The sequence below is a fragment of the Streptomyces sp. NPDC003943 genome (genome assembly GCF_053605265.1).
The window spans coordinates 1-57,671 of the sequence record NZ_JBSGIW010000037.1 but is presented as its reverse complement, the minus strand read 5'-3'; the positions used below and the strand labels follow the sequence as shown (position 1 = coordinate 57,671).

The 57,671-nt window shown below is 74.0% G+C and carries 44 protein-coding genes and 1 pseudogene (1 of these 45 running past the window's edge); 19 read left to right on the top strand and 26 right to left on the bottom strand.

What is annotated here, in order from left to right; all coding sequences use genetic code 11:
* The 8 genes and pseudogenes from ACWEV0_RS17550 to ACWEV0_RS17515 form a co-directional block, all read right to left on the bottom strand.
* Window positions 1–1,001, bottom strand: the 5' portion of a protein-coding gene (locus ACWEV0_RS17550; RefSeq protein ID WP_453150178.1) for an ATP-grasp domain-containing protein. 373 nt of this gene lie to the left of the window's left edge; only the first 1,001 of its 1,374 coding nucleotides appear in the window; the start codon lies at window positions 999–1,001; its stop codon lies beyond the left edge, outside the window.
* A gap of 4 nt (window positions 1,002–1,005) precedes the next feature.
* On the bottom strand, window positions 1,006–2,037 hold the full coding sequence (locus ACWEV0_RS17545) for an aspartyl/asparaginyl beta-hydroxylase domain-containing protein (protein ID WP_453150177.1): 1,032 nt from the start codon (window positions 2,035–2,037) through the stop codon (window positions 1,006–1,008).
* Window positions 2,038–2,102: 65 nt separating this feature from the next.
* The gene (asnB, locus tag ACWEV0_RS17540; protein ID WP_453150176.1) at window positions 2,103–3,971 is read right to left on the bottom strand and encodes an asparagine synthase (glutamine-hydrolyzing); all 1,869 of its coding nucleotides are present in this window, start codon (window positions 3,969–3,971) and stop codon (window positions 2,103–2,105) included.
* A 3-nt stretch (window positions 3,972–3,974) separates the two neighbouring features.
* Window positions 3,975–5,264, bottom strand: coding sequence for a hypothetical protein (locus tag ACWEV0_RS17535; protein WP_453150175.1), 1,290 nt, complete (start codon window positions 5,262–5,264; stop codon window positions 3,975–3,977).
* A 55-nt stretch (window positions 5,265–5,319) separates the two neighbouring features.
* Window positions 5,320–6,348: a 2,3-diaminopropionate biosynthesis protein SbnB gene (gene sbnB / locus ACWEV0_RS17530; RefSeq protein ID WP_453150174.1), complete on the bottom strand. Its 1,029-nt coding sequence runs from the start codon at window positions 6,346–6,348 to the stop codon at window positions 5,320–5,322.
* Between the two features lie 26 nt (window positions 6,349–6,374).
* The gene (sbnA, locus tag ACWEV0_RS17525; protein WP_453150173.1) at window positions 6,375–7,391 is read right to left on the bottom strand and encodes a 2,3-diaminopropionate biosynthesis protein SbnA; all 1,017 of its coding nucleotides are present in this window, start codon (window positions 7,389–7,391) and stop codon (window positions 6,375–6,377) included.
* Window positions 7,392–7,438: 47 nt separating this feature from the next.
* Window positions 7,439–8,899, bottom strand: a complete 1,461-nt coding sequence (locus ACWEV0_RS17520) for a M20/M25/M40 family metallo-hydrolase (RefSeq protein ID WP_453150186.1) — start codon at window positions 8,897–8,899, stop codon at window positions 7,439–7,441.
* A 33-nt stretch (window positions 8,900–8,932) separates the two neighbouring features.
* Window positions 8,933–9,826 (bottom strand): annotated as a pseudogene (locus ACWEV0_RS17515) (hydroxyacid dehydrogenase); the annotation flags it as partial.
* A gap of 332 nt (window positions 9,827–10,158) precedes the next feature.
* Here ACWEV0_RS17515 and ACWEV0_RS17510 point away from each other — a divergent pair.
* Window positions 10,159–14,223, top strand: a complete 4,065-nt coding sequence (locus tag ACWEV0_RS17510) for a type I polyketide synthase (protein WP_453150172.1) — start codon at window positions 10,159–10,161, stop codon at window positions 14,221–14,223.
* Between the two features lie 107 nt (window positions 14,224–14,330).
* The gene (locus ACWEV0_RS17505; RefSeq protein WP_453150171.1) at window positions 14,331–14,966 is read left to right on the top strand and encodes a TetR/AcrR family transcriptional regulator; all 636 of its coding nucleotides are present in this window, start codon (window positions 14,331–14,333) and stop codon (window positions 14,964–14,966) included.
* Window positions 14,967–14,968: 2 nt separating this feature from the next.
* On the opposite strand, the gene ACWEV0_RS17500 is transcribed toward ACWEV0_RS17505, so the two are convergent.
* Complete coding sequence (locus ACWEV0_RS17500) at window positions 14,969–16,297, bottom strand: D-arabinono-1,4-lactone oxidase (protein WP_453150170.1); 1,329 nt, start codon at window positions 16,295–16,297, stop codon at window positions 14,969–14,971.
* A 167-nt stretch (window positions 16,298–16,464) separates the two neighbouring features.
* Here ACWEV0_RS17500 and ACWEV0_RS17495 point away from each other — a divergent pair, with 167 nt between their 5' ends.
* From ACWEV0_RS17495 to ACWEV0_RS17475, 5 genes are all read left to right on the top strand, one after another.
* The gene (locus ACWEV0_RS17495) at window positions 16,465–17,751 is read left to right on the top strand and encodes an amino acid deaminase/aldolase (RefSeq protein WP_453150169.1); all 1,287 of its coding nucleotides are present in this window, start codon (window positions 16,465–16,467) and stop codon (window positions 17,749–17,751) included.
* A gap of 183 nt (window positions 17,752–17,934) precedes the next feature.
* Window positions 17,935–20,919 (top strand): tetratricopeptide repeat protein, encoded by a 2,985-nt coding sequence (locus ACWEV0_RS17490; protein ID WP_453150168.1) that lies wholly within the window; start codon window positions 17,935–17,937, stop codon window positions 20,917–20,919.
* A 119-nt stretch (window positions 20,920–21,038) separates the two neighbouring features.
* The gene (locus ACWEV0_RS17485; protein WP_451605540.1) at window positions 21,039–21,230 is read left to right on the top strand and encodes a hypothetical protein; all 192 of its coding nucleotides are present in this window, start codon (window positions 21,039–21,041) and stop codon (window positions 21,228–21,230) included.
* Window positions 21,231–21,301: 71 nt separating this feature from the next.
* Complete coding sequence (locus ACWEV0_RS17480; RefSeq protein WP_453150167.1) at window positions 21,302–22,165, top strand: 2OG-Fe(II)-dependent halogenase WelO5 family protein; 864 nt, start codon at window positions 21,302–21,304, stop codon at window positions 22,163–22,165.
* A 100-nt stretch (window positions 22,166–22,265) separates the two neighbouring features.
* Window positions 22,266–23,105 (top strand): PhzF family phenazine biosynthesis protein, encoded by an 840-nt coding sequence (locus tag ACWEV0_RS17475; protein WP_453150166.1) that lies wholly within the window; start codon window positions 22,266–22,268, stop codon window positions 23,103–23,105.
* Window positions 23,106–23,319: 214 nt separating this feature from the next.
* On the opposite strand, the gene ACWEV0_RS17470 is transcribed toward ACWEV0_RS17475, so the two are convergent.
* The gene (locus ACWEV0_RS17470) at window positions 23,320–23,796 is read right to left on the bottom strand and encodes a RidA family protein (protein WP_453150165.1); all 477 of its coding nucleotides are present in this window, start codon (window positions 23,794–23,796) and stop codon (window positions 23,320–23,322) included.
* A 157-nt stretch (window positions 23,797–23,953) separates the two neighbouring features.
* Here ACWEV0_RS17470 and ACWEV0_RS17465 point away from each other — a divergent pair, with 157 nt between their 5' ends.
* The 3 genes from ACWEV0_RS17465 to ACWEV0_RS17455 all read left to right on the top strand — a co-directional run bounded on the left by ACWEV0_RS17465 (window position 23,954) and on the right by ACWEV0_RS17455 (window position 25,664).
* The gene (locus ACWEV0_RS17465; RefSeq protein WP_453150164.1) at window positions 23,954–24,757 is read left to right on the top strand and encodes a crotonase/enoyl-CoA hydratase family protein; all 804 of its coding nucleotides are present in this window, start codon (window positions 23,954–23,956) and stop codon (window positions 24,755–24,757) included.
* A gap of 83 nt (window positions 24,758–24,840) precedes the next feature.
* Complete coding sequence (locus tag ACWEV0_RS17460; RefSeq protein ID WP_453150163.1) at window positions 24,841–25,164, top strand: plasmid stabilization protein; 324 nt, start codon at window positions 24,841–24,843, stop codon at window positions 25,162–25,164.
* A 47-nt stretch (window positions 25,165–25,211) separates the two neighbouring features.
* Complete coding sequence (locus tag ACWEV0_RS17455) at window positions 25,212–25,664, top strand: CBS domain-containing protein (RefSeq protein ID WP_453150162.1); 453 nt, start codon at window positions 25,212–25,214, stop codon at window positions 25,662–25,664.
* Window positions 25,665–25,992: 328 nt separating this feature from the next.
* Here ACWEV0_RS17455 and pucL read toward each other — a convergent pair whose 3' ends face one another.
* From pucL to ACWEV0_RS17405, 10 genes are all read right to left on the bottom strand, one after another.
* Window positions 25,993–26,913, bottom strand: coding sequence for a factor-independent urate hydroxylase (gene pucL, locus ACWEV0_RS17450; protein ID WP_453150161.1), 921 nt, complete (start codon window positions 26,911–26,913; stop codon window positions 25,993–25,995).
* A gap of 193 nt (window positions 26,914–27,106) precedes the next feature.
* Window positions 27,107–28,522 (bottom strand): amidase, encoded by a 1,416-nt coding sequence (locus tag ACWEV0_RS17445; protein ID WP_453150160.1) that lies wholly within the window; start codon window positions 28,520–28,522, stop codon window positions 27,107–27,109.
* Between the two features lie 167 nt (window positions 28,523–28,689).
* A complete protein-coding gene (locus ACWEV0_RS17440; RefSeq protein ID WP_453150159.1) occupies window positions 28,690–30,144 on the bottom strand; it encodes a M48 family metallopeptidase in 1,455 nt (484 codons plus the stop codon).
* Between the two features lie 29 nt (window positions 30,145–30,173).
* Entirely contained in the window at window positions 30,174–33,155 is a 2,982-nt protein-coding gene (locus ACWEV0_RS17435) for a hypothetical protein (protein WP_453150158.1), read from the bottom strand.
* Window positions 33,156–35,039 carry an HSP90 family protein gene (locus ACWEV0_RS17430; protein ID WP_453150157.1) on the bottom strand — a complete coding sequence of 628 codons (1,884 nt, stop codon included), beginning with the start codon at window positions 35,037–35,039 and terminating at the stop codon, window positions 33,156–33,158. It abuts the gene before it with no gap.
* A 462-nt stretch (window positions 35,040–35,501) separates the two neighbouring features.
* Window positions 35,502–36,479: a hypothetical protein gene (locus ACWEV0_RS17425; RefSeq protein WP_453150156.1), complete on the bottom strand. Its 978-nt coding sequence runs from the start codon at window positions 36,477–36,479 to the stop codon at window positions 35,502–35,504.
* A gap of 171 nt (window positions 36,480–36,650) precedes the next feature.
* Window positions 36,651–37,283 (bottom strand): LuxR C-terminal-related transcriptional regulator, encoded by a 633-nt coding sequence (locus tag ACWEV0_RS17420; RefSeq protein WP_453150185.1) that lies wholly within the window; start codon window positions 37,281–37,283, stop codon window positions 36,651–36,653.
* Window positions 37,280–38,452 carry a sensor histidine kinase gene (locus ACWEV0_RS17415; RefSeq protein ID WP_453150155.1) on the bottom strand — a complete coding sequence of 391 codons (1,173 nt, stop codon included), beginning with the start codon at window positions 38,450–38,452 and terminating at the stop codon, window positions 37,280–37,282. The genes ACWEV0_RS17420 and ACWEV0_RS17415 overlap by 4 nt, the downstream gene beginning before the upstream one ends.
* Before the next feature lie 4 nt (window positions 38,453–38,456).
* Window positions 38,457–38,918: a hypothetical protein gene (locus ACWEV0_RS17410; RefSeq protein WP_453150154.1), complete on the bottom strand. Its 462-nt coding sequence runs from the start codon at window positions 38,916–38,918 to the stop codon at window positions 38,457–38,459.
* A gap of 160 nt (window positions 38,919–39,078) precedes the next feature.
* Window positions 39,079–39,414: a hypothetical protein gene (locus tag ACWEV0_RS17405; protein WP_453150153.1), complete on the bottom strand. Its 336-nt coding sequence runs from the start codon at window positions 39,412–39,414 to the stop codon at window positions 39,079–39,081.
* Between the two features lie 162 nt (window positions 39,415–39,576).
* On the opposite strand from ACWEV0_RS17405, the gene ACWEV0_RS17400 reads away from it, so the two are divergent.
* The 5 genes from ACWEV0_RS17400 to ACWEV0_RS17380 all read left to right on the top strand — a co-directional run bounded on the left by ACWEV0_RS17400 (window position 39,577) and on the right by ACWEV0_RS17380 (window position 48,231).
* Entirely contained in the window at window positions 39,577–42,531 is a 2,955-nt protein-coding gene (locus tag ACWEV0_RS17400) for an ATP-binding protein (RefSeq protein ID WP_453150152.1), read from the top strand.
* 206 nt (window positions 42,532–42,737) lie between these two features.
* Window positions 42,738–43,940, top strand: a complete 1,203-nt coding sequence (locus ACWEV0_RS17395; protein ID WP_453150151.1) for an FAD-dependent monooxygenase — start codon at window positions 42,738–42,740, stop codon at window positions 43,938–43,940.
* Window positions 43,941–44,141: 201 nt separating this feature from the next.
* The gene (locus tag ACWEV0_RS17390) at window positions 44,142–46,133 is read left to right on the top strand and encodes an ABC transporter ATP-binding protein (RefSeq protein ID WP_453150150.1); all 1,992 of its coding nucleotides are present in this window, start codon (window positions 44,142–44,144) and stop codon (window positions 46,131–46,133) included.
* Window positions 46,134–46,153: 20 nt separating this feature from the next.
* Window positions 46,154–47,227, top strand: a complete 1,074-nt coding sequence (locus ACWEV0_RS17385) for a phosphotransferase (protein WP_453150149.1) — start codon at window positions 46,154–46,156, stop codon at window positions 47,225–47,227.
* Between the two features lie 89 nt (window positions 47,228–47,316).
* Window positions 47,317–48,231, top strand: coding sequence for an NUDIX hydrolase (locus ACWEV0_RS17380; protein WP_453150148.1), 915 nt, complete (start codon window positions 47,317–47,319; stop codon window positions 48,229–48,231).
* On the opposite strand, the gene ACWEV0_RS17375 is transcribed toward ACWEV0_RS17380, so the two are convergent.
* The 5 genes from ACWEV0_RS17375 to ACWEV0_RS17355 all read right to left on the bottom strand — a co-directional run bounded on the left by ACWEV0_RS17375 (window position 48,228) and on the right by ACWEV0_RS17355 (window position 53,690).
* A complete protein-coding gene (locus ACWEV0_RS17375; protein WP_453150147.1) occupies window positions 48,228–49,505 on the bottom strand; it encodes an MFS transporter in 1,278 nt (425 codons plus the stop codon). The two genes, ACWEV0_RS17380 and ACWEV0_RS17375, sit on opposite strands and share 4 nt — an antisense overlap.
* A complete protein-coding gene (locus ACWEV0_RS17370; RefSeq protein ID WP_453150146.1) occupies window positions 49,502–51,937 on the bottom strand; it encodes a B12-binding domain-containing radical SAM protein in 2,436 nt (811 codons plus the stop codon). The genes ACWEV0_RS17375 and ACWEV0_RS17370 overlap by 4 nt, the downstream gene beginning before the upstream one ends.
* Window positions 51,938–52,076: 139 nt before the next feature.
* Window positions 52,077–52,223, bottom strand: coding sequence for a hypothetical protein (locus tag ACWEV0_RS17365; protein ID WP_389213290.1), 147 nt, complete (start codon window positions 52,221–52,223; stop codon window positions 52,077–52,079).
* A 46-nt stretch (window positions 52,224–52,269) separates the two neighbouring features.
* Window positions 52,270–52,572 carry a hypothetical protein gene (locus tag ACWEV0_RS17360; protein ID WP_453150145.1) on the bottom strand — a complete coding sequence of 101 codons (303 nt, stop codon included), beginning with the start codon at window positions 52,570–52,572 and terminating at the stop codon, window positions 52,270–52,272.
* Window positions 52,569–53,690, bottom strand: coding sequence for an aKG-HExxH-type peptide beta-hydroxylase (locus ACWEV0_RS17355; protein WP_453150144.1), 1,122 nt, complete (start codon window positions 53,688–53,690; stop codon window positions 52,569–52,571). Before ACWEV0_RS17355 ends, ACWEV0_RS17360 begins: the two co-directional genes overlap by 4 nt.
* A 306-nt stretch (window positions 53,691–53,996) precedes the next feature.
* On the opposite strand from ACWEV0_RS17355, the gene ACWEV0_RS17350 reads away from it, so the two are divergent.
* From ACWEV0_RS17350 to ACWEV0_RS17335, 4 genes are all read left to right on the top strand, one after another.
* Window positions 53,997–54,500: an NUDIX domain-containing protein gene (locus tag ACWEV0_RS17350; protein ID WP_453150143.1), complete on the top strand. Its 504-nt coding sequence runs from the start codon at window positions 53,997–53,999 to the stop codon at window positions 54,498–54,500.
* Between the two features lie 76 nt (window positions 54,501–54,576).
* A complete protein-coding gene (locus ACWEV0_RS17345; RefSeq protein WP_453150142.1) occupies window positions 54,577–55,542 on the top strand; it encodes an NUDIX domain-containing protein in 966 nt (321 codons plus the stop codon).
* Window positions 55,539–56,321: an NUDIX hydrolase gene (locus ACWEV0_RS17340; RefSeq protein WP_453150141.1), complete on the top strand. Its 783-nt coding sequence runs from the start codon at window positions 55,539–55,541 to the stop codon at window positions 56,319–56,321. The genes ACWEV0_RS17345 and ACWEV0_RS17340 overlap by 4 nt, the downstream gene beginning before the upstream one ends.
* A 4-nt stretch (window positions 56,322–56,325) precedes the next feature.
* Window positions 56,326–57,129, top strand: a complete 804-nt coding sequence (locus tag ACWEV0_RS17335; protein ID WP_453150140.1) for an NAD-dependent epimerase/dehydratase family protein — start codon at window positions 56,326–56,328, stop codon at window positions 57,127–57,129.
* A 63-nt stretch (window positions 57,130–57,192) separates the two neighbouring features.
* Here the strand turns inward: ACWEV0_RS17335 and ACWEV0_RS17330 are convergent, their stop codons facing one another.
* Window positions 57,193–57,444 (bottom strand): EF-hand domain-containing protein, encoded by a 252-nt coding sequence (locus tag ACWEV0_RS17330; RefSeq protein WP_453150139.1) that lies wholly within the window; start codon window positions 57,442–57,444, stop codon window positions 57,193–57,195.
* Between the last annotated feature and the right edge of the window lie 227 nt (window positions 57,445–57,671).

Below are 57,671 nucleotides of genomic sequence, written 5' to 3'. Positions count from 1 at the left end.
GGCTCCAGGGGGCGCCCGGAGGCGAGGTGCCACAGCTTGGTGATGGCGTCGCCGGGCGGGCGGACGGCGACCTCCATCAGGACGACGCCGTCGGGGCCGAGCCGGAACTCGGCGTGACTCATCCCGGTCCCGAAGCCGATGGCGTCCAGGAGCCGCGCGTTGGCCGCCAGGAGCCGGGCCTCGTCGGCGGCGCCGAGCGCCGGTGCGGGCGAGGTGTGGCCGGTCTCGGTGAACCAGCGGGTGGCGCACTCGTTGGTGTCCTTGGCGGTGACGCCCGCCCAGACGGTCTCGCCGGCGTAGACGAGGGCCTCGACGGAGTACTCGGCGCCGCGGGCCCGCTCCTCCAGGAGCAGCGTCTCGTCCTCGGGGTAGTGGGCGAGTTCGGCGCCGAGTTCGGCGAGCGTGTCGACGGCCCGTACGCCGGAGCTGGACATCCGGCCGGCGGGCTTGAGCACGGCGGGCAGCGGTACGTCACCGAGCAGGCGCCCGAGGGCTTCCTCGGCCGCGCCGCCGTCGTCCCCGTCGGTCTCGCGGGCGGCGGCCCGGGCCTCGGCGCCCACCAGGGTCCAGCGGGGGGCGAGGTCGGGCGCGGCGAGCCGCTGGAGCACCTTGTTCCGGGAGACGCGGGCCGCGTGGGCGCCGGGGCCGGGCAGTCCGAGCGCCTCGGCGAGCGTGCCGGCGGGTTCGGCGAACACCTCGCCGCAGTTGAGCAGGGCCTTCACGTCGTAGGCGCGCAGCAGTCCGTGGACGGCGCCGACGAGGGTGTCGAGCGAGCAGTCGGGGACGTGGACGACCTCGGTGGCCCGGGACAGCGGGTGGGCCGGGTCGGCGCGGTGCGCGGCGAGCCGGTCGGCCGGGGTCTCCGGGCCGACGACGGCGAGGACGGCGAGGCCGCGGCTCTCGGCGTCGGTGAGCAGCTGGAGGTGGCGGCAGATCACCACGAGATCGGTGATCAGGAGCAGGGCGGGGGGCCGGCAGGGCGGCTGGGCGTTCTTGTTCACCGGTTCACCGCCCGTTGCCGTTCCGCGGGCCGGGCACCGCCGGCACCGACCGCTCGGTGACGGTTCGGCCCTCGCGGATCCGCAGCACGGCGTGCGGCTGCATGCCGTCGAGGAAGAGCTGGAGGGTGCGCTCCTCGCTCCAGCCGGCGAGCCGGTACTCGTTCGCGTCGATGTGGACCAGTGCGTACGGCTGGCCGGTGGCCTGATCGCCCTGGTGGAGGACGAGCTGGGTGCCGTCGTCGCGCACGGTGACCCGGGTCCAGGGCTGGTCGTCGTCGAGGGTGCCGGCCTCCTCCCACAGCGGGAAGCTCGTGGGGATCTCGAACGAGCACTCCAGGCGGGTGCGTTCCTCGGCGCGCTGGCCGCAGCTGGGGCGGTTGCAGAGGACCTCGCCGGAGTCGAAGTACTCCTGCCACTCGGTGGGGAAGACCCGGGCCAGGCCGGGCGTGACGAGCGCGTCGATCACGAGGTGGACGCGCGGCTCGGGGCCGGTGTTCTCGACGTGGTGGACCCGGCTGAAGTCGCCGAACCAGAACTCGCCGGGCTGCCAGCGGTGCGTGACGCCGTCGAGGACGAGCAGCGCCTTCGGGTTGGTGGTGACGGGGACGTGCAGCCGGGCCACGCCCCAGCGCGGGCCGTACTTGGGGTCGGTGTGGTCGATGCCGACGGTGTCGGTGCCGAGCGCCATGAAGCGGACGGCGTGCAGCGGCGCCGGGATGGAGTCGAGCACCTCGCGGACGTACGGCATGCCGTCGAGCCACTCGGTGGGCGCGAAGTCGCGCGGGCCGGGGCCGCCGGGGTCGGTGCGGGTGCCGTCGCCGCCGGGGCTGCGCAGCGCGAGGCAGCGCCAGTCGACGTCGGTGGCGGCGCCGACTCCGGACTCGGAGTAGACGCGCTGCTTCTCCCAGGTGCGGGTGCGGGCGGCGTCGAGTTCGGCGAGGAGGCGCTCGGGGTCGTAGCTCGCGGCGAGCCGGGCGGCCTCGGCGGGCATGGCCGTGCCGCGGGCCGGGACGGCGAGGTCGGGGGCGCTGGTCATGGTGGGTCCTTTCCGGTAGGGGGCCGGCGGGCGGGGCAGGGGCCCGCGGGTCGGCGGCCGGCGGGTCAGCGGCCGGCGGTGCGCAGGGAGGCCGCGGGGGCCGGGGCCGCCTGGGCGTCGGTGTGCAGCTGGTGCCAGCGCTCGAGCATGTAGAGCGTCCACAGGGCGTAGGTGTGCTCGGGGCGGAAGGCGGTGACGAAGGCGCGCAGCGCGTCCGGGGCGAAGTAGCCGCGTTCCAGGGACGATTCGGACAGCAGCGTGGCCTGGATGTCGGGGCGCAGCGCGGTGCCGAGCCAGCTCTCCAGCGGGACGGCCAGCTCCTGCTTGGGCCGGTGGATCACGGAGTCCGGCACGTAGCGGGCGGCGACCTGCTTGAGCAGGAGCTTCTCGTTGCCGTCGACGAGCTTGGCGGACGCGGGTATGCGGGTGACGTAGTCGATGAGCCGGTGGTCGAGGAGCGGGCTGCGCGGCTCGACGGAGTGGGCCATCGCCATCCGGTCGATCTTGACGAGCTGCGCGTCGGGCAGCCAGAAGCCGCAGTCGACCTCCATGACGCGGTCGAGGTCGGGCCGGTGCGCGGCGGTGCGGGCGAAGCGGTCGCGCAGGTGGTTGACGGGGTACTCGGGAAGCCGCGCGGTGAAGGCGGGGTCGTACAGGCGGTGCTTGAGTCCCCCGCGCACTCCGTCGACGAGGACGGCCTGGTAGCGGTCGGCGATGGAGCCGTCGCCCGCGGCCAGCGCCTCGGTGTCGATCCTCGATGCCAACGCCGGTTCTATGTCGGGAAGTTGCTGGAAGGTGCGGTAGCGCCGGTAGCCGGCGAAGATCTCGTCGGAGCCGTCGCCGGTGAGGACGACGGTGACGTGCTCGCGGGCCAGCCGGTACATGCAGTCGGCGGCGATCGCGGACGGGAAGGCGTACGGCTCGCCCATGTGCGTGAGGATCCGGTCGACGGACCGCCGGGCGTCGGCGACGCCGATGCGGTACGTGTGGTGCTCGGTGCCGCAGTGGTCGGCGACCAGCCGGGCGTACGCGGACTCGTCGAAGGCGTCGTGCTCGAAGCCGACGGAGAAGGTGTGCAGACGGCGGCCCAGCCGGCGGGCGGCGACGGCGACGACGAGGCTGGAGTCGAGTCCGCCGCTGAGCATGGCGCCCAGCGGCACCTCCGACTCCAGGCGGTCGGCGACGGCCCGCTGGATCAGCGCGTCGACGGTGTCCACGGCGCGGCGCGGGTCCGCGGCCTCGGCCGGGTCGGCGGTGAACTCGAAGCGCCAGTAGCGGCGCTGCTTCTCGGGCCGGCCGGCCTCGAAGTCGAGGACGGTGCCGGGCTCGACCTTGCGCACGTCCCGGTAGATGGTGTGCGGGGCGGGCACGACCCGGTAGGAGAGGTACTGGTCGACGGCGAGCGGGTCGATCGCCCGGTCGATGCCCGGGTGGCGCATCAGCGCGTTCAGCTCGGACGCGAACACCACGGTGCCGTCCGCGAGCCGGGTGTAGAACAGCGGCTTCTTGCCGACCCGGTCGGTGACGAGCAGCAGCCGGCCGGTACGGGTGTCGTGCACGGCGATCGAGTACATGCCGTGCAGCCGGTCGACGAAACCCTCGCCGAGCACCTCGTACAGCGCGGGCAGGATGTGCGCGTCGCTGCCGCCGCGCACCGGGCGGCCCCGGTCGGCGAGGAAGCGGCGCAGCGCCCGGTGGTTGTAGATCTCGCCGTTGAGGACGACGACGATGCCGCGGTCCTCGCTGTACGCGGGCTGGGAGCCGTCGGCGAGGCCGATGACCCTGAGCCGGCACATGCCGAGCGCGGCGTGCGCGTCGTGGTGGTAGCCCTCCTCGTCGGGGCCGCGGTGCGCCATGGCGGCGCAGGCGGCGGCGGGGAAGCCGGTGAGGGGTTCGGCCGTGCCGAAGGAGACGGTTCCGGCGATGCCGCACATGGCTCAGCCCTCCTTCACGTCGAAGCGCCGCTTCGCGTGGTCGGTCCCGATGCCGTCGGCGGGCACGGCGACGACCTCGATCTCACCGACCAGGCCGGAGTCGATCATCTGGGCGACGTCCGGTGCCGCCTCCCGCAACAGGCGCCGGAGGGCACTGAGTTCGCGGTCGGTGACGCGGTCGGTCACGACCCGGATGCGCAGCCCGTCGTCGTTGGCGACCTCGAAGGGCCGGCGCGGGAACACCTCGGCCATGGCGGCGCAGACGTCGTGGTTGCTGATCCGCTCGCCGTGCTTGAAGTCGCCGCCGAGCCGGCCGTCGATGCGCTGGAAGGCGTGGACGGTGCGGCCGTCGAGGGTGATCTCCTGCAGTCCGGTGATCACGTCGCCGGTGACGTAGCGCAGGGCGGGGAAGTAGGCGCGGGTGAAGGAGGTGAGGAGCAGGGCGCCGCTGCCGCCGCCGGCGCCCGGGGTGCCCGCGCCGGCGTCCGCGTACAGCTCGTGGGGCGGGATGACCTCGGGGAGGATGTGGTCGTGGAAGTGGTAGAGGCCGGTGCGCGCGTCGTGGTGGGCGATGGCGCCGATCTCGATGCTGCCGAAGAGGTCGAGCACCTCGCCGAAGCCGATGCGGAAGTGGCGGGCGACCTGGCGGCGCCAGTTCTCGGGGGCGAGGTCGCCGACCACGATGATCCTGCGGGGCGCGATGGCGAGTCCGGGTGAGCGCATGAGCCGGTCGAGGATCATCGGCATGGTGAAGAGCAGCTCGGGCTGCCATGCGTTGAGCTTCTCGACGTGCTGCTCGATGGGCAGCTGGAAGTCGATGTCGTGGGCCCGGAAGCCCATCTCCTCGAAGATGCGGCGGGCGGAGGCGGCGGCGTGTCCGGTGCCGAGGTCGGCGACGGCGGGCGAGCCGGCCGGGAGGTCGCCGGCGAACTCCTGGAAGAGCGCCTTGCGCTGGGCGGCGTAGGCGTCGTCGTCGGCGGGGCTGTAGAGGATCCGCTTGCGCAGTCCGGTGGAGGTGCCGGAGGTGAAGTAGGCGGAGGCGTCGGGGAGATGCCCGTGGTCGGCGGTGTAGTAGTGCTCGGTGAGCAGCGCCGGGTCGACGATCGGCAGGTCCGTCAGGCGTCCGGAGCCGCGGACACCGCGGGCGTCGAGCAGCCGGCCGTACCAGGGGAAGCTCTCGGCGTAGCGCGCGGCGAGGGCGGCGATGTCGGCGGAGCGGGCGGCGCCCCAGGCCGGGGCGGCGGCGCGGCCGGCGGAGGCGGGTGCGGACGGAGCGGCGGGAAGGGTGGTCACGACGGGTTCTCCTGGTCGGGGGTGGTGGGCGCGGGGGCGCGTCTCGGCGGCGTGGCTAGCCCCAGCGCTCGGTCTCGCCGAAGAAGTCCGGTACGGCGACGGCCAGTCCGCGCTCGACGGCGGCGCGGTAGACGCTCAGGCCGACCGCCAGGTCGAGGACGCCGAGGCCGAACGGGGAGAAGACGCGGGGCCGGCCGGTCGCGGGCTTGACCTCGCCGCGCAACACCTGGGCGAGGGTGCCGTCGAGGAAGTCGCGGTGGCCGTACGCCTGTTCCGCGAGGTGCGGGGAGGTGCCGGCGGTCATGCAGTGGTCGATGTCGTCGAGGATGTTCTGGGACTCGGCGACGATCTCCGGGGCGAGGTCGCGCAGCGAGACGTGCAGGACGGTCTGTCCGGCGGTGAAGGTGCCGGGCCGGGTGACCCAGGGCGCGCCGGCCGTGGTGGCGAAGACGACGACGTCGGCGCCGTCGACGGCCCGCTCGAAGTCGTCCTCGCGCTCGGCCCGGTGGCCGAGGCGCGTCACGTGCCGCTGGAGCGCGTCCGCGTAGCCGGCGACGCGGTCGTGGATGACGTACCGGTCGGCGGTCCAGCCCTGCGCGTCGAAGAACTCGACGATGTTGCGGGCGATGACGCCGGCGCCGACGACGGTGATCCGGCGGGCGTCGCGGCTGCCGTGCAGTTCCTCGGCGCCGAGCACGGCGGAGGCGGCGGTGCGGGCGGCGCTGATCTGGGAGGCTTCGAGACAGGCGAAGGGGTAGCCGGTCTCGTAGTCGTTGAGGAGCAGCGCGGCGGAGGCCCGGGGCACGTTGTGGTGGATGTTCTGCGGGAAGCTGGCGATCCACTTGAGGCCGGCGACGTCGTGCTCGCCGCCCAGGTAGGCGGGCAGGGCGATGATCCGGGCGTCCGGCTTGTCGGGGAAGCGCAGGAAGTAGCTGTTCGGGTTGACGGAGTCGCCGTCGTGGTGGGTGAGGTAGGCGGCGCGGACTGTCCGGACGATGTCGGCGCGGGAGTCGGCGATGAGGGAGCGGATGGCGGTGCCGCCGACGACCTGGAAGTCGAAGGGGCGGGTGGTGGGGGACGTCATGTGATCCTCCGGCAGTCGAGGGAAGGTCAGGCGGGTACGGGGCAGGTGTCGCCGCCGTGGATGACGGGGCAGGTGTCGCCGCCGTGGATGCGGGAGAGCGTCTCGGGGCCGTAGGTCCGGGCGACCCACTCGTCGTCGTAGACCGTGTGGATGTAGCGGTCGGCGGTGTCGGGCGAGAGCGCCACCACACGCGAGCCGGGCGGGATCAGCGCGGCGGAGCGCTCCACCGCGGCGACCACGGATCCGGTGGAGCCGCCGACGGGCAGGCCCCGTTCGGCCGCGAGGCGGCGGCACATCCGGATGGCGTCCGCCTCGGGGACGAGCACGACCTCGTCGACGGCCTCCGGGCGGCACAGCTCGGGGCGGCGGCTGGTGCCGAGGCCGGGGATGTGGCGGGGGCCCGGCGGGTGCCCGAAGGTGACGGATCCGGCCGTGTCGACGGCGACGATCTTCGTGGTGGGCGAGAAGGCCCGGAAGTGCCGGATGCAGCCCATCAGGGTGCCGGTGGTTCCGGCGCCGACGAAGAGCTGGTCGACCCGGCCGATGTGGCGCAGGATCGAGGTCGCCGTGGAGCGGGCGTGCGCGTCCGGGTTGGACGGGTTGGCGTACTGGTTGAGCCAGATCAGCTTCGGGTCCGCGGCCAGTTCCTGCTGGATGCGGGCGATCCGGGTGCCGAGGAAGCCGCCGTTGGCGTCGCGCCGGTCGACCTGGATGACGTCGGCGCCCAGGGCCCGGATCAGCGCGAGGCTCTGCGGGGAGATGTTGGGGTCGGTGACGCAGGTGAAGCGGTAGCCCTTGCCGGCGGCGACGATGGCCAGGGCGATGCCGAGGCTGCCGGACGAGGACTCGATGATCCGGCCGCCGGCCCAGAGCAGGCCGCGCCGTTCGGCGTCCTCGATCATGCCCACGGCGGACTTCAGTTTGATGGAGCCCGCCGGGTTCCATCCTTCGATCTTGAGGAAGGACTCACTGCCGGGGACGAGTTCGTCGAGCCTGACGAATATGTCGTCGGTGATGATTTCATGCGCGTGCTGGAAGATCACGGGTTCCCCGTTCCACCGAAGGGCGGCGCCGGCGGGCCGGCGCCTCGTCAGTTGTGCGCGAAGCGGTCAAGGAACAGCGCTTCCGCGAGGGCTGTGGCGGCGATCTCGCCGGGGTTCACGCTCTCGTCGGGCGCGTGGATACGGGCCTCGGGATCCTCCACGCCGAACAGCAGGATCTCCGCGTCCGGGTGGAGCGCCTGCAGCGTGCTGCACAGCGCGATGGACCCGCCCGCCCCGATGACCAGCGGCTCACGCCCGTACGCCGCCGCCATGGCCGCGCTCATGGCCCGGTGCGCGGGGCCGTCGGCGCGGCCGCGGAAGGAGGCCCCGGTGGTGACGCGCCTGATGTCGAGCCGGGCGCCGAAGGGCACGGCCCGCCGCAGGTGGCCGGCGAGCGCCTGATGGGCGTGCGCCGGGTCGGTACCGGGCGGCAGACGCAGGCTGACCAACGCCGTCGCGGTGGCCCGCAGCGCGGGCACGGCGTCCCCGGGCCCGGGCCCGTCGACGGCCAGGACCGTCGCCGCGGGCCGCGTCCAGAGCCGCTGCGCGGCGCTGCCGGTGCCCATCAGGCGTACGCCGTCGAGGACTCCGGCGTCGGTGCGGAGCCGGTCCTCGGGGTAGCCGGCGGGGCTCGGCGGCGGAACGGGCGGCTCCAGGCCGGCGACCGCGCAGTCGCCGTTCTCGTCGTGCAGCGACGCGAGCGCGCGCAGCAGCGCCGTCATCGCGTCCGGGACCGGGCCGCCGAACTGCCCCGAGTGCAGGTCCCCGCGCAGCGTCGACACGGTCACCTCGGCCACCGCCATCCCGCGCAGCGAGGTCGTGAGCGTCGGCACGCCCGCCTCGAAGTTCCCCGAGTCCGCGACGAGCACGGCATCGGGCACGGCGTCGGGCGCGAGCAGCTCCGGCCGCTCGGCGAGCAGCCGCTCCAGGCTCCCCCGGCCCCGCTCCTCGGCGCCCTCCACGAGAACGGTGAGCGACACGGGGAGCGGGCCGTCCCCGGGCAGCGACCGCCGCAGCGCGCGCACCGCCGCCAGATGCATCAGGACGTTGCCCTTGCAGTCCGCCGCGCCCCGCCCGTACCAGCGCCCGTCCCGCTCGGTCAGCGTGAACGGCGGCGTGGTCCAGCGGTCGTGGTCACCCTCGGACACGACGTCGTAGTGCCCGTACAGCACCACTTCCCGCGCCCCGGCCGGCCCGGGCAGCCGCCCGAGGACGGTGGCCGCGCCGTCGTCCGTCCGCAGCAGCTCCACGTCGAAGCCCTCGGCCGCGAACGCGTCGGCGACCCAGCGCGCGGCCCGCTCGCAGTCGGCGGACGGCTCCGGCCCGTCCCCGGCGACGGAGCGCAGCGCCACGAGCTCGGCGAGCTCTTCGCGCACCCGCGGCATGAGGGCGTGTACGGCGTCGGCGCAGCGGGCGGGGTCGAGGCGGGTGGCGGTGGAGGCGGCGACAGCGGGAACGGGGACAGCAGGAGCGGGGACAGGAGCGGGGGCCGGTAACTCCCGCTCCACCCCGGGCGCCTGCGCCGCCACCATCTCCAGGGCGATCCGCACCGCCTCCTCGCCGGCCCGCCGCTGCGCCTGCGCCGTGCCCGCACCCAGGTGCGGGGTCGGCAGGACGTTCGGCAGGCCGACGAGCGGTGATTCGCGAGGCGGTTCGACGGCGAAGACGTCGAGCGCGGCGGCGGCCACGCGGCCGTCCTTGAGGGCGCGGGTGAGGGCGTCCTCGTCGAGGATGCCGCCGCGGGAGGTGTTGACGAGGTGGAGGCCGGGCTTGACCAGGGCGAGTTCGCGCTCGCCGAGAAGGCCCTCGGTCGCGGGGTTGCGGGGCAGGTGCACCGTCAGGAGGTCCGCGCGAGCGAGGAGTTGGCCGAGGCCGACCGGCTCGGCGCCCGCACACCGGCAGTCGTCGTCGGAGACGTACGGGTCGTGGGCGAGCACGGTCATGTCGAAGGCGCCCAGACGGCGCGCGACCTGGCGGCCGATGCGGCCGAGGCCGAGGACGCCCGCGGTGCGGCCGGCGAGTTCCGCGCCCTGGAAGGCGGCGCGGTCCCACTCGCCCTGGCGGACGTGCTGCGCGGCGTCGGGGATGCGGCGGGCGAGGGCGATCGCGAGGCCGACGGTCAGTTCGGCGACGCTGACGGCGTTCGCGCCGGGCGTGTTGGCGACGGCCACTCCGGCGTCGCGCGCGGCCTCGGTGTCGACGTTGTCGAGTCCGGCTCCGGCGCGCACGACGCCCTTCAGCCGCGGCGCGCGGTCGAGGACCTCGCGGTCCACCCGCGTACCGCTGCGCACGATCAGCACGGTCGCGTCGGGGACGGCGGCGAGGAGTTCCTCGCGGTCGCGTCCGTCGGCCCTGCGGACGTCGCACGCGGCGCGCAGGGGGGCCAGCGTGTCGTCCGGCAGCGGGTCGCTCACCACCACCACGGGTCTGGGCATGACGGCATCTCCTCATCAAGGGCGGGACACCACCCCGAGGTGTGGGGGTGCCGCCCCGCCGGGGTGCGCCGGTGCGGGTCACGCCCCGGCGTTCATGAGCTGCGATGCAACCATAGACCGAAGGCCATCGCTGTACGCAAGTCCACTTTTACGGGGTGCATACGCCTCGACAAAGGTTCGGCCACCCTCCGGGGCATAACGGCCGAATAGCGCCCCCTCGAACCCGACAAAGCGGAACCGATCGGCCTTGTGCAAAACCGAAGAATAAGTTTGGCTCGGCATGCATGTTTGAACTCGTGTGTGAGCCCGATTACCGATAGGAGTCCGTGGTGGTGAGCCAGAACGAGACCAGCGGGGTGCCTTCCGTCGCCGTCGTCGGCATGGGATGCAGGTTCCCTGGCGCTCGGGGGGTGGACGCGTACTGGGCACTGCTTGAAGAGAACCGCGATGCGATCACCGCGATCCCTGAGGACCGGTTCGACGTGTCGCCGCACTACGCCGGCGAGTCCGGCACGCCGGGCCGCACCGTGTCCCGGCACGGCGGCTTCATCGACGACGTGTACGCCTTCGACGCGCCGTTCTTCCGCCTGTCGCCCCGCGAGGCCCGCACCATGGACCCGCAGCAGCGGCTGCTGCTCCACGTGGTGTGGGAGGCCCTGGAACAGGCGGGGATCCGGCCCTCGTCGCTCGCGGGCAGCCGCGGCGGCGTCTTCGTCGGCCAGGCCACGGCCGAGTACGCCGAGGCGGCGGGCGACGCGGCCGTCGCCGACGTCCGCGCGATGGCGGGCGGACGGCTCCGGGCGGTCACGGCCGGCCGGCTGAGCTACGCCCTCGACCTGCGCGGACCGAGCGTCGTCCTCGACACGGCCTGTTCCTCTTCCCTGGTCGCGGTGCACTCCGCGCGGCAGAGCCTGCTCACCGGCGAGAGCGACCTCGCCGTCGCCGCCGGTGTCAACGTGCTGCTCTCCCCCACCGATTCGATCGCCTACTCCCAGGGCCACATGCTCGCCCCGGACGGCCGCTGCAAGTTCGGCAGCGCGGACGCCGACGGCTTCGTGCGCAGCGAGGGCGTCGCCGCCGTGATCCTCAAGCGGCTGCCGGACGCGCTGCGGGACGGCGACCCGGTGCTCGCCGTGCTCCACGGCAGCGCCGTGACCAACGACGGGCAGGGCAGCGGCCTGCTGCTCCAGCCGGCCGTCACCGGACAGGTCGCGATGCTGCGGGAAGCCTGCCGCGCCGCCGGCATCGAGCCCGCCCGCCTGGACTACGTGGAGGCGCACGGCACCGGCACGGTCGTCGGCGACGCCGTCGAACTGCGCGCCCTGGCCGAGTTCTACGGCTCCGGGGGACCCGTGGACCGTCCTCTTCTGGTCGGCTCGGTGAAGAGCAACATCGGCCACACGGAGGCGGCCGCCGGTCTCGCGGGCCTCGTCAAGGCCGTTCTGGCGGTCCGTCACCGCCGGGTGCCGGCCTCGTTGCACACCGGCAACCCCAACGCACTGCTGCGGGACGGGGATCTGCCCGTCCGGGTCGTCACCGAGAACACCCCGCTGGAGACGGACGGCCGCCCGGCCGTCGTCGGCGTCAGCTCCTTCGGCATCTCCGGGACCAACGCGCACGTGGTGATCGGCGAGTACGTCCCCGACACCGGACCCGCCTCCGCGTCCGCCCCGGCCACCGAGGACCCGGCCACCGAGGACCCGGCCACGGAGGACCCCGCCGCCGACGGGCCGGCCGGCGCGCCCGCGCCGCACCTCCTCGTCCTGTCCGCCCGCTCGGAGCGCTCCCTGCGCGGGCTCGCCGCCCGCTACGCCGCCCATCTGGAACCGGGCGGACCGGGCCACGCCACCCCGCTGCGGGACATCTGCCGCAGCGCCGCCCTCGACCGGGACCCGCACCCTTACCGCCTGTGGGCCGTCGGCACGACCCACGACGAACTCGCCGGAGTCCTGCGCACTCTGGCCGACGGCGGCGAGTCGCCCCACGGCGGCACCGCCGAGGCGGCCTTCGGCGCCGACCGCGAGCCGGTCTTCGTCTTCCCCGGGCAGGGTTCGCAGTGGGCGGGGATGGCCCGCGACCTGCTGCGCTCGTCGACGGCGTTCCGTTCGGCGATGGACGCCTGCGACGCCGCCGTACGGAAGGAGTCCGGCTGGTCCGTGCTCGAGTTGCTGACCCGGGACGACGACGTCTTCCCCGACACGGTCGACCGGGTGCAGCCCGCGCTGTGGGCCGTGCAGGTCTCCCTGGCGGCGCACTGGCGGGCCATGGGCGTGGAACCCGCCCTCTGCCTCGGCCACAGCATGGGCGAGGCCGCCGCGGCGTACGTGTCGGGCGCGCTGTCCCTGCGGGACTCCGCCGCCGTGATCTGCCGCCGCAGCGCTCTGATGCAGCGGCTCGCCGGGCGCGGGGCGATGCTCTCCGTGGAACTGCCCGCGGCCGAGGCGGCCCGGCTCGCGGCCGCGTACGGCGACGGCGTGTGCGTCGCGGCCGAGAACGGGCCCGCGGCCACGGTCCTCGCGGGCGACACCGGCACCCTGGAGCGGATCGCGCGACGCCTCGACGAACAGGGCACGTTCTGCCGGATCGTGCGCGTCAACGTCGCCTCGCACTCGCCGCTCATGGACGAGATAGCCGACGACCTGCGCGCCGCACTGCGCGAGCTGCGACCCGCGGCCCCGCACACCCCGATGTTCTCCACGACCCGCTGCGTGCCGGTGGAGGGCGGAGACCTCGACGCCGCGTACTGGCAGGAGAACCTGCGCCGGCCGGTCCGCTTCCGGGAGGCGGTGGAGACCGCGGCGAAGACCGGGGACCGCGTCTTCATCGAGGTCAGCCCGCACCCGGTGCTCGTCCACGCCGTGCGGGACATCGAGGCGGCCGGCGGCCTGCCCGGCACGGGACTGCCGACGCTGCTCAAGGAGCAGGACGGCACGTCGGCGGCGGTCCGGGCACTGGGGCGGGCCTTCGCCCTCGGCGTACCCGTCGACTGGCACCGCTTCCACGGCGTCGCGGACAGGCGCGCCACGGACGACGGCACCATGGACAACGGCGTCAGGGACGACGGCGTCACGGCAGGGCGCGTCGCGGACCACGGCGTCACGGACAACGCTGTCATGGCACGCCGGGTGCCCCTGCCGCTCTACGTCTGGGACGAGGAGCGGTACGCCCCCGAGCCGCCCGTCCCGGTCGCGCCGCCCGCGTCGCTCGCGACCGACGGCCCGGGCGCGTCGCCGGGCTCGTACGGCCGGGACATCGCCCTGCGCCGGCTCGGCCTCGCCGACCTCGGCGAGGGTCTCACGGTGCGCGGGCTGCGTCCCGTACCGCCGCCGGCGTACTTCGGCGCGGTCACCGCGCTCGCCCAGGACGTGCTGCCGGACGGCGGGTTCACGCTCGAAGAGATACGGTTCGGCCCCGGACTCCCGCAGTGGCCCGAGGCCGCGGAGACCGTGGCCCGGGTCCGGCTGACCCCAGAGGAGACGCCCGGACTGCACCGCTTCACCGTCGGACCGGCGGCCGAGCCCGGCGCGCCGCCCTGGGTGACGGGCCTGCTCCGGGCCGCCCCGGCGGGTCAGGTCGCCGGGACCGACGGGCAGCGCGCGCTCGATCTGGCGCTCACCCGCTGCACGGAGTACGTGCCGGGAGTCGAGTTCTACCGGCGGGCCGAGGCGCGCGGCTATCTCCTCGACGAGCGGCTGCGCACGGCGGACCGGGTCTGGCGCCGCGACGGCGAGGCCGTGGCACGGCTCGCCGTGCCCGCGGCCGGCGGCCCCGCGGCCCTGGAGGCGGGGCTGCTTCCGGTGGTGGCGGCCTGGCCGCACTCGGGCGCGCCGGACGCGGCGACCTGCGTCTATCTCACCGAGTCCGTGGAGCGGGTGCGGCTGACGGGTCCTCTGGAGGGGGACGCGTACTGGTCGGTGGTGCGGTTCACCACGGTGCCGGGCACGGGTGACGTCCCGTCCGGCGGCCGGGCGGACATCCTGCTCGTCGCCGAAGACGGGCGGGTCGCCGCCGAGTTCACCGGCGTGGGCATGCGCAGACTCGCGGGCACGGAGCCGGCCGCCGGGCCCACCAGCGGCCCCTCCCCCGAGGTCACCCGCGGGCCGACGCCCGAGGGCACCCACGAGCCCGCCGCCGAGGCCGTCCGCGCGCCGGACGTCGCCGGGCCGGCCACCACGGTCCTGGACCACGCCGCCTATGTGCTCGGTACCCCGGCGAACCGGATCGATCTCCGGCTGAGCCTGCGCGAGCTGGGGCTCGACTCCCTGATGGCCATGCAGTTGCGGGGCAGGCTGCGGGACAGCCACGGCAAGGAGGTCGCGGTGCAGCGGCTGCTCGGCAAGGAGAGCATCGGCGACCTGGTCACGGCGCTGAGCACAGACTCGGTAAGCGCAGGGTAAGCATTACCCCAAGGCATCGAACCAAGATGCCGAACCATAGATGTACTCTAGTATAAAGATGGGGTCGAGATACGGACAGTAAGTGAAGCGAGAGCGAGGCCCGCGCCGTGCCCATCCACACCCCTCCCACGGAAGCGGAGCGCCCCCTCGGGCGCCGCGAGCGCAGCAAGCAGCGCGTGAAGCAGGCGATCTACGGATCCGCCCTCGCGCTCTTCGCCGAGCAGGGGTACGACGGGACGACGATCGACCAGATCGCGGAACGGGCGGACGTGGCGCGCGGCACGTTCTTCAACTACTTCCAGCGGAAGGAAGACCTCGTCACGGCCTGGGCCGAGAGACGAGGTGACCGGCTGAACGCCATCATGGAGGAGTCGCTCCACGCGACCGACGACGTCACGGTCCACCTGGAACGATGTATGGCCACCCTGGCGCAGCTCAACGAGGAGGAGCGGGACATCACCCCGGTCATGCTCGCGGCCTGGGTGAAGGCGGGCCGCCCGCTCGACGAGGACCCGTACACGGCCTCGATCTTCACCACCATCATCGAGCTGGGCAAGCGCCAGGGCCGGGTCGCGCCGGACATCGACTCCGAGCAGGTCGGCCACATCCTGCGGGACTGCTACCTCGGCGCGCTCTACCGCTGGTCGCCGCAGGACGAGGGCAAGCCGCCGCTGCACGTGGAACTCCGCGCGATCCTCCGGGTCGTCCTGACCGGCGTCCTCGGCTACCGCGAGCCCCGCTGACCTCAGGTCTCGCGCGACGCCGCCGCGGGCGCCGGGCCGAGGACCCGGTCGAGGTACGGGTTGGCGAACACACCGGTCGGGTCGAGCCCGTCGCGCAGCGCGACGAAGTCGTCGAAGCGGTCGTAGCGGGGGCGCAGCAGGCCGGCGTCGAGATCGTGCATCTTGCCCCAGTGCGGTCGGCCGCCGAAGCCGGTGAGGATGTCCTGGCAGGCGGTGAAGTACCGCTGGTAGGGCATGCGGTGGTACTGGTGGAAGGCGATGTAGCAGCTGTCGCGGCCGTTCGCGGTGGACAGCCAGATGTCGTCGCCGGCGCTGAAGCGGACCTCCAGCGGGAACGACACGCGCTCGTCGTGCTCGTCGACCCAGCGCTTGATCGCGCGCAGCGCGTCGACGGCGTGCTCGCGCGGGATGGCGAACTCGCCCTCGTGGAAGCGCACTTCGCGCGGGCTCGGGAACACCTTGTACGAGTGGTCGGTCCACTCCCGTGAGGACATCAGCCGCGCCGCGAGCCGGGCGCTCGGCCGGACGAGGCCGGGGAAGCGGGTGCCGGCGCGGTTGAGCGCCTCGAAGCCCACGTTGGTGAGGGTCTCGTCGACGCGGCGGGCGAACTCCCCGACGGGCCGGAGCGGGGTGTCGCCGGGCAGCCGCCGGAAGCGCCGGGTGAGCGCGGTGGTGCTGTGCGGGAACCAGAAGAACTCGAAGTGGTCGTTCATGTCGGCGAGTTCCTGCGCCCGCTCCAGGGTCTCGGCGACGGGCATGGCGGTGTCGCGGGCGTGGATCGCGAACAGCGGCACGGTCTGGAGGGTGACCCGGGTGATGACGCCGAGGGCGCCGAGACCGACCCGGGCCGCCGCGAAGAGCTCCGGCCGCTCGGCGGGCGAGCAGGTGACCACCGAGCCGTCGGCGAGGACCAGTTCCAGGGCGCGGAGCTGGGTCGCGATGCCGCCGAGCCGGGCACCGGTGCCGTGGGTGCCGGTGGAGACGGCGCCGGTGACGGTCTGCCGGTCGATGTCGCCCATGTTCTCCAGGGCGAGGCCGTGCGCGGCGAGCAGCGGGTTGAGCTTCCACAGCGGCATGCCCGCCTCGACGGTGACCAGGCCCGTCTCGGCGTCGAGCGAGGTCACCCCGTCGAAGCGGTCGAGCCGCAGCTGGACGTCCGGCGCGACGGCGACGCCGGTGAAGGAGTGCCCGGAGCCGACGGCCTTGACCCGCAGCCCGTCCCGTACGGCGTCCTTCACGGCGGTGGCGACGTCCTCGGTGCTCGCGGGGTGGAGCACCCTGCTCGGCCGGGCCTCCTCGTTGCCCGCCCAGTTGCGCCACACGCGGTTCATGCCAGGGGTCCTCTCGGTCGTCCTCGGGCCGGCGCCGTCCCGGCGGCGGCCTGCCGGAAGACTGAACTTGGTCAAGCGTTCAAGTCAAGGGTCCGAAACCCTTGACTTGAACGCTTGACCTAGAGACCGTGGCCGCCAGCAACCGGCCCACGGAAAGGCCCTACGCCATGGGAAGCGCCCCGCCGGACGACGACACCCGGACCGCCCAGGACCGCCCCGCCACCCGCCCCCTCGCCCCCGCGGGCTTCGCCGAGCTCGAGCGGGCGACGGCCGGTCTGCAGCCGCCGTTCGCGGTGGTCGACCTGGCGGCCCTGCGCGCCAACGCCGCCCACATGGTCCGGCGGGCCGGCGGCAAGCCGATCCGGCTGGCGAGCAAGTCGCTGCGCTGCCGCGCGCTGATCGGGGACGTGCTGCGGATGCCGGGCTTCTCGGGGATCCTGGCGTTCACCCTGCCGGAGGCGCTGTGGCTGGCGGAGGAGGACAAGGCCGCCGACGGCGCCGAGGGCGCGCCGGACGGCGACATCCTGGTCGGCTATCCGACGGCCGACGGGCCGGCCCTGCGCCGGCTCGCCTCGGACGAGCGCGCCGCCGCCCGGATCGTCCTGATGGTGGACTCCGTCGCCCATCTCGACCTGATCACCGAGGCCGTCGGCCCGTCCGGCCCCCGGGTGCGCGTCTGCCTGGACCTCGACGCCTCACTCCGCCTCCTCGGCGGCCGGCTCCACCTCGGCATGCGCCGCTCGCCGCTGCACGCGCCCGAGCAGGCCGCCGAACTGGCCCGCGCCGTGCTGGCGCGACCGCGGCTGAAGCTGGTCGGCGTCATGTCGTACGAGGGGCAGATCGCCGGGATGGGCGACAACCAGCCGGGCGCGGGCCCGGCCAGGGCGGCGGTACGGCTCATGCAGCGCGTCTCGGCCAACGAGCTGCGGGCCCGGCGGGCGGCCGCGATCCGCGCGGTGCGGGCCGTGGCGCCGCTGGACTTCGTCAACGGCGGCGGCACCGGCAGCCTGGAGTCGACCTCCGCCGAGCCCGCGGTCACCGAGCTCGGGGCCGGTTCCGGCGTCTACGCGCCCGTCCTCTTCGACCACTACCGCGGCTTCCGCCCGCTGCCCGCCGCCTACTTCGCCCTCTCCGTCGTCCGCCGCCCGGCGCCCCGCCACGTCACCGTGCTCGGCGGCGGCTGGACCGCCTCCGGCGCCCCCGGCCCGTCCCGGCTGCCCGTCCCGGTCCACCCCGCCGGACTGCGCCTGCTCGGCACCGAGGGAGCCGGCGAGGTCCAGACCCCGCTGACCGGCCCCGCCGCGGACGACCTGCGACTCGGCGACCGCGTCTGGTTCCGGCACGCCAAGGCGGGCGAACTGTGCGAGCGCGTCGACGAGTTGCACCTGGTCGAGGGCGACCGGATCGTCGACGTCGTGCCGACGTACCGGGGAGAGGGCCACGCCTTCCTGTGACCCGGGTCCGTGCCACCGCCCGGTGAGCACCTGACGCAGCCCCGTGGCTCGATCCGTCGAGCACCGGGGCTGTCTGTTTATGGCCCCTCGGGTCGCACCTCGTGCATCATTGACACGTCTGCTGCTTCATCTGCGATCGAAATCACTCTCATTCAACACCTTTTCTGATTGCGGAGGTTCGCGATGGCGTCGACGCGCGTCCACCTCGTGCTGGTCCACGGGCTGTTCTCCTCCGCGAAGGTGTGGCAGGCGTTCACGGCGCTCGTCGAGGCCGACCCCGAACTGGCCGGCTGGGTCAGCGTCCATCCCTTCGAGTACGACTCCCCGTTCGTCCGGCTCCGGCCCGACCGCCGGGTCGCCGAGACCGACGACGTCGCCGACCAGCTCGGCACCTTCCTGGAGACCGAACTCGCCGAGGCCGAGCGGATCGTCCTGGTCACGCACAGCCAGGGCGGGCTCGTCGTGCAGCGGTTCCTGGCCCGCAAGCTGTGGAACGGCGAGGGCCGGGAGCTGGCGCGGATCAGGCACTTCACCATGTTCGCCTGCCCCAACACCGGCTCGGGCTTCTTCCTCACCGTGCGCAAGGCGCTCAAGCTGTGGAACAACCCGCAGGAGCAGCAACTGCGGCCCTTCGACCGGGCGGTGACGGAGGCTCAGCGCACGGTGCTGAGCGCGGTGGTGCACGCGCGGGAGTACGGGGCCCAGGAGTGCCCCATCCCGGTACGGGCCTACGGCGGCTCCGCCGACGACATCGTGCCGCCCGTCGTGGCCCGCGGCGTCTTCCCCAAGGGCGGGGTGGTCACCGCCGACCATTTCAGCATCGTCCAGCCGGCGGACCGCGCCGCCCCCTCGTACCGGGCGGTGCGCCAGGCGCTCCTGGAGGCGGCCGCGGAGCCCGCGCAGGCCGCGCTCCCGGCGGACTCCGCGCCCGCGCCCGTACCCGTACCCCTGCCGCTGACCGAACCGCTGCCGGCCCCGGCGGCCCCGGCCGTCACGGACCCCTCGGCCGACACGACCTCCCAGCCTCCGCCCGCCGCCGAGGACCCGGATCTGGCGCCCTTCCCGCCCCCGCCGTACGCGAAGCTGGCGGACGGCCAGCTCAAGGGCAAGGACCGGCTGAGCCTCGTCGCGTACCTGCTGTCCGACGAGGCCCGCCGGCAGGTGCACGTGATCGCGGGTCTCGGCGGATCGGGGAAGAGCCGGGTGGCCCTGGAGGCCGCGGACCGGGCGGTGCGCGCCGGATACCGGGTGTGGTGGGTGTCGACGCCGGAGCTGAGCCTGCGCATGCGGATGATCGCCCGCGACCTCGGCGCGCCCTCCATCACGGTGGAGCGGTCCTGGCTCGTCGGCACGGCCATGGACCTGGTGTGGACGCTGCTCGACGAGTGCCCCGATCCGTGGCTGCTGATCGTCGACAACGCCGACGATCCCGAGCGGCTCGGCCCGCCCGACGGCCCGGTCGCCAACGGCACCGGCTGGCTGCGCACCCCGAAGAACCCGCAGGGCACCGTGATCGTCACCAGCCGGGTGCGCAGCAAGCAGGAGTGGGGCGAGGCCGTCCGCGTCCACCAGGTGCTGCCCCTCGACGAGAACGACGGCGCGTCCATGCTGCTCGAACGGACCGGAGGCATCGGCGGCACCAACGAGGATGCCCGCCGGCTGGCGCAGCAGCTGGGCGGGCTGCCGCTGGCGCTGCGCGGCGCCGCCGACGTGATCAGGGCGGTGCACGAGAGCCGGATCTCGCTGGACAGCGACATCCGGGACTTCGAGTCCTTCCGGCGGGCGGTCGCGCCCGGAGGCGATGACGTGCCCGACCGGGACGGCCCGCAGCTCACCGAACTGCTCGGCCGGGAGATCGTGGAGAACGTCTGCGGCATCGCCCTGGACCTGCTCACCGAGCACCGGCTGCCGCACGCGCCCACCCTGCTGAAGGTCTTCGCCTGCCTCAGCATCGCCCCCGTCCCGTACCGCAGTCTGCTCGCCGGCCCCGCGCTCGCCCAGTCCCCGCTCTTCCCCGGCGCCGGCTCGCTCCGCACCGCTCTGGAGGGCCTGGAGCGGCTCGGACTCGTGGACGCCTACGAACGCGAGGGCGTCGCCGACCGGGACCTGGCCGGCGTCCTCACCCTGCACCCGGTCGTGCACGGCGTGATGCGCGAGGACGAGGAGGTCCGCGGCCGGCCCGCCGACTACTACGGCCTGGCGCTGCGGATGCTGATGTCCGCCACCCACCTGCGCAACCCCGACCACCCCGCCAACTGGCCGCTGTGGGCCGCGCTCGCCCCGCACACCCTTGAGGTCTCCCGCACCTGTCTGCTCGGTGACCTGAAGCTCTCCGACCGGACCGTGCGCACCGAGGCCCTGGAGCTGGCCCGGCTGACCGCCCGCTACCTCATCGCCACCGGGCTGCTCGGCCCCGCGTACGCCCTGGTCTTCCCGCTGATCGAGCGGTGCGCCTCGTACGGCTTCGACCCGGACGACCGGGAGATCCTGGGCCTGCGGCACGAACAGGGCCGCATCTATCTGGACCGGGAGCAGCTGCACCAGGCCGAGCGGGTGCTCGGCCTGGTCGTGGCGGCGCGCACCCGGATCCTGGGCGAGGACCACGCCGACACCCTGGCCAGCCGCCACAAGCTGGCCCGCGCGATCAACGAGCAGGCCGGGCGGGAGGGCGAGGCGGAGGTCCTGCTGCGTTCGATCGTCGAGGCGGAGAACGAGGTCCGCGGTCCCGAGCACTACGACACCCTCGTCGTGCGCCACACCCTGGCGCGGACCGTGCTCGCGCTCGGCGCGCACCGCGAGGCCGAGACGGAGGCCCGGCAGATCCTGGACATCAGCCGCCGCAACCAGTGGCCGCCCGCCACCCCGGAGATCCTGCGGGTCCGGGAGACCCTCACGCACGCGCTGCTGCGCCAGAACCGGGCTGAGGAGGCGGAGCGGATGATCGCCGGGGCGCTGCGGGACGCCTCGCAGCCGCAGGACTCCCATCTGGTGATGCGGCTGCGCTACACCTACGTCCTGACCCTGCTCGGCATCCGCGGCCGTACGCCCGAAGCGGTGAACGCGCTGCGCGCACTGGTGCGCGATCTCGACCGGGTGGTGGCGTCGGAACATCCGCTGTCCGTGCAGGCCAGGGGGACGCTGACCGCGATGCGGGGCATGCCGACCTGAAACCTCTTCGTTACGGCGGCAGTTGCCAAAGTCAACCGCGGGCGGTGGGCTTGCGCGTAGCCTGACGGTGCCTCACCCTGTGTGACGCGTCCCCTACCGAATCGCTCGGAGGTCCGCCCATGACTTCTCGCCCCACCGACACCTACGACGACGAGTCCCTCACGTGGGGCGCACCGGGGAGCGAGCTGGAGGAGATGCAGGCCGAGTTCGGCCGACAGGTCGCGATGGAGGCGCTGGAGGCCGGACGCCAGGCGCTCGAACTCGACGCGAAGACCGCGTTCCGCGCGACGAGCGGATCGCATCCCGGATAGGCGCCACTGTTTTCCGCTGTCTTTCGACAAGTCGGGGGGCCGACGAGATGACGTCAGGGAACTTGGGGAACTTGGGCAATTTAGGGAACGCGGGAAGCGCGGGGAACGCCGGGCTCTCCACCCGCGACGTGCCGACGACGGCGTCGCACGACCCGTTCTTCCGCACCGCCACCGCGCCCGCCTTCACGCACGACCTGCTCGCCGGCCTCGCCGCCGGGCGGTACGCGGCCGTCCGGGTACCCGGCTTCATGGCGCCGGAGCGCTGCGCCGAGGTGCTGGGCGCGCTGGAGGAGCGTGCCTTCGACTCGTACGGGAAGGCCCGCGTCCAGCCGCCGGTGATGCGCTTCGGGGTCGGGGTCAGCGACCACATGGCCGACGGCGGGCTCGCCGACAGCTACTGGCAGGCGCTGACCGGCCACAACGAGGCATGGCAGGGCCTCGGTCTCTCCTTCGACCCCTTTCTGCTGTGCCGTGAAGGGCTCGGCGCGCACTGGCCGGGCGGGGTGACGGTCGGCCGCCGGGGTGGACGGGAGCTCGGCGCGGGGGTCGCGAGGGAGCCCAACCAGGGCTTCCGGGTGCATTTCGACGACTCGCTGCGCGAGTACGCCGACGATCTCCTCGATGTGCCGCTGATCGGCCAGTTCGCCTTCAACCTCTACCTCAGTGTGCCGCCCGCGGGCGGCGAGACGGTGCTGTGGCGGCACCGCTGGCAGCCCGAGGACGAGTCGTACCGGCTGCCCGCCTCGTACGGCTACGACGAGGCGGTCGTCCGGGGCGCCGAGTCCCTGGAGATCGCCCCACGGGTCGGCGAGGCGCTGCTGATCGATCCGCGCTACTTCCACGCGGTACGGCCGAGCAGCCGTGGCGCCCGCAGAATCGCACTGGGTTTCGCGGTGGGCCTCGCCGCGTCCGGACAGCTCCTCACCTGGGCCTGACCACCCGCGACGACCAGCCGCTTTGTCTCGTACGGGCAGGCAACTCCCGTTTGTCGCCAGGGCTTTGACGTCACTCCGACAGGGCGGCTACGTTCGGGTCATGGACATCCTGCGTTACGTGGCCTTCAGCACCGATCCGCTCGGCGGGAACCCGGCGGGTGTGGTGCTGGACGCCGCGGGCATCGACGAGGCGACCATGGCCGCCACCGCGGCGGAGGTCGGCTACTCGGAGACGGCGTTCGCCGTGCCGCGCCCCGACGGGGCGCACGACATCCGCTACTTCAGCCCTCAGACCGAGGTGCCCTTCTGCGGCCACGCCACCATCGCCACCGCCGTCGCGCACGCCCAGCGGCACGGCGTCGGCGATCTGCTGCTGCACACCCAGGCGGGACCGGTCAACGTGACCACCTCGACCCGGCCGGACGGCACCGTCGTCGCCACCCTGGCCAGCGTCGCACCCCGCACCGCGGAGATCGACGAGGCCGACCTGGCCGAGCTGCTCGCCGCGCTGCGCTGGTCCGCCGCCGACCTCGACCCGGCCCTGCCGCCCCGGGCCGCCTATGCCGGCGCCTGGCATCCGGTGATCGCCGCCGCGAGGCGCGAGCGCCTCGCGGACCTCGACTACGACATGGCCGCGCTCGGCGCGCTGATGGCGCGCCGCGACTGGGTCACGATCGCCCTCGTCCACCGCGAGTCGGACACCGTCTTCCACGCCCGCAACCCCTTCCCGCCGGGTGGCGTGGTCGAGGACCCGGCGACGGGCGCGGCGGCGGCGGCCTTCGGCGGATATCTGCGCGAACTCGGACTCGTGTCCGTGCCGGCAGAGTTGACGATCCATCAGGGCGTCGACATGGGCCGGCCGAGCCTGCTGACGGTGGGCATCCCGGCCGACCCGGCGAGCGGGATCCAGGTGACGGGGACGGCGGTACGGATCGGCTGACCGTCCCCGGCCCCCGGGCGGTCGTGGGGCGGAGACGGCGGTACGCATCGGCTGACCGTCCCCGGCCCCCGGGCGATCGTGGGGCGGAGCCTGGGGCGCCACTCGACGGCGACCGGCAGGGCGGGCACGCACGGCGGCGCCGCGGGTCCGGGCCGGCTCTCCCCCGCGCGCGGACAGCCAAGCAGGTGGGGGGGGGAGCACCGAGCCCCGGGACCTACGGCGCGCCGTCCGGGGCGACCTCCAGCACGATCTCGATCTCCACGGGCGCGTCCAGCGGCAGGATGCTCATGCCGACGGCGCTGCGCGCATGCCGGCCGGCCGCGCCGAACACCTCGACGAGCAGTTCGCTCGCCCCGTCCACGACGGTGGCCTGCCGGGTGAACCCGGGCGCCGAGGACACGTACCCCACCACCTTCACCACCCGCACCACCTCCTCCAGCGGTGCAACCGAGTCCGCGGCCGCCAGGGCGGCCAGCGCGCACTGGCGGCTCAGCTCCCTGGCGCGCTCCACCGAGACCTCCGCGCCGACCTGGCCGGTCGCGGTCAACTCGCCGCCGGTGAGCGGGATCTGGCCGGCGACGAAGACATGACGGCCGCTGCGCACGGCGGGGACGTAGGCCCCCTTGGGCGCGCTCACCTCCGGCAGCCGCAGCCCGAGTCCGGCTAGCCGCTCGCGGACGTCACTGCTCATGTCCCCTCCTGGTGACTGGTCCCTGACCGGTTCCCCCGACTGGTCGCTGACGGGTTCCCCGCCCGACACGGGCATCGTCCCACCGGGGCGGGCCCGGCGGGACGGGCTCCGTGGTTGTCCGGGCGGAGACGGCCGGATTCTGCTAGGAATGCCGCCCATGACCGCCGATGCCCCCACCGACCCCGCCGTCCGTGTCGAGCGCGACGGGCCGGTGACGACCGTGATCCTCTCCCGGCCCGCCGCCCGCAACGCCGTGGACGGGCCGACGGCCGCCCGACTGGCCGATGCCTTCCGGGCCTTCGAGGCGGACGAGGAGGCCTCGGTCGCGGTGCTGTGGGGCGAGGGCGGCACCTTCTGCGCGGGCGCCGACCTCAAGGCCATCGGCACCGATCGCGGCAACCGGGTGGCACCCGACGGCGACGGCCCCATGGGCCCGACCCGGATGCGGCTGACCAAGCCGGTCATCGCGGCCGTGGCCGGCCACGCCGTGGCGGGCGGTCTGGAGCTGGCGCTCTGGTGCGACCTGCGCGTGCTCGAGGAGGACGCCGTCCTCGGCGTCTTCTGCCGCCGCTGGGGCGTCCCGCTGATCGACGGCGGCACCGTCCGCCTGCCCCGCCTCATCGGCGAGAGCCGCGCCATGGACCTCGTCCTCACCGGCCGCCCGGTCCCGGCCTCGGAGGCGTACGCGATCGGTCTCGCCAACCGTCTCGTCCCGCCGGGCCGGTCCCGCGCCGCCGCCGAACGGCTCGCCCACGAGATCGCCGCCTTCCCCCAGCTCTGCCTCCGCCACGACCGCCTCTCCGTCCTCGGCCAGCACGGCCTTCCCGAGGCCGAGGCCCTCGCCGCCGAGCTCCGCCACGGCATGGTCCCCCTCACCGCGGGCGAGACCCTGGAGGGCGCCGGGCGCTTCGCCGCGGGCGCGGGCCGCCACGGCGCCTTCGACGACCAGGACAGGCCGTAGGACCTGTCCGGCATGCATGAAGGCGCGCGGAGGGGGCAGCGGCCGACAGTAGGCCCGGTGGGCCGTGCGAGAGGAGGAACGTCATGCCCAGGGGTTCGAGCCAGAAGCGTGAGCGGCAGTACGAGCACATCAAGGACAGCGCGCTCGACCGGGGCGAGAGCGAGAAGCGCGCCGAGGAGATCGCGGCACGCACGGTGAACAAGGAACGCGCGCGGGCCGGCGAGTCCAAGACCGCGAGCCGGACCTCGCTGCAGGACATGTCGTCGTCACGGCGCGGCGGGCAGCGCTCGCACAGCGGCTCGCAGGGGCCGACGTACGACCAGCTGTACGCCGAGGCGCAGAAGAAGGACGTCCACGGACGCTCATCGATGAACAAGGCGGAGCTCAAGCGCGCGCTGGGGAAGTGAGGACAGCCCCGGCGGCCGCTCGGCCACCGACACGACTGGAGGCCGTGATGAAGCAGGACAGGCAGAAGCTGCAGGGCATGGAGGACATGCACATCAACGACATCATGAGCACGCGACCGGTGACGGTGGGGCCGCACACCTCGCTCGCCGAGGCCGCGCGGATGATGCGGGACGCGGACATCGGCGACGTCCTGGTCGTCGACGACGGCAAGCTGTGCGGCATCGTCACCGACCGTGACATCGTGGTGCGGGCGCTGGCCGAGGGCATGGAGCCGAGCGACACGACGGTGCACGCGATCTGCAGCTCCGACATGGTCACGATTCCGCCGGACGACACCCTGGAGCACGCCACGGCACTGATGCGCGAGCACGCGCTGCGCCGGCTTCCGGTCACCGACGACGGGCAGCTGCTCGGCATGGTGACGCTGGGCGACCTCGCCATGGAGAAGGATCCCCGTTCGGCGCTCGCCGACATCTCCTCCACTGCGGCCAACACCTGAGGGCCACGGACCGGCCATGGGTAACCCCCCGAACGACCCCGTGCCGCCGAGCCCCACTCCGGCGCCCGGCCCGGGACCGGCACCGCAGCCGGGTCCGCTGCCCGGGCCGGTGCCGGGGCCCGGCGGTCCCGATCCGGTGCCGCCGGCGCCACCGCGCCCCGGCCCCGACCCGCAGCCGCCCCCGGCGCCACGCCCCGAGCCGGGCCCACAGCCGGGCCCGGCACCCGGTCCCGTCCCGGCCCCGGAACCGGTGACGCGCCTGACGCGCTGAGCGGGTCGGGCGCGTCAGGCGCGTCATCGATCGGACGCCCCGGACGCCTCATCCGCCTCAGGCGGTGATCCAGTCGCTGGTGGCGATGACGGGCTGGACGCCGTCCCGGTGGATGGTGCCCTCGATGAGGCCGTACATCCGGTCGGCCGCGTAGTACACCTCGTTGTCGTTCTTCAGCCCGAAGGGCTCCAGGTCGACGAGGAAGTGGTGCTTGTTCGGCAGGTTGAGGCGGACCTCGTTGACGTTGGCGCAGTGGTCGAGGACCCGCTCGGCCATGGCGTTGAGGGTCTGCTGCAGCGAGTAGCTGTACGTCTCCGCGAACGCCTCCAGCATGTGCCGCTTGACCTGCTTGTACGAGCGGTCCCAGTCGAAGCCCTCGGCGCCGGTGGCCTGCGCGGAGTGCGCCCAGCGGGAGGTGACCTTGGTGGCGAGGATGCGGTCGTACGCCTCCTGCAGGGTCGTGTACTTGTCCTTGATGTAGCCGTGGAACTCGGAGTTGGTCGAGTTCATGACGGTCAGGTCCTTGAGACCGGAGATCACCTGGAGCCGGCCCGTGTGGCCGTTGTAGGTGACCTGCGCGGTGCGGACCTCCTGGCCCCGGCGCACGAAGGAGTGCTGTTCGGCGCGGGTGGGGACCGGGATGCGGTCCCAGGCGAACTCCTCGACACGGATCTGCGCCTCGTGGATCACCGGCTGCGACTGCACGAAGTGCTTGGCGAGCAGGATCGCGAAGGCCTCGGGCGACTCGACGCCGTGCTCCTTGGCGAAGGCGTAGACCGTGTTCTTGGTGGTGTCGGTCGGCAGGCAGTTCCCGTTGTCGCCGGTGTGGTGGACCTCGCGGAACTCGCCGCGCAGCGCCACGGAGACGTTGAGGTCGCGGATCTCGTGCCAGTTGCCGTCGTTGCCCTGGCGGGTGATCTTGACGATGCGGTTCTCGGCCTTGCCGTACTGGTTCTGGGCCAGGACGTGCTTGCTCATGATGCGGCTCCTGCGGGTACGTGGATACGTCGATCCCGTACGCCCGGCGTCCGGCGCCGCGTCCCCGCGGCACCCCCCGCCGTCCGGCCCTCGCGCCCCGGGGCCGCCCCGGGACTGACGAGCATCCCGGTCCGTAGGTGTTCGAGACGGATTTGAGCACAGGCTGCCCCGCCACGACAAGACTTTCCCGGGTTCACCTGTCCTGGATGCGCCGGAAGGGCCGGTCCGCCTCCAGTTCGAACGCGAGCTCCAGCAGCATCCGTTCGCTGCCGGGACGGCCGGAGAACAGGACGCCGACGGGCAGTCCGTCGTCCGTCGCGCGCGCCGCCGGGAGGGAGAGCGAGGGCGTGCCGACGACGTTGTTGACGGGGGTGAAGGCGACGTACGCGAGGATCCGTTCGATCAGCGTCGGGTACGGCACGGTCGGGGCGAGGTGGCCGATCGGCGGCGTGGTGTGCGCGAGCACCGGGGACAGGATCAGGTCGAGGCCGCGGAAGGCGGCCGCGTACGCCTCCCGGGTGCGCCTGAGGCGGCGCAGCACGCCCGGGGTGTGGCGCCAGTTGTCGAGGTACGCGGCGCGCAGGCCGCGGCTGAGGCCGTCCATGCGGTGGCGGTCGAAGTCGGGGCCGTAGCCGCGGCCGGTGACGCCGATGAGGAAGGACAGCAGGCCCCAGTACACGAGGAAGTCCTCGGTGAAGCGGGGGTCGAGCGCGATCTCGACGGGCTCGACCGTGTGGCCGAGGCGTTCGAGGGTGGTGGCGGTCTCGGTGACGGCGGCGCGGGTGGCGGCGTCGGAGCGGACGCCGTTGGGCGAGTCGAGGAGGAGGCCGATGCGCAGCCGCCGCTCGGCGGGGCCTTCGACGAGGCCGACGGGCGGCAGTTCGAGGTTGCGCCGGTAGCGTTCGGCGGCGGCGAGGAAGGTCGCGGTGTCCCGTACGGAGCGGCTGACGACGCCGTCGGAGACGATGTCGAGCGGGAGCCGGCGGCTCTCGGCGTTGGCGACGACCCGGCCGCGGGTGGGCTTGAGACCGACGAGTCCGCACGCGGCGGCGGGGATGCGGATGGAGCCGCCGCCGTCGTTGGCGTGCGCGATCGGCACGGCGCCGGCCGCGACCAGGGCCGCGCTGCCGCCGGAGGAGCCGCCCGCGGAGTGGCCGGTGTGCCAGGGGTTGCGGACGGGTTCGGCGTGCTCGTACTCGGTGCTGGGGCTGAAGCCGAACTCGGGCAGCCGGGTCTTGCCGAGGACGGTGACGCCACTGCTGAGGAACTGCCGGACGAACGGCGCGTGCCGGGTCGCGGGCCGCGGGGTGAAGGCGGCGCTGCCATGGCCGGTGGGCAGCCCACGGTGGTCGGTGTTGTCCTTGACGAAGGTCGGCACGCCCGCGAGCAGCCCGGTCCCGCCGGCGGCGGCCCGTGGCGCGTCGACGTGCGTCTGGACGGCGTGCAGCCGGGCCTCGACGTCCCGGACCCGCTCGGCCGCGGCCTTCGCGGCCTCGTCGGCGCCGACCTCACCGCGCCGGATCGCGGCGGCGAGGCCGACGGCATCGTGCTCGCCGAGGGCGTCGTCCCGGAAGGCGTGCACCGTGTTCTCGTCGTGGATGGTGGTCACCGCAGCATCGCCCCCGGCCGTGTGGATGGTTCGGTTGGTCGGCCGCCATCATTCCGTACCGGCAGGTAACACGCGAGGGTTTGCGTCCCTCGGGTACGGCGCCGCGGTCCACGGGGCCGGTGGCGCGGCGTCGCTCCCGTCGACGAAGGGCCACCGGCATCGCGCGCCTACGCCACGCCCACCACCTCGCGCGCCACGACCCGTGCCGCCTCGGCCAGTTCGGCGTCGACGGCCGCGGCCCGGGCCTGGTCGAGGACGACGCGTGCGGTGTGCCGGGGACCGTCGGCGAGCAGGCGGCGGCGCAGATGGGTGGGCGGATGGGTGGAGTCGACGCTGTGGGCCCGCAGTTCGGCGACGCGACGCAGGCGTGCGTACTCGTGCTCCGGGACGCTCGCCACCTCCGCCGCGAGCCGGTCCCACAGGCCGGCGGCCGGATCCTCGCGCCGCGCCTGACCTCCGATCCGGGTGCGGGCGGCGACCGCCTCCCGCTGGAGCACGGTCACGGCGGCGCCGCTGACGAGCAGCCGGTCCATCACGCCGACGGCCGCGTCCGCGCCCGCGGCCCGGGCCGCGGTGGCGTCCGCCAGGTACTCGGCCCGCTGGGAGGCGCGCAGGGTCGTCTGGTCGAGCAGCAGGATCAGTCCGTGCACGGTCCAGCGGGGGACGAAGGTCAGCAGGTTGGCGAGGTGCTCGACCAGGGCCGTGGTGGGCTCCGGCGCGAGCATGTACCGCCAGGTCGAGAGCGTCCGCAGCGCGCTGCCGACGAGGAGCAGATGCCGGGTGTCACCGTGGGCGTAGTGGCCGAACTCGTGACCGAGCACCGCGATCCGCTCCTGCCGGTCGAGCACGGTCCACAGGCTCAGGCCCAGCGACAGCACCCGGCGCCGACGCAGGCCGTACGCCGTGACGCCGGCGTTCGGCTCCGCGCCGACGACGACGGCGTCGACGCCCCGGGTCCCGACCGCCGCGGCGACCTCGTCGAGCAGGGCGAAGAGCTGGGGTGCGTCGGACCGTTCGAGCAGCAGCACGTCGGCGGATTTCCGCAGCTTGGCGTAGCTGCCGAGCCGGGGCCGCAGCACGACGGCCAGGCCGAGCAGCAGCGCCCCGAGCACGGGCTGGAAGCCCTCGCCCCAGCGGGCGAGGAGCAGCCACAGGCCGCACCCCACGAGCGCCGCGGTGAGTCCGTGCACGGCCACCGCGAGAAGCGTGGCGAGAGCGCCCGCCGCACCGCCGGGGGCCGATGCGCCCTGCCCGTCCCGCCCCTCGGGCTCGTCCCGCCCGTCCCGCCCGTCCTGCCCGTCCCGCCCGTGCTGCTCGTGCGCGAGTGCGGCGAAGAGCTGCTCGCCGTGGCGCCGGGCCATCTCCCGGCGCATCCGTTCGATCCGGCCCTCGTCCTCCTCGGCCGCCGTGTCGCGCGCGGGATCCACGTTCCAGTCGCAGCCGGCACACCACACCACGAACCGCCGGTCGACCGGCACCCGTGCCCCGCAGTCCGGACAGTCCTGCTCCGGGATCTGTTCCGGGATCTGTTCCGGGATCTGTTCCGAGACCCGTGCCGTGCCCTGAGCCGGGCTCTGCTCCACTCTTCGCTCACCGGCCACCGGCGAGTCCGTCTCCGTCATTCCCCACCCCTGCTGTCTCGATGGCGCCGCTAGCGCGCCAGGTACTCCTGCCGCAGCGCGTCCAAAATGTCCGCGGCCTCCTCCAATTGCGCCGCGCGGCAGCGGGCGATCGCCGCCGTGAGGCGGACGACGGCGTCCGCCGGGCGGTCGAGGCCGTTGCCCTCGATGAGGGCGGCGATGCGAACGGACTCGGCGCGCGGGGCCTCGCCCCGTTCGCCGCCCTGGTCGTGGGCGGCGATGGACGCCTCCGCCTCGGCGAGGGCCTCGGGGAGGCGCTGGGCGTCGGCGAGGACGCGGGCGCGGCGGTAGTGGTTGAGGCCCTTCTCGTACCAGTGCGGGAGCGCGTCGGGGTCCTCGGCGGCGGCCAGGAGCGCGTCGGCGCGGGTGAGGTGCTCCAGGGCCGTGTCGAGGGCGTCGGCGCCCTGGAGCAGCAGGGCGAGGCGGGCGAACTCGCGCATCATGTTCAGGATCTGGGACGGGTTCGGGGCCTCGGCGTGGGAGGCGAGGGCGCGCTCGTACGCCGCGGCGGCCGCGTCGTGACGCTCGGCCATCGCGAGGGCGACGGCGGCCTCGGCGGCGACCAGGGTGTGGACCTCGCGGTCCTCCTCCCAGCCCGCGACGGTGTCCGCGAGGCGCAGGAACTCCTCGGCCGCCGGCAGGAACTCCTCCAGCTCCCGCAGCCCGCGCGCCAGCGTGAGCCGGGCCTGGGCGATGAGGCGCTCGTCCCGCGAGGAGACCGCCTCGTCGGAGAGGACGGACTCCAGGACGGCGACGGCGTCGGCCTGCCGGCCGGAGCGGGCGAGCACGTCGGCGAGCTGGAGCCGGGTCTCGACGGCCTCGTCGGGCTCGCCGGCCTGGTCGAAGCGGGCGGCGGCCTCCGAGAGGTGGCGCACGGCGCCGGCGCTGTCGCCGAGATGCGAGGTGGCGTGGCCGAGCAGTACGTACGTCGGCGCGAACGGGAAGTCCGTGTCGTCGTGGCGGACGGCGTCGGTGATCGCCTGGTGCAGCAGCTCCGCCGCCTCGCCCGGCTCGCCCCGGCCGAGGAGGAGCTGGGCGAGCAGGCAGCGCGGCCGCGAGCCGCGCCAGGGCCGCCCGGCGGCGTCGACGTCCTTCAGGGCGGCGCGCAGCTCCGTCTCGGCGAGCGCGAAGTCGCCGCGCCGGCCGGCCAGGTCGGCCACGTACTGCCGGGCGTTGGCCGCCTGGTGCGGCGCGGAGAGCCGCTCGGCCTCGGCCCGCAGGACGCCGGCGGACTCCTCGAACCGCGCCTGGGCGGCCGGTTCCGGTTCGCGGCCCTGCCGCAGGACCTCCTGGTACGCGAGGTAGGCGAGCGAGTTCAGCACCATCAGGTAGCGCAGGGCGCGCTCCCGGCCCACGTCGACACCGGACGCGGTCTCACCGGAGATCTCCCCGGCCGCCGGCGCCTCGCCCGTCAACGGGACCTCGGTCTTGAGGCGTTCGGCCTCCTGCCGCAGGGCTTCGGCGGCGTCCCGGGCCGCCGTCTCGTCGCCCGGCTCCTCCTGGGTCCCGCTCCCCCAGGCGAGGGCGCGGGCCCGCGCCGAGAGCGCGTGCCAGGGCATGCCGAGACCCGTGAACAGCTCGGACGCCTTCTCCAGTTCGGCGACGAACTCGGCCCTGCTGTCCGCCGCGCCGTGCTGGGTCGCGCGGTGCTCGGCGAGCTCGGCCAGGAGCAACTCCTCGGGGCCGAGACGGTCGTCGTGGGTCGCGGAGCCGTCGGCGAGGCGCTCGTCGATCAGGGCCCACAGCCGCTCGTCCGACGGGCGGCCCTCGGCGGCCAGGCGGCGGGCCTCGCGGACGAGCTCGGCGAAGTCCGCGGGCGGCTCGGTGACGGCGGCCGGGGCGGCCGCGGGCGCCGCGGGGGCGCTGGTGACGGACGGGACGGAGGTGCGCAGGCCGAGCGGCAGCGGCTCGTCGAGGAGCGGGCGCCGGGCGAGCCGGGCGCGGCGCCAGTCGCCGACGGCCGGCGTCCCGTTGCGCGCGTCGAAGGCGGCGGCGAGGCCGTCCGCCTCGGCGCGGACATGGGCGAGCAGTTCGCCGGCCGTCCAGTTGCGGCCGGGCGGACCGGCGACGACGGTGTCGGCGTGGCCGTCCTCGGCGAGCCGGGCGAGCAGCACCTCGACGCCGGTGAGGAACTCCAGGCGGTCCAGCGGGGCGCCCGTCGCCTCGAACAGGGGGCGGTTCTCGGCGAGGATCTCCAGGCCGCGCCCCTCGTTGCGGGAGAGGGCGCAGAACTCCAGGTGCAGGCCGACCTCCTCCTGCATGCCCGTGTTGCCGCGCACCCGCCGGTAGCCGGTGAGGTGGTGCGAGCGGGCCTCGTCGGCGCGGCCGGTGCGCAGCAGCGGCAGCAGGGCGCGCGCCTGGCTCATCTGCGGTTCCTCGCTGCAGCTCTGGGCGCCGTCGAGGACCGGCCGCCAGCTGTCGAGGGCGGCGGTGTCGTCGCCGGAGGTCATCTGGTGCCAGGCGAGGTGCCGGGTCTCGCACGCCTCGCAGTCGCTGAGTTCGGTGCGCGGCCGGGTGGCCCACAGGTCGTACGCGTCGGCGACTCCGGCGCCGGTGTGGGCGGCGACGTGGAAGCGCATCGCGGCCACCGGCTGCATGCCGTGCCCGGCGTCCGCGTACCGCTCGCGCATGCGGTCGATCCAGCCGTCGAGCGTGGCCAGCGGCACCTCGGGCACCTGGAGCAGTGAGGTCGTCACCCACTTGAAGCGCCAGAAGACCTGGTGGGCCTCGTACTGGTTGAAGGACTGGGGCGCGGTGTCCCAGAGCTTGAGCAGCCGGGCGAAGACGACGGGCGACTTGCGGTGCTCGCCGGTGAACTCGTACGCCGTCATCAGTTCCATGAGGGCGGTGACGAGCAGTTCGGGCTTGCCGGGCTCGTCGAGCGGCTCGGCGGCCTCGACGAGCTCCTCGGCGGTGACGGTGCGGTGCAGGCCGTGCGGGCGGTCGTGGTTCTCGCGCAGCGCCTCGAGGACGGCCTCGGGGGTGTCCAGCATCTACTGTTCCTTCTGGGACTCAGGCCCGGGCTCGGCCTGGCCGGGGTTGTGCATGGCATGGGTGAGCAGGCCGATGAAGGCCCGGTTCAGCAGGGCGCTCTCGCTCGCCCGGAGCGGGCGGCGGCTGAGCAGCAGGGCCTGCCCGTACAGCGCTTCGGCGGTGGTGACGGCCAGGCCGCGCTCGGTGATCGTGATCGCCTGCCGGACCAGCGGGTTGAGGTGGTTGAGGACGAGCTGGGCGCGCGGGGTCTCGTGGCGCAGCGAGCCGAGGATGTCGGCCCACAGGCCGTCGCTGTCCGCGGCGAGGCTCGACCGGGTGCGCTCGTGGCGCGCCTCGCGGTTGTCGAGGAGCAGCGCGGGCGCGGTGACGGGCTGGAAGTCGCGCAGCACGACGTCGCAGTCGTGGACGCCGACGGTCTCGCGGGCGACGGCGAGGAAGGCCGCGGCGCGCAGTTCGGCGGTCGGGTCGACGGCGTCGAGGTGGGCGGTGACGGTGGCCGGGTCGAGGTCGGTGACGGTCGTGCCGGGACGGATCTCGGGCAGCCGGTGCACGAGGTCGCGGTCGTAGGTGTAGCCGCCGTTGACGACGCCGAGGCCGGCGGCCGAGGCGATCGGGGCGACCTGCCGGAACTCCTCGACGCTGCGGGTGACGAGCAGCGTCGGGTGGGTGCGGGCGAACTCCTCCAGGGTGACGTTGCCGTCGGTGGTCTCGAACGGCAGCCACGGCAGCACGATCCGCAGCAGCTCGTCGTCGTAGCGGGCCAGCGCCTTGACGGCGAGGTGGTGGGTGTCGATGAAGCGGTGCAGCAGGGCGGGGTCGCTGGCGGCGAGGCCGGTGAGCCAGTCGCGGATCCGGTCGCCGAGCGCGTCGCGTACGGCGGACAGGGCGCCGTCCTCGTACAGCGACTCGCGGGAGGCGGTGGGCCGCAGGCTGGTGGTGTCGACGACGCAGCGGACGAAGAACGCCCAGTCCGGCAGCAGTTCGGGCGCCTGGTCGGTGAGCAGCATGCCCTTGAGGTGGACCCGGTGGCCGGCCCGCTGGGCGGGGCTGACGGCGGTGGGCAGCACGTACGCGACACCGCGCAGCCCGGCGGCCGGCAGGTCGAGCTCGATGGTGTCGAGCGGGGTGAAGTCGAAGTGGGCGCGGCAGTAGTCGGTGAGCGCCTCCTTGCGGGCCAGCGGCGAGCGGTGGGTCCGCTCCCACGGAGGCGTCTCGTTGATCCGGTGGGTCTCGCCGCGCGGGCCGACGACGGTGACCTCGTGGCGGAGCAGTCCGCCGTAGTGCCGGGCGAGCGCGACGACCTGGTCGGGGGTGGTCCACTCGGCGTTGTCGGCGCGCGGGGTGAGCCGCACGGTGGTGCCGGGCTCGGGCACGGCGGAGGCGGGCAGGGTGCGCAGGGTGTAGCGGCCGTCGGAGTGGCCGCGCCATTCGACGGCGGGCGCCGCCGGGTCGGCGGCGGAGCGGCTGAGCACGGTGATCTCGTCGGCGACGACGAAGCAGGCGAGCAGGCCGATGCCGAACTGGCCGATGAACTCACCGCGGGCCGCGTCGAGACCGGCACCGTCGAAGGCGCCGTCGGCGGTCCGCTTGGAGCTGCGGCCGATGGTGGCGAGGAAGCGGTGCACGTCGGCCTCGGTGAGGCCGACGCCGGTGTCCGTGACGGTGAGGGTCTCACCGGTGCGCACGGTGATGGTGCCGGGCGCGCCGGGGGTGAGTGCCTGGCGGGCGGTGATGGCGTCGACGGCGTTCTGCAGCAGCTCGCGGAGGTAGACGCGCGGGCTGGAGTAGAGGTGGTGCGAGAGCAGGTCGACCAGGCCGCGCAGGTCGACCTGGAAGGTGTGGGCGCTGGCGTGGGCGGTCTCTGAGGTCTCTGAGTGGGACACCTGGCGAAGTCTTTCGGTGGGCCCGCCGGCGCGGTGCGCGCGGCGGGCGGGACGGAACGGGTTGGTGGGGCGGACGCGGGACGGACGGTTGGTGGGGCGGGCGGCCCGCGGTGGTACGGGGGTCGGGCGCGCCGGACGGTGGCGTACGGGCTGCCGCGGCGGCCCCGGCACGGACGCGGCACGGGAGGCGAGCCCCGAGCGCGGACTCGCGCCCCGGGCGCGGGCATCGCCCGCCGAAGGCGAGCCCCGGCGCGGACGCGGCCCCCGAGCGAGCCCCCGGGCACGGACGCGGACGCGGCTCCGAAGGCGAGCCCCGACCCGGACGCAAGCCCGCAAGCGACCCCCGGCACGGACGCGGCCGCCGAAGGCGAGCCCCGGCACGCGCCCCGAGACAGGTCCGGGGCGCCGGGCCCGGTCGCGTCGGGGCCGGCCGGCCCGCGGCGCGCTCGGGTTCGTGCCGGGTCAGCGTCCGGCCGACGCGCGCAGTTTCTCGTACGCCGCGGCCGGGTCGGAGCCGTTGAGGTAGTACCAGGGGAACTCGGTGACCTTGCCCTCGGTGGCCTCGAAGCACTCGCGGGCGGCGGCGCCGTCGCCCGCGAGCGAGAAGGCCATGGCGAAGGTGTTGAGGACCTGGAGCCACGGGCCCCGGCGGACGAAGTCCGGGTGCCGGTACGAGTGGTCGGCGGCCCGGTTCAGCGACGCGAGGACCTCGGGCCGGCGTATGTACGCGGTGTCCGCGCCCTCGTCGAGGTCGAGCCAGTGCTCGATGTGGCCGATCGCGACGAGCTGGCCGAGCGGCGTCCCGCCGGGCGCGCCGAAGGCGGACTCGTGGGCGAAGGCGTGCATCTGCTCGTGCGATCCGCCCCACTTCTCGCAGATCTGCTGGAGCTGCTGCTGGTGGGCGCGCAGGTGGTGCGGGGCGCGGCGCACGGTGGCCTCGAAGCGGCGGCGCGCGACGTCCTGGCCGACCTGCAGACCGCGGCCGCTGACCTGGAGGGCGTACCAGGGCGAGACCCAGCCGGGCTCGCGTTCGGCGACCTCGTACAGCCACGCCTCGGCCTGGCGCAGCCGCTCGTGGAACACCTCGAACTGCTCGCGCGAGACGTGCTGCGCCCGCGCGCCGGTGCGGGCCTCCCAGCCCCAGCTGACGTACCGGAACCCGGCGACGAGCCGCGGCAGCGTGGCGTCCGGCTCCGCTTCGAGCACCTCGGCGATCCACCGCTCCACCCCGGAGGTCTCGCCGACGGCCCACAGCATGTCCGTCCGGTCCGCGCCGTCGGGCCGCGCTTCGAGCACCGCCCGCACGGTCTCCCAGTCGGCCGCCTCGGCGGCCACCCGGACCCGCCACACGTCGGGATCGCCCGAGTCCTTCTGCACCTGCGCGACGGGCCGGCCGGCCCGTTTCATCAGCGTGCGCCCCCAGTCACGGAGCAACGCCATGTCCCCACCCCTTGCTCGTTCGATCGGGCGGGGTCAGTGATCACCCCTCCCGGTGGAGTAGTGACTATCACGGGCGACCGACAATCGCACACGGGTATCCACAGCCCCCGGTCGTACACGGTCGTACGGGACCGGCCCCGGGCCGGACGCGGTCGCACGCCTCGGACGCGGTCAGACGCCGAGGAAGCGCAGCACGGCGAGCACCCGGCGGTGGTCCGCGTCGACGTTGGGCAGGTTGAGCTTGGACAGGATGTTGTTGATGTGCTTGGCGACGGTGCTCTCGCTCACCACCATCTGCTGGGCGATGCCCAGGTTGGAGCGGCCGGACGCCATCAGTTCCAGGACCTCGCGCTCGCGTCCCGTGAGCCGCTCCAGGGGGTCCCTGCGGCGCCGCAGCAGCAGCTGGGAGACGACCTGCGGGTCGAGGGCCGTGCCGCCCGCGGTCACGCGGTGCAGGGCCTCGATGAACTCCTCGACGTCGGCGACGCGTTGCTTGAGCAGATAGCCGAGGCCGGCGGTGTCCTCGGCGAGCAGGTCGGCGGCGTACTGCTCCTCGACGTACTGGGAGAGCAGCAACACCGCTGTGCCGGGCCAGCGTTCCCGGATCGTCAGGGCGGCGCGCACCCCTTCCGAGCTGTGCCCGGGCGGCATCCGCACGTCGGTGACGGCGAGGTCGGGGCGGTGCTCCTCGACGGCGGCGAGCAGCCCCGGTTCGTCGCCGGCCTCGGCGACGACCTCGTAGCCGGCCATCTCCAGGACCTTGACGAGGCCGACGCGCAGCAGCACGGAGTCCTCGGCGATCACCGCGCGCACGGCAGCTCCACCTCCACCCGGGTGGGTCCGCCGACCGGACTGTCGATCGCGAAGGTGCCGTCCACGGAGGTGACCCGCTTGGCGAGGCCGGCCAGCCCCGTCCCACCGGACGGGTCGGCGCCGCCGGCCCCGTCGTCGGTGATCGTCAAGGACATCAGGTCTCCCGTTCTCTCGACCCGCACCTCCACCTGGGAGGCGCGGGCGTGCTTGACCACGTTGGTCAGCGACTCGGACACGACGTAGTACGCGACGGCCTCCACGGCCGCCGAAGGGCGCGGCTCGACCGCCACGGACAGCCGCACCGGTACGGGGACACGGGCGGCGAGCCCGGTGAGGGCGGCGTCCAGGCCGCGGTCCTCCAGGACGGCCGGGTGCAGGCCGCGGACCAGGTCCTGGAGTTCGGTGATGGCCTCCTTGGCCTCGCGGTGGGCCTCGGCGATGACCTGGAGGGCGTTGGGCAGATCGGTCACGGTGGCCTTGGCGATGCCGAGGTTGACGGCGAGGGACACCAGGCGCTGCTGTGCCCCGTCGTGAAGATCCCGTTCGATGCGCCGCCGTTCGAGGTCGGCGGCGTCGAGGACGCCGGCCCGGCTCTCGGAGAGGTCCTCGACCCGGCGCCGCAGCTGCTCGGCGCGGCCCGGGCCCAGGAGCTCGGTGGCCGCGAGGGTGTCGAGGCGCACGAGCACCCCGGTCAGCCACATCACGGCCAGAAGCGCCAGGAGGCCGACGCCGGAGATGTATCCGTCGACGCCCATGGCGGCGACACGGCCGATCGTCGACTCGGAGGGCAGGGCGAAGATCCAGGCCGGCGCGAGGAGAGCGGCGAAGCCGACCGCCCACAGCGTGAGGAGTGTGAGCGTTCCGATCGCCACCAGCGGTCCGGCGACCAGGTGGTAGCTGAGCTGACGCTGTGTCACCGGCGAGGCGAGGCGCGCGCGAAGCCCGCCGCGCGGTGCGTCCTCGGGGCTCGTCGCGGGCGGGATCGTCACCCCGAGCATGGTGCGGAACCGGTGCCGCTGCAGGGAGGTCAGCGGGCCGGCCGGCAGCACGCACCACGCGATCCAGAACGCGGTGAAGTGGAGGAGCGCACCGACCGTCAGGAAGGTGGTGCGCCCACCGACCCGGGCCAGCCGGGCCCGTATTCCGGATGTCAGGGCCATGCCGTCACGATATCCGGACGGACACGCAGCGCCGCACGTGCGCCCGCTCCGCCGTGCGGCCGCCCGCTCCCGCGGTCCTCACCGTGGGAAACCCGCGCCAGGCGAGCCGCGCGCACACCGCCGCCAGCGGCAGCTCCGCCACCACGGCCAGGACGATCGCCCACACCAGGTCCTCGCCGGAGCTCGCGGTCATCGTGTCGAACCAGGCGTCGACGACGAGCAGCGCGGCCCCGGCCGTCGCCGTGAGCGAGGCCCGGGCGTCCCGGCGGAGCAGCAGCCACCCGGTGCCGACCAGGGCCAGCGCCTCCAGGGCGTCGAGCCCGGTCCAGGTCCAGGCCCAGCGCGCCTCCTGCGCGGTGGCGGGCATGCCGACGTGCAGATAGACCACCCAGGGGATCAGCGCGAGCCCGAACCCGATCAGGACCTGCCCGATGCGCCGCTCCGCTATCCGTACGACTCGGCCCATGGCGGCCCGCTCCCTCACGCACTCGACGGGGGGAGCGAGCGGATTCGGCCCGCTCCCCGGTACGTGATCGAGCATGGTCGTCGGGGCGTCCCGAAACCTCCACGCCGGTATCCGACTTCATGGTGGTACTAGCTTCACCATCGCGCCGGGGGCGGAGGCGCTAGCGGGAGACGACGGAGGCGAAGAGGGCCGCCGCGCCGCCCAGGAGCGCGAGTTGGAGGAGGGCCACACCCGGCCGGCGGGCGAGGAGCAGGGCGCCGCCGGTGACGGCCGCGGCGCCGGCCAGGAACCAGGCGGCCTGCTCGGCGGCGTGCGGGGCCTCGGCCTGCCCGGGCGGGTCGTAGCCGTCGGCCCAGCCGGTGATCCCGTACCCGTACACCAGCCAGCCGATGACCGCCAGGTCGACCACGAGCAGCGCCACGACCAGCGCGATCGTCTGCCCGACCGTGCGCTCGCCCGTGCGCTCGCCCGTGCCCTCGCCCGTCGCACGTCCCATGCCGCTCCCCCGTACTCCGGTGACCCGTCGGGCCCATGGTGGGCGCCGGGCCGGCGCGGGCGCATGAGCACGCGTACTCAGAAGCGGGTGCTCGGGCACGGGTGCTCGGGCAGGGGCTTCCGGGCGTCCCGGTGGTGATCGGCCGGAGGGATAATCACCCGCATGCGCTTCGGAATCCTGGGCCAGACGCGGGCGTGGCACGACGACGGGACCGAGGCGCCGCTCGGTGGGCCGGCCCGCCGGGCGCTGCTCGCGCTGCTGCTCGTCCGGCCCGGTGCGGTGGTGTCCGCCGACCGGCTCGCCGAGGAGATCGACGCGGGTGGCGCGCTGTCGCCGCACGCGCTGCAGTCGCAGGTCTCCCGGCTCCGTACGGCCCTGGGCGCGGCCGCCGCGATCGAACGGGCCGGTGCCGGGTACCGGATCGTGCTGCCGGACGAGGACGGCGTGGACGCCTGCCGGTTCGAACGGCTCGCTGCGGAGGGCCGGGCCGCCCTGGACGACGGCGACGCGGTGCGGGCGGTCGCGCTGCTGCACGAGGGGCTCGCGCTGTGGCGGGGGTCCGCGCTCGACGAGGTCGCCGGGAGCGAGAGCGTACGGGCGGCTGCCGTACGCCTGGAGGAGCTGCGGCTCGCGGCGCTGGAGGACCGGTACGAGGCGGCGCTGAGGCTCGGCGAACACCGGGCGGCCGTACCGGAGTTGCGCGAGCTGGTGGGACGGCATCCACTGCGGGAACGCCTCGCCGGGCTGCTGATCCGGGCCCTGTCCGCCGGGGGCGGGCAGGCCGAGGCGCTGCTCGTGTACGAGGAGACCAGGCGGCACCTGACCGAGGAGCTGGGCGCCGACCCCTCGGCCGAACTCAGCGCACTGCACCGCGAGTTGTTGGAGTACGCACCGGCTCCGTCGCCCGTCGCACCACCGGCCGCGCTGACCTCGTTCGTGGGACGGGACGGCGAAGTGACCGAGGTGACGGACCTGTTGCGGGTCGCCCGGCTGGTCACGCTCACCGGCCCCGGCGGCGTCGGCAAGACCCGCCTCGCGGCGGAGGTCGCGGGCGGCCTCGCCGACGAGACCTGCTTCATCGCACTGGCCCCGGTGCGCGACGCAGCCGATCTTCCGCAGGCGCTCCTTGCGGCGCTCGGGCTCCGCGGGACCGGGCTCGGGCTCCGGCCGGAGGACGCGCGCACCCCGTTCGACCGGCTCGTGACCGCCCTCGCCGACCGGATCCTGGTGCTCGTCCTGGACAACTGCGAGCACGTCGTCGACGCGACCGCCGCGCTCGCCGCGCGCCTCCTCGCCGCCTGTCCGCGGCTGCGTGTGCTCGCCACCAGCCGCGAGCCGCTCGGGGTGATCGGCGAACACCTTTGGCCGGTCGGCCCGTTGGAGGAGGAGGCGGCGGTGCGGCTCTTCACCGACCGGGCCGCCGCCGTGCGCCGCGGTCCCGCTCCCGGCCCCGGCCTCGTTCGGCGGATCTGCGCGGCGGTCGACGGCCTCCCGCTCGCCATCGAGCTGACCGCGGCCCGGCTGCGCGCCCTGGAGCCCGAGGACCTCGCGGCCCGGCTCGACGCCCGGCTCGACGGCCGCCTCGCGATCACCGCGCGGGGCAGCCGTACCGTCGAGGAACGGCACCGCACGCTGCGTTCCGTCGTCGCCTGGGGCTGGGAGCTGCTGACCGAGGAGGAGCGGCGGGCGGCCCGGCGTTTCGCGGTCTTCGCGGGCGGCGCGACCGCCGAGGCGGCGGCGCGGGTGTGCGGCACCGATGCCGAGACGCTGGAGTCGCTCGACGACAAGTCCTTCCTCCAGAGGTCCCCGCACGGGCCCGGGCACGGGCGTTACCGGATGCTGGAGACGATCCGCGCGTACGCCGCCGAGCAGCTGGCGGCAGAGGGGGAGGCGGAGTCCGCGGGGCGGGCCCATGCCGACTTCGTCCTCGACCTGTTGCGGACCGCTGCCCCGCATCTGCTGCGGGCCGGGCAACTCGCCTGGCTGTCGGTCCTGTCGGCCGAGCACGACAACCTGCTCTCCGCGATACGGCGGTCGGTCGCCGCGCGAGAGGTGCCGACGGCGCTCCGGCTGCTCGCGGCCGCCGCGACGCCGCTGTGGATCGGGGGCCGGGCGGGCGCGGTCGCGCCGCTCGCCGCCGAGCTGCTGGAGGTGCTCGACGCGGGCCGCGGGGCCGACGGCGTGGGTGGCGTGAGTGGCGCCGACGGACTCACCGGTGACCTCGGTGAGGAGTACGCGGTGTGCGTGCTGCTGGCGGCCTCCGGCTCCGCCGCCCGACCGGCCTGGGAGCGCCACCGGGCCGTCGCCGCACGGGCGTTGGCGGCGGCCTGGCCCGGCGACCGCGCCGGCCGTCACCCCGTCGCCCTCCTGCTGTGGATGATGCGGAACGCGGGCGACGCGGCCGCGCCCGCCGACCTGCGGGCCGCGTTCGCGCTCGTCTCGGCCCAGCACGACGGCCCCGATCCGTGGGCGCGCGCGGTCGCCCGTTACGTGGCGGCATACGGGTTCCTCGGCGACGGGGACACGGAGGCGGCCGAGCGCTCCCTGGGCGGGGCCGCCGAGGGTTTCCGCGCACTCGGTGACCGCTGGGGCACCTCGCTCGCGCTGGACACGCTCGCCGAGCTGGCGGGCGGGCGCGGCGACCGGGCGCGGGCGATCGCCCTGACCGACGAGGCCCTCGCGCTCACCGAACAGCTCGGCGCCCTGGAGGACTCCGCCGACCTGCTGGTCAACCGGGGCGACCAGCTCGCGGCCGACGACCGTACGGCGGCCCACGCCGACTACGTACGCGCCGCCGAACTGGCCGGCGCCGCCGGCAGCGCCGACCGCCTGGCCGCCGCCCTGCGCGGCCAGGCCGATCTGGCGCTCGCGGAGGGGGACGTGGCGGGGGCGGAGCGCCTCTACGCGGAGGCGCTGGAGCGGATCGACCGGCACTGGGTCAAGGCGCTCGGCAATCTGGTGCGCACGCTGGCCGGCCTGGGCCGGGTCGCCGAGGCGCGCGGCGACCGCGCCACGGCCGAGTCCCGGTACGCGGAGGCGGCGCGGGCCGCGGCAGGGCTCGGTCCCGCGGCCCCGGACGTCCTGCGGCTGCTCGGCGTCCCCGCGGACCGGCCGTGAACGCTCACCGGTGTTCACCGGGCTGAGCAGGGTGGTGGGCGCGCGGTGGGGCCCGGGGACCGACCACCACGGCATACCGCGCCTCACCGGGGCGGGTGGGCGCGCGGGGAGCCCTCGGCATCTCACCGCCACGGCTCACCGGGCCCCACCAGGCCGGTGAGCGCGCGGTGAGCGCGCGGTGAGCGCCCCTCGGCAGGCTCCCCGCCATGACGAACCACACCACCACCCCGAAGAACCGCGACGTCCTGATCTCCGGCGCCTCCGTCGCCGGTCCCGTCCTCGCCTACTGGCTGCGCCGCCACGGCTTCCGCCCCGTCGTCGTGGAGCGTGCCCCGGCGCTGCGCGACGGCGGCTACGCCGTCGACTTCCGCGGCGAGGCGCACCTGTCGGTGCTGCGCCGGATGGGCGTCCTCGACGCCCTCGAAGCGGTCCGTACGGGCACCGGCTCCATGTCGTACGTCAACGCGGCGGGCAAGCCGCAGGCCACGCTGCCGGCCGACCTGTTCGCCGGTGACCTGGAGATCCTGCGGGGCGACCTCGCCCGGGTGCTGTACGACGCGACGAAGGACGACGCCGAGTACGTCTTCGGTGATTCCATCACCTCGCTCACCGAGGACCCGGACGGCGTGACGGTCACCTTCGAGCGCGGCGCACCCCGCCGGTTCGGCCTCGTGATCGGCGCCGACGGACTGCACTCCAACACCCGGCGGCTGGCGTTCGGGCCGGAGGAGCGGTTCGTGAAGCACCTCGGCGTCTACTGCGCGATCTTCACCACCGCCAACCACCTGGGTCTCGACCACACGGGCCACGCCTACCGCACGGCGGGCCGGCTGGTCGCGATGTACAGCTCCCGCCACAACTCCGAGGCGAAGGCCGTCTTCTACTTCGGCTCGCCGGCCCTCGGCCTTGACCGCAAGGATGTGCGCCGGCAACAGGCCGTCCTCGTCGAGCAGTTCGCCGGCACCGGCTGGCAGAGCGACCGGCTCCTCGACGACATGCGGCACGCACCCGACTTCTACTTCGACTCCGTGGCACAGGTCCGCATGGACTCCTGGACCCGCGGCCGCGTCGCCGTCGTCGGCGACGCCGCCTGCTGCCCGTCCTCCCTCTCCGGCATGGGTTCGGGCCTGGCCCTGGTCGGCGCGTACGTCCTCGCCGGGGAACTGGCCGCGGCCGGCGGCGACCACACCGTGGCCTTCGCCCGCTACGAGGCGGAGATGCGGGCGTACGCGGAGGGCTGCCAGAAGATGGGCGACGGCGTCGCCCGGCTGATGGTCCCGGACAGCCGTCTGATGGCCTCGTTCCTCAACCGCTACTACAAGCTCATGCCGTACCTGCCGGGCAGGAACATGGCCGCGAAGATCGCCCGCAGGACGGCGGAGAACATCAGGCTGCGCGACTACCGATGACACCTGCGGGTGACAGTGTCGGCGTTTCGGCCATCTCCGGGCCTGGGCGCGGCCGGTGCGCCGCAAGGGTCGGTGTACCCGGCACGAACGCGCATTCACTCCGGCTCGGGGTTCCCGGGCCGTCCGAAATACATGTGTTCGAAATCCGTGGCCGTCTCGTTGGGCCTCACACCAGCGGACCACGACCGGCCGGAGGCGCCGATGCGCACCAGCACCACCACCCCGCCGAGCAGCACCTCGGCATCGGAACAACTCCTCTTCGGCGGCGAACTCGCCTACGACTACGGCTGGAGCAAACACGGCGGCGCCTGGCTGAAGCTCGGCCTGCGCGCCATGGCCGCCTCGCTGCCGCGCCAGGTGGCGCTCGCCGTGCGGCTCGCCCGCGAGGCCGACCGGCGGGCGCTGTACGTCGTGGCCGGCAGCGAGGCCGGCCGCGGCGTCGCCCAGGCGGTCTCGCTGGTGGCGGTCAACGCCCTGCTGATCGAACTGCTCGCGGCGGGCGACATCGAGGCCCGGCTGCGCGCCGCGCTGCCCTCGCTCCTCCTGGTCGCCGTGCTCGCGGTCGTCGGAGCGGCCTGCCGGTCGGCCTCGGCGGCGGCCACCGGCGTCCTCGAGCCCAAGGTGCAGCGGGTCGCGACCGAGCGCTATCTGGGCCGGGTGGCACAGGTGGAGCTGGAGGCGATCGAGGACGACGCCTTCCACCGCCTGATGGACTCGGCCCAGTGGGGCGCGGAATCGGCCCGCCGGATGGTCGGCTACTGCACCGCCGTGGTCACCTCCCTCATCTCGCTGGTCGCGGCCGCCGGCGTGCTGACCGCGCTGCACCCGGTCCTGCTGCCGCTGCTGATCGCCATGGCGCTGCCGAGCGCGTGGAGTTCGCTGACGATGGCCCGGCACCGGTACGTGAGCTGGCACCGTTTCGTGCAGCACGCGCGCGCCGGGCAGCTGCTCAGCCGGCTGCTCATCGACGAGCAGGCGGCGGCCGAGGTCCGGGTGCACGACGTCGGCCCGTTCCTGCTCGAACACTTCCGGGGCATGGCGGAGACCAGCGAGCGCGAGCAGACCCGCCTCGCCTGGATCGGCGCCCGCACCGGACTCACCGCCGACGCGGCCCGCGGCCTGGCGACCGTCGCCACGTACGGGGTGCTCGGACTGCTGCTGTGGTACGGGGAGATGGCCCTGGCGGTGGCCGGCACGGCCGTCCTCGCGATCCGCACCGGCTCGGCCGGCATCACGGACCTCGTGCTGCGGCTGACCGACGTCCAGCAGGAGAGCCTGTTCGTCGCCGATCTGGAGACCCTGTGCGAGGAGGCGGTGCGCCGCGCCATCCCCACCGCCGGGCGGGCGCTGTCCGACCGGGTGGACGAGATCCGATTCGAGAAGGTCACCTTCACCTATCCCGGCGCGGACAAGCCGTCCCTGCGCGAGGTCGACCTGGTCATCCCACGCGGCCGGACCGTGGCCCTGGTCGGGCGGAACGGCTCGGGCAAGACCACTCTGATCAAGCTGCTGTGCGGGCTGTACCTGGCGGACGAGGGGCAGGTCAGGTGGGACGGCGTCGACGCCGCCGAGGCCGACCGGGCGGAGCTCTTCGGCCGGATCGCGATGGTGGCGCAGAACTTCCACCGCTGGCCGTTCACCGCCCGCGTCAACATCGGCATCGGCCGGCCGGGCGCGCCGATGGACGACGCGGCGATCGCGCGGGCGGCGGAGTACGCGGGGGCCGACGAGGTGGTCCGGGGTCTGCCGCGCGGCCTGGACACCCTGCTGGCCCGCGGCTACCGGGGCGGGCAGGAGATCTCCGGCGGTCAGTGGCAGAAGATCGGCCTGGCGCGGGCCCGGTTCCGCGACGGGCAGATCCTCATCGTGGACGAGCCGACCAGCGCCCTTGACCCGGTGGCCGAGCAGCGGGTCTTCGACCAGATCCACCGCCTGGCGAGTTCGGGGCAGACCACCATCCTCATCACCCACCGTCTGCACAGTGTCCGCGAGGCCGACCTCATCTACGTGCTGGACGAGGGCCGGGTCGTCGAGCACGGCACCTTCGCCGAGCTGATGGACCCGGCCACCGGCACCGGCGCCTTCCGCGAGGCGTACGATCTGCAGGCCCGTCAGTTCACCCGGCCGCACCCGGCGGTGCCGCCGCAGTCCGGGGACGGTCTGGTCCTGGGCGAGGGGCAGGTGCTGTCATGACCTTCGTGGCCCCTTCCTCTGTGCCTTCCCCTCCGCCGTCCTCGTCCTCGTCCTCGTCCCCCTCCTCGTCCGCCATCGAGCGGGTGGCGCTGCTGCTCGCCGCCGAGTTCGGCCTGGTGCCCGAGTCGGTCGAGGAGGGTCCGTCCGGCACCGCGACCCGTAACTACCTCGCGACCACGCCCGACTCCCGGCGCTGGTTCGTCAAGACCTATCCCGCCGGCACGGATCCCGAGCGGGCGGAGAGCGCCGCCCGGCTGAGCGAGTACGCCCGGCTGTGCCGGGTGCCGGTGGCCCGCGCCCGTACCACGCTCGACGGCGACCGCCTCGTCGCCTCCTGGGGCGGGGCGACGGTCTCCGTGACGGAGTACGTCGCCGGCGCGGTGACCGCCGACGCGGGGCTCACCGGACGGGCCTGGGAGGCCGTCGGCGAGGCGATCGGGCGGCTCCACCGCGGACTCGCCCGCCATCCCTTCGGCCCACCGCGCGCCGCCGCCCGGGACCGGGCCGTCGATCCGGTACGCAGCCGGGCCCGCCTCTCGGAGCTCGTACGGCGGTACGAGGCGGAGCCGCCCCGCACCGGGTTCGAGCGGTGGGCGCTGGAGACGGCCCGCGAGCGGCTGGCCGGGCTGCCCGCGACGGAGCGGCTCCTGGAGCGGGTACCGGACCGCATGCTCGCCCAGTTGGTGCACGGCGATCTGTCCGGTCCGAACGTGCTGCTGCGCGGCGAACGCGTCGCCGCCGTCATCGACTTCGCCCCGCCGGGCCTGCGCGGCCCGATGTGGGAGCTGGGCCGGCTCGCCCTCGACCCGCGCACCGTGCTCGCCCGCCCCGACTGGCCCGCCGGCCTCGGCCGGCTCGTCGCCGTCTACCACGTCCTCCATCCGGCCGTGCCGGTCGCGGAGTTGGTCAGCGTGGTCCGGCTGACGGCGGCGTACCTGGGCTGCACGGTCTACCCGCTGAACACGGTCGTCGAGGGCCTGGGCCCGGTCACCCCGTCCCTCGAGTCGTACGCCCGCGACCGCGTCCGGGCGGCGGTCGTGCTGCGCGACCGCCTGGACGAGGCCGAGGAGGTGCTGCGCGACGCCCTCCGCTAGCGACACCCTCCGCCGGCGACGCCCTGCGCCGGCGACACCCGACACCCGACACCGACTGTCGACCGACTCCCCGAGGAAAGGTGATGCCTGTGTCCCTCACCCCCCGCCCCGCCGATGCCGTCAGCACGGCCGTCATCGTCGTCAACCGCCGCGGCCAGTACCTCCTGCACCTGCGCGACGCGCACCGGCCGATCTGCGACCCGGGCACCTGGTCCCTGGTCGGCGGCGCGCCCGAGCCCGGCGAGAGCCCGGACCGGGCGATCGTCCGCGAGATCCACGAGGAGACCGGACTGGTGCTGCCCGACGTCGTGCCGTTCACCACCGCCCGGGCCGACGGCCCGTACGTCACCGAGGGCCGCATCCTCGTCTACGTCGCCCACTGGGACGGCGACGCGCACCGCCTCCCCGTCACCGAGGGCATCACGTTCCTCTGGGCCGACCTGCCCACCATGGCGCAGATGACGATGTGTCCCTGGGCGTACGAGGCGATCCGGGCCCACGCCGCCGAGCACCCCGCGCCCGCCGTGCCCGAACCGCGGACACCAGCGGGGGCGGTACGGAACGTCGTGGGCGCCCATCTGTTCCTGGAGCGCGACGGCAGGACGCTCCTCGGCCTGCGGCACCGGGACTCCCCCTTCGCCGCCGGCATGTGGCACGCCCTGGCCGGGCACGTGGAGCGGGAGAGCGTACGGGCGTGCCTGGTCCGGGAGGCGTGGGAGGAGGCCGGGCTCGTCGTCGACCCGGCCGATCTCACCCTCGTGCACACCGTGCACGTGCTCGACCGTCCCGACGCCGAGCCCCGCATCCAGCTGTTCTTCGCCGCGTCCCGCTGGTCCGGCACCCCTGAGGTGCGGGAGCCGGAGAAGTGCGCCGCCTGGGACTGGTGGCCGCTGGACGCCCTGCCGGAGCCGACGGTCGCGTACACGCGCGCCGCGATCGACGGCATCCGGGCCGGCAGCGCGTACACCGAACTGGGCTGGGACGCCCCCGCCGAGCGCCCTTAGAGGTTTTCTCGGGCGGCGCGGTCCGCCGCACCGAGCCGGAGCGAGAGCACGCCGGCCAGGAGCAGGATCGCGCCGCCGGTCACCATGGGGACCGAGAGGTCGGTGTGCGCGGCGAGGAAGCCGCCGGCGGCCGAGCCGACGGGCATGATGCCCCAGGCGGCGAGGCGGTAGGCGCCGGCGGCCTTGCCGCGCAGTTCGTCGGGCACCAGCTCCTGGCGCTTCGCCGCGGTGAGCACGTTCCACATCACGACGGTCGCGCCGTTGAGGGCGAGGAGGGCGGCGACGGCGAACGGGTCGCGCAGCGTTCCGGCGAGGACGAAGGAGGCGCCGGCGCCGAAGACCGACACGGTCAGGGCGGCGCCCCAGCCGAAGCGGGCGCTGAGCCGGCTCGCGACGCCGCTGCCGACCAGACTGCCGACGGCCGAGCCGGCGATCAGCCAGCCGTAGCCGGTGTCGGACAGGCCGAGGGTCCTGGTCGCGTAGAGGACGAGGACGGAGATGGCCATCGAACCGGCCAGGCTGAGCAGCGTCACCATCAGGGTGAGGATGCGCAGCACCGGGTGGTGCAGGAGGAAGGCGAGACCGGCACGGATCTGGCCGAGCCAGCCGGTCGGTTCGGTGTCGGGCCGCGGCTCGGCGCGGAAGCCGCCCGGGCCGGGCTTGACGCGCAGCAGCAGGGCCGCGCTGAGCAGGAAGCTGAGGGCGTCGACCAGGAAGGGCGAGTGGCGGTCCCAGGAGAACAGCCAGGCGCCGAGCACCGGTCCGGCGAAGCTCAGGTTGACGACGCTGGTGGCGAAGAGCCTGCTGTTGGCGCGTTCCAGCGAGTCCTTGGCGACGGTCGACGGGATCATCGCCTGGGACGCCGTGTCGTAGAACGTGTCGGTGACGCCGAGCAGGAAGGCGACGGCGTACAGGGTGACGGCCGTCAGGGCGTCGGTGAACGCGAGGGCCAGGAAGCCGCCGACGAGCACGAAGCGCAGCGTGTCGACGCCGATCATCAGCCGGCGCCGGTCCACGCGGTCGGCGACCGCCCCGCCGACGAGGGCGAGGAGCAGCCAGGGCAGGCGCTCGAACGTGGCGACGAGCGCCACCTGTCGCGGGTCGCCGGTGAGGGCCGCGGCCATCAGGGGCAGTGCGGTGATGCGGATGCCGTCGCCGATGCCGGAGACGGCGAACGCGCCCCAGAGCTTGCGGAACTCGGCGCTGAGCGGCCGGTCCGGCGCCGGGGCGGCGTCCGCGTCGTGCGTGTCGTGCGTGTCGTGCGTGGATGTCAACGTGCGGGCTCCAGGTCGGCAGCGTGGGCGCGCCGGTGAACGAAACCGTACATCTCCAGCTTGGCGAGGATCCGTTCGGTCTCGGCGGTCAGGCCCAGGTCCCACACGCCGTGCGGGTCGTGGCCGCCGGCCAGGCCGAGGCCGTCCTCGCAGGCCAGCCAGAGCAGCCGGCCGAGGCGGCCGAGGCGCAGCGCGTGGCCGGTCACGGTGGAGCTGAGCACGATGGTGGTGTCCTCCTCCACCTCGTGCACGCCGGGTTCGCGGACGAAGACGGGGCTTTCGGAGACCGTCGTGCCCGCCGATGCCAGGGCGTCCGGCCAGGACGCCGGGTGGACGGAGTGCGTGGCCTCGCCGGCCAGGAAGCCGAAGCGGACGAGGAGGGCGACGAGTTCGGCGCCGGTGACGGTGACGCCGACGACGCCGTTCCGCTCGAAGAGTTCGGCGAGCGCCTCCGCCGGGGTGGCGGTGCGCAGCAGTTCCAGGTCGACGGTGCCGGGGGCGTGCAGTTCGACGAACCGGTCGCCGATGGCGGCGTACAGGCCCCAGCGGACCAGCTCGCCCGCCGCGCCGGCCTCGCCGGTCCAGGGCAGCCTGCGGATCTCGGTGTGCGGGGCGAGGACCAGCGGCTCACCGGGGGCGAGGGGGTTCTCGTCGCGGCCGCCGTTGGGCAGCAGCTGGGCGGCCTCGGCGCCGTTGCTGGCCCGTACGAAGGTGTACTCCTCGACGCCGGTGAGGGCCGCGGCCCGGCCGGGGCGGAACCACTGCTGCGCGGAGACCTCCAGCGGGCGCTGCACGTCCCGGCCGAAGAGCACGCTCTCCCGGGCGTCCATGCCGCGCTCGACCTCGTAGTCGTAGGTCAGGGCGAGGTCGTCGGACGCCGGCGGCAGGATGACCCGGACGCCGAACTTCTCCGGGTCGGTGGCGACCGGCGAGAAGGCGTCGAGGACGAACGGGGAGCCGCCCCAGGTGCAGTGCTTGACGCCGAACTCGTCGGTGGCGCGGCGGATGGTGTTCTCCGCGAACTCCACGGTGTGCCGGGCCTCCTCCTCGGTCTCCCCGGGGAAGCCGTGGATGACGAAGAGGTGCACGGGCACGCCTGCCTTGAGCATCGCCTCGACGGTCGTGTCGATCGCGCCGACCTCGGTGTCCTTCTTCATCAGGTCGAGGACCCGCTGGACGTGCGACTCCAGGCCGAAGTTCATCCGGCGGCAGCCGGACGCGTAGAGCCGCTCGGCGAGGTCCTCGTCGAGGCCGCGGGCGAAGCGGGTCTCGCCGTACCAGTTGATGTCGGTCTCGCGCTTGATCAGTTCGTCGGCGACGGTGCCGAGGGACCGCAGGGTGAGGATCTCGTCGACGAACATGAAGTACCGGGTGTTGTGGCGCTTGGCGAGCCACTCGATCTGGTCGACGGTGGTGCCGGCGCTGCGGCCGCGGTACTTGCCGGAGGCGAACGGGATCGCGCAGAAGGCGCACTCCCAGGCGCAGCTTCGGGAGGCGAAGACCGGCAGGATGGGGCCGGGGGCGAAGTACTTGTCGAGCGGGTAGTCGTCGTAGTCGGGCGCCGGCAGCTGCTCGATGCGCACCTTGCGGGGCGGGTTCTTGCGCAGCCGGTCGCCGTCCATCCAGACCAGGCCGGGGACCTTGGCGAGCGCCTCGGGGCCGTCGGCCTCGAAGAGCATGGGCAGGGCGTCCTCGCCCTCGCTGTGCACGAAGTAGTCGACCATGTCGAAGAACGGGTGGCGTTCCGTCCAGCGGTCGATCATGCGGGTGGTGTAGTTGCCGCCGAGCACCACCCGGATGCCGGGGCGGCGTTCGCGCAGGATCTTGACGAAGGTGAGGGCGGCGATCAGCTGGGTGTCGGCGGAGACGCTGACGCCGACGAGGTCCAGGTCCGGGTCGTCGAGCAGGTCCGGCGGCATGCAGTGCTCGAACGCCCAGCGGTACACGTTGCGCTCGCGGTCCACGACGGCGTCGAGGACCTGCTGCGACGAACGCGCCGAGTAGTACAGGTCGTTGGCGACCAGGTCGAACTCGTGGCCCGGGAAGGCGGCGGAGACGCACCACATGGCGTTGCGGACCACGAGCCGGGCCTGGGCGTGCCGGGCCTCGTCGTGCAGGGCGTGCTCGTCCCGGAGGACCCGCTTGGCCTCTTCGATGAGCTCGATCGTGGGTTCCAGGACCAGCCGGGCGCGTTCCTGCGTACGGCGCTGCTCCTCGTCGCCCGCCCAGTCGCGCTGGATGCGCGGGGCCATGGCGCGCAGCCCGTCGGCGCCGAGGAGCCAGTTCACGGACTCGATGCCGAGGTCGTAGGCGCTGACCCGGTGCCCGCGTTCCCGCATGCAGGCGGTGAGCAGGGGGACGGCGAGGTGGGGGGCGTACGCGTTCCACAGCGGCGGGTTGACCAGCAGGGCGCGTTTCGTCTTCAACTGCATGACCGGTGCACGCTTTCATTCATCGGGGGCGCTGGGTGAGCGGTGGACGCGTGCGGGCCGAGGGGGTCCGGAGACCCCCTGGTGCCCGAGCAGAAGGGGATGTGCGAGGAAGCCGCGCACACGAGGTGCGCGTGTGTCATCAGACCTCGGGGGTCTGCGGGGCAGGCATCGCGGCGTACTGCGCGACCTGCGGGGTACCGTCGGGCTCGATCGCGTCGACCAGCAGGTCGGCGTCCGTGGCGCCGGCGAGGGCGGCCTTGAGCTCCTCGATGAGGGTACGGCTCATGACTATCACCTCCTTTCCTGGGGTGTACCGGGTGCGTGACCCGGCCTCAGGTGGTGCTGGTGGTGCCGGTGGTGGTGCTGATCCTGCGCACGAGCCCCTTCTGCTCGAGCTGGTTCAGACCCTCTTCGAGATCGCCGAGGGCCTGGTCTTTGGTCTGTGTGGCGGCGACGGCGCTGACGAACTGGTCAGCGACCTCCTGGTGCGTCGCTCCGTCACACAGGGCGAAAATCAGCCATGTCTTGGTGTTGAGGAGGAAGACGTTGGGCTGGTCCTCGGTGTAGACGAGCAGGCTGTGCTCGCCGGGGACGGGCCGGGTGATCACCCGGTTGTGCTGGTAGACCTGGTTCATGCCGCGCTCCGCGCCTCGAGGTGGTCGGTCAGTACGGAGTCCAGCCACCGCAGGAAGGCGACGCCGGAACCGCCGGCGTGGGCCTCGCCGAGCGGCAGCAGATCGGCCCCGAGCAGCCTCGCCCGCTCCCCGCAGGACCGGGCCGACTCCTCTACCTGTCCGCGGGTGTAGTCCCGCCACAGGCCGCTGTCGTCGGGCAGCGCGGCCAGCGTGGAGTAGAAGACCGCCAGGTGCACGTAGACGTGGTAGGCCGCCAGTGCCCGGTCGAAGGGCCAGCTCTCCCGGCCCTCGTGCCAGGCCGGCTTGACGTGGGCGATGGTGTCCTTGTCGTAGCCGGCGCCGAGGATCGAGAAGCCGACGTACATGTCGTAGAGCTTGCTGTGCACGCCTTCGTGCAGCAGCGCCTCGGCCGCCCGCAGCGGGTCCGTGAGGCAGCTGCGCGACACGAACACGGCCGAGGGCACGTCCTTGGTCGACGCGCTGAAGAACGGCCTTTCCCCGTCGACCGCGGCGAGCAGCGAGAAATGCGGTCGAATGCTTTCCACCAGTTCCGGCACGTATTCCTGGAGAATTCCCCAGCCGGCGGCGGCGGTCTCCGCCTCGGCCGAAGTCATTCCCACGATGTCGTAGTGCTCGGAGGTGCCGTCCGGAGTGAGCCCGGCGAGGAATATCTCATGGAACTCGTTCAGCCACGGGTCACGGAAATCCGGGTCCACCAGGATCTCGAGTCCGGTGTCCGCGAGCGGGGCGAATCCGGGGCGCGGGAAGGTCCCCGCGGCGTCGTACGCGAAGGTGTCGACGAACGGCTCGACACGGCGCCCGAGTTCGTCCCAGTCGACGGTCCGGCTCCGCGCCATCGTCAGTCGTGCCTGGTCGATGCGGCGACGCAGCACCGTGTCGTGCAGCACCCGGCCGGCCGGGTCGCCCTCCACGGACAGCGGCCCGAGGAACTCGCCGACCCGGCCGGGAATCCGCTCCGCGCCGATCTGCGCCAGGAACTGATAGGTGGCGTGGGCGCGATTGCGAATGCGCCCGGCGGAACCGTAGGGTTCTTCCTCGGCCAGCCTGCGGCGGAGGGAGGAAATACTCCCGACTTCTTCCGGTCCGACGACAGCCACACAAACCCCCGTAGTTCGCGCTTTCGTTTTTCGGCTCGACGTGACTTTATTCAGACACGAAGTGACTGATCAAGAGCGCCTCACCCCCCAGGTAGCTGCACCACCACAGGAACATGTGGCCCCCACAAGTCGCCACATAGCGGTGTGATGTCACCCCATAGCGGACACCGTGCGCGCGGACGGGCCGGCCGGGAGCCGCTCGATCGGGTGGTGAGGCACGCCGAAGCGGGCCCGCGCGGGGTGCCCGTGGGCCACGATGGCGACGAGCGGGACGAGCGGGACGAGCGAACGGTAAGGAGTCGAGGCGTGAGCGATGTCTGGCTGCCGCCCGGGGAATACGCGGCGACGCTGCCGAAGGCCGCGCTGTTCGGCGCCGTCTTCTTCACGGACGAGCGCGACCGCCCCCTGCACCTCCATGCCGTCTACAGCAGCGAGCATCCCTGGCAGTGGCCGGGCGGCACGGCCGAACCGGGCGAACGCCCCTGGGAGACGGCCGTCCGCGAGACCCGGGAGGAGACCGGCCTCGTGGTGCCCGGGCCACCGCGTCTCCTCGCCGCGGTGTTCGGACTCCCCAGCGGGGCGTGGCCGCTCGCGACGGCCGGCTTCGTCTTCGACGGCGGCCGCCTCACCGACGGGCAGATCGCCGCCGTCACCCTCGCCCCGCGCGAACACGACGAGCTGCGGGTGCTGCCTCTGGAGGACTGGCGCGCGCTGATGCCGGCGCGCGACTTCGCCCGCCTCTCGGCCGTCATGACGGCTCGTCGCACCGGCACGACGGCCTACTTCGACACCTGGGACTGGGACGGCTGACGACCGGCCGCACGAGGAGCACCGCGTACCCAGCCCCCTCCCCCAGCCAAACCGGCCTCGGCGATCGGAGAGTCCCGTGACCACCACCAGCGCGACATCGGACGAGGAATACGGCGCCGCGCGCGCCGCCGCGGCACTGTGGACGGGCACTTCGGTGCTCGTCACCGACGTGCGCGGGCGGGTGCTGGTGCAGCACGTCGACTACCGGACGACGTGTCTGCTGCCCGGCGGTGCCGTGGATCCGGGCGAGGCGCCCTCGCATGCCGCGGCCCGTGAGATGAAGGAGGAGCTCGGCGTCACGGCGGTCGTCGACCGGGCCCTGGCCGTGGACTGGGTGTCGCGGGAGGCGTTGGGTGCGCCGGCCGCGCTGCGGTTCCCGGGCGAGATCCTGTACGTGTACGACGGCGGCACCTGGGACGAGGCCCGGATCGGCACCGTACGGCTGCCGGAGAGCGAGATCGAGAGCCTCGAGTTCGTGGAGCCGGCCCGGCTCCCGGAGCTGATGGCCCCCGGTGACGCGCGCCGTGCGCTGTCCGCGCTCCGGGCCCGGATCAACGCGGGCGGCCCCGCCGTCCTGGAGGACGGCCGCCCCCTCTCCCCCACCGTGCTCGACCGCCTCGCCGTACTGTCCGCTCCGCGCCCCGCGGGCCCGGTGCCGGACGGCCGGACGACGGGCCGTTCCCCTGTCTGGGCCTTCGCGCCGGACGGCCGGGTCCTCGTCCGACTCGACCCGGCCACGGGCTCCGCCGCCCTGCCCGAGGAGGCGGACCCGCCGGCCCCCGCTCCCGTCGGCCGACCACCGGAGCCGGAAGGCCCGTACGCACAGGCGCCGCACGCGGTGCGCTTCACCGGCTCCGAGCCCGCCGGGAAGGGCACCACGCAGATCCTCGCCACCCCCGAACAGGCCCTGTCCCTGTTCGACCACGACCCCTCGGCGGCCGCCCGGCTGGTCGCCGCCGTCCACGACGCCCGCGAACGCCTCGGCATCCCCCGGGCCGCCCCGCAGCCGGTCACCGAACTCTCCGCGCCGAGGACGCCGTGACCGGCCCCGCCGTCGAGTTCCTCGACCCGGACGGCATCACCTTCGTCGAGCACGCCCCGCCCGTCATCACCCCTCGGGAGCGGCGCGAGGTGGACCGGCTCTGGGCGGAGACGAAGGCGCGCAATCCCGCCGCGTTCGACGGGCGGGTGGTCGCGAGTCTCGGCGTGGAACGGCGCGGGGCGGGGCCGGTGGTGGTGCGGTGGGCGGCGGTGTCGTACCGGATGCGGGGGCTGCGGTCGGTGCGGGCGGCCGAGCGGGTGCCCGGTTCGGTGTTCGTGACGGTCCTGCTGCCGTCGGAGGACGGGCTCGTGGTCGGGCGCGGGTCCGCTGCGACGGCGGCGCCGGGGCGGTGGACATTGCCGGGCGGGGCGGTCGAACCGCCGGTGCCCGGGGCGGCGTTGGACATGAACGCGCTGCGCGGCCACGCGGCGCGGGAGCTGGTGGAGGAGACCGGTGTGGAGGTGCCGGACGAGAGGCTGGAGCTGTGGGGCCTGACCCGAGGGCGGCGCTTCGGCAGCCTCGGTTTCCATTTCCTCGCGCCACGGCTGCCGGTCGCACTCGTCCGGCGCAGCCACGCGGCCCTCGTCCGTGCGCACGATGAAGCGCCGGGAGGTGGTGGTGAAGTGGAGCTGGACGCACTCGCGTTCGTCCCGTCGCCGGCCGCGGCCGAGCGGCTCGGTCCCGGCGCGGACTATCTGCCGCAGGTCCTCGACCGGTACTTCTTGATGACCGGTTCGTCAGCGACGAGGATGCCGGGGTTGTCGACGAACTGGGGGTGACGCAGTGGGACTCGGGACGATCGCGGTCACGGGGGCGGCGGGGCGGATCGGGACCGTGGTGCGGGAGGCGCTGCGGGCGGAGGCGGAACGCCTGGTGCTGCTCGACCGGGTGGCGCTACGGGCGGAGGCCGCGAACGAGGAGGCGCGGACGGTCGATCTGCGGGACGGCGCCGCGGTGGCGGCGGCGCTCGCCGGGGTCGACGCCGTCGTGCATCTGGGCGGCGTGCCGGACGAGGCGCCGCTGCCGGACCTCCTGGAGGCGAACGTCCTCGGCACCCACCACGTCCTGGAGGCCGCCCGCCGGCACGGCATCGGCCGGGTGGTGCTCGCGAGCAGCAACCGGGTCACCGGCTTCTATCCGGCCGGACGCACGACCGGGCCGCAGGACCCGGTGCGACCGGACGGGCTCTACGGGGTGAGCAAGGCGGCCCTGGAGGCCCTCGGGCAGCTGTACGCCGACAAGTTCGGCCTCTCGGTGATCTGTCTGCGCATCGGCAGCTTCGAGCCGGCGCCGGGCGAGGCCCGCCACCTGGCAACCTGGCTGAGCCCGCGCGACGCCGTCGGTTTCGTACGGGCCGCGCTGGCCGCCCCGCCGACCACCCGGTTCGCCACGGCGTACGCCGTGTCCGCCAACACGCGCCGCTTCTGGGAGCTGCCCGACCCGGCGGTCCTCGACTACGTCCCCCTGGACGACGCCGAGCACCACGCGGCCGCCGTCCCGGACGCGGACCTACCGGCCGACCCGGACGCGCCGCAGGCCGGCCCGTACGCGCTGCCCGAGTTCACCCTCCGGCACATCCGGCAGTGAGCCGTCCGGCGCGCTCCCGGTCGCGCTCGTGAGGCCGACGGGCCGGACCGGTGCCCGGTACGGTCACCAGCCGAAGCGGCGGTCGACGACCGCGGCGAACTCCTCGTACGTCAGCACCTTGTCCCCGTTCGCGTCGGCCTCGTCGAAGAGCGCCGAGGAGTCGTCGGCGTCGCCCACTCCCCACGCGGGGATCATGCCCTGGGCGACGAGGGTCGGGCCCTTGTCGCGGAGGGCACGGATGACCTCGATGCGGGTCAGGGTGCCGTCCCGCTCCAGGTCGAGGGCGTCGAAGAGGGCGCGGGCCTGCTCGCTCATGGCTGGTCCTTTTCCTCGCTGGGTCCTGTGGTGCTCGGTCGGGTGGCGGTGGGAAGGACGCGGGGGCCGCCGGGCTGGTTGACCGGACCGGGGCCCGAAAACGCGAAGTGGTGGTCGGGTTCGAACCCGACCACCACAAACTGCCCGAAAAACTACTGTTAGGAGGGGGTCTTTTGAAAACACACCCCCACAAACGGAACCTAAAAAAACACAAACTCCTTCTACAA

What these genes read in the sequence shown, in the direction of transcription:
- ACWEV0_RS17545 (WP_453150177.1), bottom strand. Translation starts at nt 2,037, where the DNA reads ATGACCAGCGCCCCCGACCTCGCCGTCCCGGCCCGCGGCACGGCCATG.
- asnB (WP_453150176.1), bottom strand. Translation starts at nt 3,971, where the DNA reads ATGTGCGGCATCGCCGGAACCGTCTCCTTCGGCACGGCCGAACCCCTC.
- sbnB (WP_453150174.1), bottom strand. Translation starts at nt 6,348, where the DNA reads ATGACGTCCCCCACCACCCGCCCCTTCGACTTCCAGGTCGTCGGCGGC.
- ACWEV0_RS17500 (WP_453150170.1), bottom strand. Translation starts at nt 16,297, where the DNA reads ATGAACCGCGTGTGGCGCAACTGGGCGGGCAACGAGGAGGCCCGGCCG.
- ACWEV0_RS17495 (WP_453150169.1), top strand. Translation starts at nt 16,465, where the DNA reads ATGGGAAGCGCCCCGCCGGACGACGACACCCGGACCGCCCAGGACCGC.
- ACWEV0_RS17490 (WP_453150168.1), top strand. Translation starts at nt 17,935, where the DNA reads ATGGCGTCGACGCGCGTCCACCTCGTGCTGGTCCACGGGCTGTTCTCC.
- ACWEV0_RS17485 (WP_451605540.1), top strand. Translation starts at nt 21,039, where the DNA reads ATGACTTCTCGCCCCACCGACACCTACGACGACGAGTCCCTCACGTGG.
- ACWEV0_RS17475 (WP_453150166.1), top strand. Translation starts at nt 22,266, where the DNA reads ATGGACATCCTGCGTTACGTGGCCTTCAGCACCGATCCGCTCGGCGGG.
- ACWEV0_RS17470 (WP_453150165.1), bottom strand. Translation starts at nt 23,796, where the DNA reads ATGAGCAGTGACGTCCGCGAGCGGCTAGCCGGACTCGGGCTGCGGCTG.
- ACWEV0_RS17465 (WP_453150164.1), top strand. Translation starts at nt 23,954, where the DNA reads ATGACCGCCGATGCCCCCACCGACCCCGCCGTCCGTGTCGAGCGCGAC.
- ACWEV0_RS17460 (WP_453150163.1), top strand. Translation starts at nt 24,841, where the DNA reads ATGCCCAGGGGTTCGAGCCAGAAGCGTGAGCGGCAGTACGAGCACATC.
- ACWEV0_RS17455 (WP_453150162.1), top strand. Translation starts at nt 25,212, where the DNA reads ATGAAGCAGGACAGGCAGAAGCTGCAGGGCATGGAGGACATGCACATC.
- pucL (WP_453150161.1), bottom strand. Translation starts at nt 26,913, where the DNA reads ATGAGCAAGCACGTCCTGGCCCAGAACCAGTACGGCAAGGCCGAGAAC.
- ACWEV0_RS17440 (WP_453150159.1), bottom strand. Translation starts at nt 30,144, where the DNA reads ATGACGGAGACGGACTCGCCGGTGGCCGGTGAGCGAAGAGTGGAGCAG.
- ACWEV0_RS17435 (WP_453150158.1), bottom strand. Translation starts at nt 33,155, where the DNA reads ATGCTGGACACCCCCGAGGCCGTCCTCGAGGCGCTGCGCGAGAACCAC.
- ACWEV0_RS17425 (WP_453150156.1), bottom strand. Translation starts at nt 36,479, where the DNA reads ATGGCGTTGCTCCGTGACTGGGGGCGCACGCTGATGAAACGGGCCGGC.
- ACWEV0_RS17415 (WP_453150155.1), bottom strand. Translation starts at nt 38,452, where the DNA reads ATGGCCCTGACATCCGGAATACGGGCCCGGCTGGCCCGGGTCGGTGGG.
- ACWEV0_RS17410 (WP_453150154.1), bottom strand. Translation starts at nt 38,918, where the DNA reads ATGGGCCGAGTCGTACGGATAGCGGAGCGGCGCATCGGGCAGGTCCTG.
- ACWEV0_RS17405 (WP_453150153.1), bottom strand. Translation starts at nt 39,414, where the DNA reads ATGGGACGTGCGACGGGCGAGGGCACGGGCGAGCGCACGGGCGAGCGC.
- ACWEV0_RS17400 (WP_453150152.1), top strand. Translation starts at nt 39,577, where the DNA reads ATGCGCTTCGGAATCCTGGGCCAGACGCGGGCGTGGCACGACGACGGG.
- ACWEV0_RS17395 (WP_453150151.1), top strand. Translation starts at nt 42,738, where the DNA reads ATGACGAACCACACCACCACCCCGAAGAACCGCGACGTCCTGATCTCC.
- ACWEV0_RS17390 (WP_453150150.1), top strand. Translation starts at nt 44,142, where the DNA reads ATGCGCACCAGCACCACCACCCCGCCGAGCAGCACCTCGGCATCGGAA.
- ACWEV0_RS17370 (WP_453150146.1), bottom strand. Translation starts at nt 51,937, where the DNA reads ATGCAGTTGAAGACGAAACGCGCCCTGCTGGTCAACCCGCCGCTGTGG.
- ACWEV0_RS17365 (WP_389213290.1), bottom strand. Translation starts at nt 52,223, where the DNA reads ATGAGCCGTACCCTCATCGAGGAGCTCAAGGCCGCCCTCGCCGGCGCC.
- ACWEV0_RS17360 (WP_453150145.1), bottom strand. Translation starts at nt 52,572, where the DNA reads ATGAACCAGGTCTACCAGCACAACCGGGTGATCACCCGGCCCGTCCCC.
- ACWEV0_RS17330 (WP_453150139.1), bottom strand. Translation starts at nt 57,444, where the DNA reads ATGAGCGAGCAGGCCCGCGCCCTCTTCGACGCCCTCGACCTGGAGCGG.